This window comes from uncultured Eudoraea sp. (assembly GCF_947490415.1).
Classification (GTDB): domain Bacteria; phylum Bacteroidota; class Bacteroidia; order Flavobacteriales; family Flavobacteriaceae; genus Eudoraea.
Map to the genome: position 1 here is coordinate 346030 of NZ_CANLGX010000001.1, position 57671 is coordinate 403700.

General features: G+C 36.6%; 59 protein-coding genes (2 of these 59 only partly in view). 20 read left to right on the top strand and 39 right to left on the bottom strand.

Annotation, left to right across the window (positions count from 1 at the left end; all coding sequences use genetic code 11):
- The 3 genes in view from Q0874_RS01470 to Q0874_RS01480 are tightly spaced (at most 57 nt apart) and all read left to right on the top strand, a layout consistent with a single transcriptional unit that may run on beyond the window.
- On the top strand, nt 1-177 hold the end of the coding sequence (locus Q0874_RS01470) for an undecaprenyl-diphosphate phosphatase (protein ID WP_299158442.1). The gene continues 618 nt to the left of window position 1, outside the view; 177 of the gene's 795 nt are visible here — the last part of the coding sequence; its start codon lies off the left edge, out of view; the stop codon is at nt 175-177.
- Nucleotides 178-213: 36 nt separating this feature from the next.
- A complete protein-coding gene (gene truB, locus Q0874_RS01475) occupies nt 214-906 on the top strand; it encodes a tRNA pseudouridine(55) synthase TruB (protein WP_299158444.1) in 693 nt (230 codons plus the stop codon).
- A gap of 57 nt (nt 907-963) precedes the next feature.
- On the top strand, nt 964-1689 hold the full coding sequence (locus Q0874_RS01480) for an energy transducer TonB (protein WP_299158447.1): 726 nt from the start codon (nt 964-966) through the stop codon (nt 1687-1689).
- Here Q0874_RS01480 and Q0874_RS01485 read toward each other — a convergent pair.
- The 5 genes from Q0874_RS01485 to Q0874_RS01505 form a co-directional block, all read right to left on the bottom strand.
- A complete protein-coding gene (locus Q0874_RS01485) occupies nt 1672-2322 on the bottom strand; it encodes a thioredoxin family protein (RefSeq protein ID WP_299158450.1) in 651 nt (216 codons plus the stop codon). The genes Q0874_RS01480 and Q0874_RS01485 overlap by 18 nt on opposite strands.
- A gap of 138 nt (nt 2323-2460) precedes the next feature.
- A complete protein-coding gene (locus Q0874_RS01490) occupies nt 2461-3864 on the bottom strand; it encodes a TolC family protein (protein ID WP_299158454.1) in 1404 nt (467 codons plus the stop codon).
- Between the two features lies 1 nt (nt 3865).
- Nucleotides 3866-5218: an HlyD family secretion protein gene (locus Q0874_RS01495; protein WP_299158456.1), complete on the bottom strand. Its 1353-nt coding sequence runs from the start codon at nt 5216-5218 to the stop codon at nt 3866-3868.
- A gap of 5 nt (nt 5219-5223) precedes the next feature.
- The gene (locus Q0874_RS01500; protein ID WP_299158459.1) at nt 5224-6891 is read right to left on the bottom strand and encodes a peptidase domain-containing ABC transporter; all 1668 of its coding nucleotides are present in this window, start codon (nt 6889-6891) and stop codon (nt 5224-5226) included.
- Complete coding sequence (locus Q0874_RS01505) at nt 6884-7570, bottom strand: TetR/AcrR family transcriptional regulator (protein WP_299158462.1); 687 nt, start codon at nt 7568-7570, stop codon at nt 6884-6886. The genes Q0874_RS01500 and Q0874_RS01505 overlap by 8 nt, the downstream gene beginning before the upstream one ends.
- A gap of 139 nt (nt 7571-7709) precedes the next feature.
- Between Q0874_RS01505 and Q0874_RS01510 the strand changes: the two genes are divergently transcribed.
- The 3 genes from Q0874_RS01510 to Q0874_RS01520 all read left to right on the top strand — a co-directional run bounded on the left by Q0874_RS01510 (nt 7710) and on the right by Q0874_RS01520 (nt 9328).
- On the top strand, nt 7710-8066 hold the full coding sequence (locus Q0874_RS01510) for a hypothetical protein (RefSeq protein ID WP_299158465.1): 357 nt from the start codon (nt 7710-7712) through the stop codon (nt 8064-8066).
- A 121-nt stretch (nt 8067-8187) separates the two neighbouring features.
- Nucleotides 8188-8751: a DNA-3-methyladenine glycosylase I gene (locus Q0874_RS01515; protein ID WP_299158468.1), complete on the top strand. Its 564-nt coding sequence runs from the start codon at nt 8188-8190 to the stop codon at nt 8749-8751.
- Nucleotides 8738-9328 (top strand): hypothetical protein, encoded by a 591-nt coding sequence (locus Q0874_RS01520; RefSeq protein WP_299158471.1) that lies wholly within the window; start codon nt 8738-8740, stop codon nt 9326-9328. The genes Q0874_RS01515 and Q0874_RS01520 overlap by 14 nt, the downstream gene beginning before the upstream one ends.
- A gap of 144 nt (nt 9329-9472) precedes the next feature.
- Here the strand turns inward: Q0874_RS01520 and aat are convergent, their stop codons facing one another.
- The 3 genes from aat to Q0874_RS01535 all read right to left on the bottom strand — a co-directional run bounded on the left by aat (nt 9473) and on the right by Q0874_RS01535 (nt 11466).
- On the bottom strand, nt 9473-10135 hold the full coding sequence (gene aat / locus Q0874_RS01525; RefSeq protein ID WP_299158473.1) for a leucyl/phenylalanyl-tRNA--protein transferase: 663 nt from the start codon (nt 10133-10135) through the stop codon (nt 9473-9475).
- A 64-nt stretch (nt 10136-10199) separates the two neighbouring features.
- On the bottom strand, nt 10200-10577 hold the full coding sequence (locus Q0874_RS01530) for a DUF3127 domain-containing protein (RefSeq protein WP_299158476.1): 378 nt from the start codon (nt 10575-10577) through the stop codon (nt 10200-10202).
- Complete coding sequence (locus tag Q0874_RS01535) at nt 10555-11466, bottom strand: flavin reductase family protein (protein WP_299158479.1); 912 nt, start codon at nt 11464-11466, stop codon at nt 10555-10557. Before Q0874_RS01535 ends, Q0874_RS01530 begins: the two co-directional genes overlap by 23 nt.
- A 107-nt stretch (nt 11467-11573) precedes the next feature.
- Here Q0874_RS01535 and Q0874_RS01540 point away from each other — a divergent pair, with 107 nt between their 5' ends.
- Together Q0874_RS01540 and Q0874_RS01545 are read left to right on the top strand one after the other, a co-directional pair.
- Complete coding sequence (locus Q0874_RS01540; RefSeq protein WP_299158482.1) at nt 11574-12725, top strand: PAS domain-containing sensor histidine kinase; 1152 nt, start codon at nt 11574-11576, stop codon at nt 12723-12725.
- The gene (locus Q0874_RS01545) at nt 12725-13081 is read left to right on the top strand and encodes a hypothetical protein (protein WP_299158485.1); all 357 of its coding nucleotides are present in this window, start codon (nt 12725-12727) and stop codon (nt 13079-13081) included. The genes Q0874_RS01540 and Q0874_RS01545 overlap by 1 nt, the downstream gene beginning before the upstream one ends.
- Here the strand turns inward: Q0874_RS01545 and Q0874_RS01550 are convergent.
- Both Q0874_RS01550 and greA read right to left on the bottom strand, forming a co-directional pair.
- On the bottom strand, nt 13068-13460 hold the full coding sequence (locus Q0874_RS01550; protein WP_299158488.1) for an HIT family protein: 393 nt from the start codon (nt 13458-13460) through the stop codon (nt 13068-13070). The genes Q0874_RS01545 and Q0874_RS01550 overlap by 14 nt on opposite strands.
- Nucleotides 13461-13527: 67 nt before the next feature.
- Nucleotides 13528-14004 (bottom strand): transcription elongation factor GreA, encoded by a 477-nt coding sequence (gene greA, locus Q0874_RS01555; RefSeq protein ID WP_299158491.1) that lies wholly within the window; start codon nt 14002-14004, stop codon nt 13528-13530.
- A gap of 248 nt (nt 14005-14252) precedes the next feature.
- Between greA and Q0874_RS01560 the strand changes: the two genes are divergently transcribed.
- Complete coding sequence (locus tag Q0874_RS01560; RefSeq protein ID WP_299158494.1) at nt 14253-14690, top strand: hypothetical protein; 438 nt, start codon at nt 14253-14255, stop codon at nt 14688-14690.
- Between the two features lie 39 nt (nt 14691-14729).
- On the opposite strand, the gene Q0874_RS01565 is transcribed toward Q0874_RS01560, so the two are convergent.
- The 6 genes from Q0874_RS01565 to Q0874_RS01590 all read right to left on the bottom strand — a co-directional run bounded on the left by Q0874_RS01565 (nt 14730) and on the right by Q0874_RS01590 (nt 20853).
- Nucleotides 14730-16901 carry a TonB-dependent receptor gene (locus Q0874_RS01565; protein WP_299158497.1) on the bottom strand — a complete coding sequence of 724 codons (2172 nt, stop codon included), beginning with the start codon at nt 16899-16901 and terminating at the stop codon, nt 14730-14732.
- Between the two features lie 341 nt (nt 16902-17242).
- Nucleotides 17243-18784, bottom strand: coding sequence for a DUF4301 family protein (locus tag Q0874_RS01570; RefSeq protein WP_299158500.1), 1542 nt, complete (start codon nt 18782-18784; stop codon nt 17243-17245).
- On the bottom strand, nt 18781-19344 hold the full coding sequence (locus Q0874_RS01575) for an ATP-binding protein (protein WP_299158503.1): 564 nt from the start codon (nt 19342-19344) through the stop codon (nt 18781-18783). Before Q0874_RS01575 ends, Q0874_RS01570 begins: the two co-directional genes overlap by 4 nt.
- On the bottom strand, nt 19299-19937 hold the full coding sequence (gene pnuC / locus Q0874_RS01580; protein ID WP_299158506.1) for a nicotinamide riboside transporter PnuC: 639 nt from the start codon (nt 19935-19937) through the stop codon (nt 19299-19301). Before pnuC ends, Q0874_RS01575 begins: the two co-directional genes overlap by 46 nt.
- Nucleotides 19921-20181, bottom strand: a complete 261-nt coding sequence (locus tag Q0874_RS01585) for a hypothetical protein (RefSeq protein WP_299158509.1) — start codon at nt 20179-20181, stop codon at nt 19921-19923. The genes pnuC and Q0874_RS01585 overlap by 17 nt, the downstream gene beginning before the upstream one ends.
- Nucleotides 20182-20214: 33 nt before the next feature.
- Nucleotides 20215-20853 carry a 4'-phosphopantetheinyl transferase superfamily protein gene (locus Q0874_RS01590; protein ID WP_299158512.1) on the bottom strand — a complete coding sequence of 213 codons (639 nt, stop codon included), beginning with the start codon at nt 20851-20853 and terminating at the stop codon, nt 20215-20217.
- 83 nt (nt 20854-20936) lie between these two features.
- Here Q0874_RS01590 and ahcY point away from each other — a divergent pair, with 83 nt between their 5' ends.
- Nucleotides 20937-22253, top strand: coding sequence for an adenosylhomocysteinase (ahcY, locus tag Q0874_RS01595; protein WP_299158515.1), 1317 nt, complete (start codon nt 20937-20939; stop codon nt 22251-22253).
- Between the two features lie 81 nt (nt 22254-22334).
- On the opposite strand, the gene rpmA is transcribed toward ahcY, so the two are convergent.
- The 3 genes from rpmA to Q0874_RS01610 all read right to left on the bottom strand — a co-directional run bounded on the left by rpmA (nt 22335) and on the right by Q0874_RS01610 (nt 23786).
- The gene (gene rpmA / locus Q0874_RS01600) at nt 22335-22595 is read right to left on the bottom strand and encodes a 50S ribosomal protein L27 (RefSeq protein WP_299158518.1); all 261 of its coding nucleotides are present in this window, start codon (nt 22593-22595) and stop codon (nt 22335-22337) included.
- Between the two features lie 45 nt (nt 22596-22640).
- Entirely contained in the window at nt 22641-23204 is a 564-nt protein-coding gene (rplU, locus tag Q0874_RS01605; protein ID WP_299158521.1) for a 50S ribosomal protein L21, read from the bottom strand.
- A gap of 126 nt (nt 23205-23330) precedes the next feature.
- The gene (locus Q0874_RS01610) at nt 23331-23786 is read right to left on the bottom strand and encodes a DUF4199 domain-containing protein (protein WP_299158524.1); all 456 of its coding nucleotides are present in this window, start codon (nt 23784-23786) and stop codon (nt 23331-23333) included.
- 170 nt (nt 23787-23956) lie between these two features.
- Here Q0874_RS01610 and Q0874_RS01615 point away from each other — a divergent pair, with 170 nt between their 5' ends.
- Nucleotides 23957-25282, top strand: coding sequence for a pitrilysin family protein (locus Q0874_RS01615; RefSeq protein ID WP_299158527.1), 1326 nt, complete (start codon nt 23957-23959; stop codon nt 25280-25282).
- A 4-nt stretch (nt 25283-25286) separates the two neighbouring features.
- A complete protein-coding gene (locus Q0874_RS01620; RefSeq protein ID WP_299158530.1) occupies nt 25287-27365 on the top strand; it encodes a pitrilysin family protein in 2079 nt (692 codons plus the stop codon).
- A gap of 27 nt (nt 27366-27392) precedes the next feature.
- Here Q0874_RS01620 and Q0874_RS01625 read toward each other — a convergent pair whose 3' ends face one another.
- The gene (locus tag Q0874_RS01625) at nt 27393-28283 is read right to left on the bottom strand and encodes an EamA family transporter (protein ID WP_299158533.1); all 891 of its coding nucleotides are present in this window, start codon (nt 28281-28283) and stop codon (nt 27393-27395) included.
- 88 nt (nt 28284-28371) lie between these two features.
- On the opposite strand from Q0874_RS01625, the gene Q0874_RS01630 reads away from it, so the two are divergent.
- Nucleotides 28372-28791: a hypothetical protein gene (locus Q0874_RS01630; RefSeq protein ID WP_299158536.1), complete on the top strand. Its 420-nt coding sequence runs from the start codon at nt 28372-28374 to the stop codon at nt 28789-28791.
- 3 nt (nt 28792-28794) lie between these two features.
- Here the strand turns inward: Q0874_RS01630 and Q0874_RS01635 are convergent, their stop codons facing one another.
- From Q0874_RS01635 to mutY, 5 genes are read right to left on the bottom strand one after another with little or no spacing between them, the layout of a single operon-like run.
- Entirely contained in the window at nt 28795-29730 is a 936-nt protein-coding gene (locus Q0874_RS01635) for a pyridoxal-phosphate dependent enzyme (protein WP_299158539.1), read from the bottom strand.
- Between the two features lie 40 nt (nt 29731-29770).
- On the bottom strand, nt 29771-30328 hold the full coding sequence (gene gldD, locus Q0874_RS01640) for a gliding motility lipoprotein GldD (protein WP_299158542.1): 558 nt from the start codon (nt 30326-30328) through the stop codon (nt 29771-29773).
- Nucleotides 30318-31646 (bottom strand): gliding motility-associated protein GldE, encoded by a 1329-nt coding sequence (locus Q0874_RS01645; protein ID WP_299158545.1) that lies wholly within the window; start codon nt 31644-31646, stop codon nt 30318-30320. Before Q0874_RS01645 ends, gldD begins: the two co-directional genes overlap by 11 nt.
- Nucleotides 31647-31670: 24 nt before the next feature.
- Nucleotides 31671-32138 carry a single-stranded DNA-binding protein gene (locus tag Q0874_RS01650; RefSeq protein ID WP_299158548.1) on the bottom strand — a complete coding sequence of 156 codons (468 nt, stop codon included), beginning with the start codon at nt 32136-32138 and terminating at the stop codon, nt 31671-31673.
- A gap of 15 nt (nt 32139-32153) precedes the next feature.
- On the bottom strand, nt 32154-33200 hold the full coding sequence (gene mutY / locus Q0874_RS01655) for an A/G-specific adenine glycosylase (protein WP_299158550.1): 1047 nt from the start codon (nt 33198-33200) through the stop codon (nt 32154-32156).
- A gap of 125 nt (nt 33201-33325) precedes the next feature.
- Here mutY and Q0874_RS01660 point away from each other — a divergent pair, with 125 nt between their 5' ends.
- The 5 genes from Q0874_RS01660 to Q0874_RS01680 all read left to right on the top strand — a co-directional run bounded on the left by Q0874_RS01660 (nt 33326) and on the right by Q0874_RS01680 (nt 39284).
- Nucleotides 33326-33616, top strand: coding sequence for an HU family DNA-binding protein (locus Q0874_RS01660; RefSeq protein ID WP_019669139.1), 291 nt, complete (start codon nt 33326-33328; stop codon nt 33614-33616).
- 256 nt (nt 33617-33872) lie between these two features.
- Nucleotides 33873-35420 (top strand): ribonuclease E/G, encoded by a 1548-nt coding sequence (locus Q0874_RS01665; RefSeq protein ID WP_299158556.1) that lies wholly within the window; start codon nt 33873-33875, stop codon nt 35418-35420.
- A 173-nt stretch (nt 35421-35593) separates the two neighbouring features.
- A complete protein-coding gene (locus Q0874_RS01670) occupies nt 35594-37993 on the top strand; it encodes a glycogen debranching protein (RefSeq protein WP_299158559.1) in 2400 nt (799 codons plus the stop codon).
- 62 nt (nt 37994-38055) lie between these two features.
- Nucleotides 38056-38532, top strand: a complete 477-nt coding sequence (locus tag Q0874_RS01675; protein WP_299158561.1) for a regulatory protein RecX — start codon at nt 38056-38058, stop codon at nt 38530-38532.
- Nucleotides 38533-38624: 92 nt separating this feature from the next.
- On the top strand, nt 38625-39284 hold the full coding sequence (locus tag Q0874_RS01680; RefSeq protein WP_299158562.1) for a sterol desaturase family protein: 660 nt from the start codon (nt 38625-38627) through the stop codon (nt 39282-39284).
- Nucleotides 39285-39293: 9 nt separating this feature from the next.
- Here the strand turns inward: Q0874_RS01680 and Q0874_RS01685 are convergent, their stop codons facing one another.
- The 4 genes from Q0874_RS01685 to Q0874_RS01700 all read right to left on the bottom strand — a co-directional run bounded on the left by Q0874_RS01685 (nt 39294) and on the right by Q0874_RS01700 (nt 43834).
- Nucleotides 39294-40460, bottom strand: a complete 1167-nt coding sequence (locus Q0874_RS01685; protein WP_299158564.1) for a hypothetical protein — start codon at nt 40458-40460, stop codon at nt 39294-39296.
- Between the two features lie 96 nt (nt 40461-40556).
- Nucleotides 40557-41414 (bottom strand): cupin-like domain-containing protein, encoded by an 858-nt coding sequence (locus tag Q0874_RS01690; RefSeq protein WP_299158566.1) that lies wholly within the window; start codon nt 41412-41414, stop codon nt 40557-40559.
- A gap of 66 nt (nt 41415-41480) precedes the next feature.
- The gene (gene bioB / locus Q0874_RS01695) at nt 41481-42581 is read right to left on the bottom strand and encodes a biotin synthase BioB (protein ID WP_299158568.1); all 1101 of its coding nucleotides are present in this window, start codon (nt 42579-42581) and stop codon (nt 41481-41483) included.
- An 89-nt stretch (nt 42582-42670) separates the two neighbouring features.
- A complete protein-coding gene (locus tag Q0874_RS01700) occupies nt 42671-43834 on the bottom strand; it encodes a beta-ketoacyl synthase N-terminal-like domain-containing protein (protein ID WP_299158570.1) in 1164 nt (387 codons plus the stop codon).
- 66 nt (nt 43835-43900) lie between these two features.
- Here Q0874_RS01700 and Q0874_RS01705 point away from each other — a divergent pair, with 66 nt between their 5' ends.
- Nucleotides 43901-44329 carry a cytochrome c oxidase assembly factor Coa1 family protein gene (locus tag Q0874_RS01705; protein ID WP_299158573.1) on the top strand — a complete coding sequence of 143 codons (429 nt, stop codon included), beginning with the start codon at nt 43901-43903 and terminating at the stop codon, nt 44327-44329.
- 15 nt (nt 44330-44344) lie between these two features.
- On the opposite strand, the gene bioA is transcribed toward Q0874_RS01705, so the two are convergent.
- From bioA to Q0874_RS01725, 4 genes are all read right to left on the bottom strand, one after another.
- The gene (gene bioA / locus Q0874_RS01710) at nt 44345-45616 is read right to left on the bottom strand and encodes an adenosylmethionine--8-amino-7-oxononanoate transaminase (RefSeq protein WP_299158575.1); all 1272 of its coding nucleotides are present in this window, start codon (nt 45614-45616) and stop codon (nt 44345-44347) included.
- Nucleotides 45617-45680: 64 nt separating this feature from the next.
- Nucleotides 45681-46298, bottom strand: a complete 618-nt coding sequence (gene bioD, locus Q0874_RS01715) for a dethiobiotin synthase (protein WP_299158578.1) — start codon at nt 46296-46298, stop codon at nt 45681-45683.
- A 6-nt stretch (nt 46299-46304) separates the two neighbouring features.
- The gene (locus tag Q0874_RS01720) at nt 46305-46685 is read right to left on the bottom strand and encodes a DUF2007 domain-containing protein (RefSeq protein WP_299158580.1); all 381 of its coding nucleotides are present in this window, start codon (nt 46683-46685) and stop codon (nt 46305-46307) included.
- The gene (locus Q0874_RS01725; RefSeq protein WP_299158582.1) at nt 46682-47854 is read right to left on the bottom strand and encodes a pyridoxal phosphate-dependent aminotransferase family protein; all 1173 of its coding nucleotides are present in this window, start codon (nt 47852-47854) and stop codon (nt 46682-46684) included. The genes Q0874_RS01720 and Q0874_RS01725 overlap by 4 nt, the downstream gene beginning before the upstream one ends.
- A gap of 60 nt (nt 47855-47914) precedes the next feature.
- Here Q0874_RS01725 and Q0874_RS01730 point away from each other — a divergent pair, with 60 nt between their 5' ends.
- Nucleotides 47915-48448 (top strand): GNAT family N-acetyltransferase, encoded by a 534-nt coding sequence (locus Q0874_RS01730; protein ID WP_299158585.1) that lies wholly within the window; start codon nt 47915-47917, stop codon nt 48446-48448.
- Nucleotides 48449-48497: 49 nt separating this feature from the next.
- On the opposite strand, the gene Q0874_RS01735 is transcribed toward Q0874_RS01730, so the two are convergent.
- From Q0874_RS01735 to Q0874_RS01760, 6 genes are all read right to left on the bottom strand, one after another.
- The gene (locus tag Q0874_RS01735; protein WP_299158588.1) at nt 48498-48776 is read right to left on the bottom strand and encodes a hypothetical protein; all 279 of its coding nucleotides are present in this window, start codon (nt 48774-48776) and stop codon (nt 48498-48500) included.
- Between the two features lie 16 nt (nt 48777-48792).
- Nucleotides 48793-50301 carry a F0F1 ATP synthase subunit beta gene (gene atpD / locus Q0874_RS01740; RefSeq protein WP_299158591.1) on the bottom strand — a complete coding sequence of 503 codons (1509 nt, stop codon included), beginning with the start codon at nt 50299-50301 and terminating at the stop codon, nt 48793-48795.
- A 186-nt stretch (nt 50302-50487) separates the two neighbouring features.
- The gene (locus Q0874_RS01745; RefSeq protein ID WP_299158593.1) at nt 50488-52017 is read right to left on the bottom strand and encodes a G-D-S-L family lipolytic protein; all 1530 of its coding nucleotides are present in this window, start codon (nt 52015-52017) and stop codon (nt 50488-50490) included.
- Between the two features lie 10 nt (nt 52018-52027).
- The gene (locus tag Q0874_RS01750) at nt 52028-54814 is read right to left on the bottom strand and encodes a TonB-dependent receptor (RefSeq protein WP_299158595.1); all 2787 of its coding nucleotides are present in this window, start codon (nt 54812-54814) and stop codon (nt 52028-52030) included.
- A 195-nt stretch (nt 54815-55009) separates the two neighbouring features.
- Entirely contained in the window at nt 55010-56857 is a 1848-nt protein-coding gene (gene glmS / locus Q0874_RS01755) for a glutamine--fructose-6-phosphate transaminase (isomerizing) (RefSeq protein ID WP_299158598.1), read from the bottom strand.
- 110 nt (nt 56858-56967) lie between these two features.
- Nucleotides 56968-57671, bottom strand: partial view of a DUF4270 family protein gene (locus Q0874_RS01760; protein ID WP_299158599.1) — the final stretch only. It continues 1123 nt past the right edge of the window; 704 of the gene's 1827 nt are visible here — the last part of the coding sequence; its start codon lies off the right edge, out of view; it ends in the stop codon at nt 56968-56970.

Sequence of the window (57671 nt, forward strand, 5' to 3'; positions counted from 1 at the left end):
CAATATCAAAGTGAGCAAACCATTGCTATGGGAGCAGGTTTTATAGCTGCTTTCATAGCAGGTTTAGTCGCATGTACCTGGATGATTCAGCTCGTAAAAAAAAGTAAGTTGAGTTACTTTGCTATTTACTGTTTTATTGTTGGATGTATTGCCATAGGTTTTGGTCTTTTGGGTTAAATCCTTAATTTTTAAATTTTTACTTAAATTATTGTCTTGAAAACCAAGGAAGATTTTTTGGAGGGCCAACTTATTCTAATTGACAAGCCTTTAAATTGGTCTTCTTTTCAGGCCGTTAATGCCGTCAAATGGGCAATTAGAAAAAGATTCCAGTTAAAAAAAATTAAAGTAGGTCATGCCGGGACTTTAGACCCCCTAGCCAGCGGGCTTTTATTAATATGTGCCGGGAAATTTACGAAGCGGATTCATGAATTTCAAGGTATGCCAAAAGAGTATGAGGGCACCATAACATTAGGCAGCTCAACCCCTTCTTACGACCTGGAGACCGAAGTGGATAATGTATATACAACAGATCATATCACTCATGAATTAATTCATAAGACAAAAGCTTTGTTTCTTGGTAAGATCGCTCAAAAACCTCCTGTTTTTTCGGCTTTGAAAAAAGATGGAAAGCGTATGTATGAATATGCAAGAGAAGGTAAGGAATTGGAGATAAAAGCCCGGTTTGTTGAAGTTTTGGAATTTGAGATTTTGGAAATAAATCTGCCCGTATTACGATTCAGGATACGATGCAGCAAAGGCACATATATAAGATCTATCGCTCATGATTTTGGTAAAGCATTGAATTCCGGGGGCCACTTATCATCCCTTAGAAGAACCAAAATAGGGGACTATAACGTAAATAATGCGGTAGCACCGGCAAATTTTAAAGAAATGATGAATGTTTAACAACTTTAAAATGAGGTGTTGAGTGAAATATATTATTAAAAATTTGGTTATAGAAATATGGACCTGAATCGAAGTCAGCTTTCTCTTATAATAACTTTCTTCTCTCTATCGATAGTGATATTGTTACTTTTTAATATTCACTTGGGATCTGAGGAACAGGAAGAGTATATAATTGAATTGAGCTTGGCGGACGAGGAGCTTGAAAAAATAATTGAAGAGTTGGAAAGGCAGGAGGAAATGGCCAAAGCAGATCCCATAAAAAGTCATATGGCTTTTAACGAAACCGCCAAATCTAGCTTGGAAGAACCGGAACCTCTAAAAACACTTGAAGAACTATTAGAGGAAAAGGAAGCTTCGATGAATGAAGATGATTTTAAAGAATTTTTGAATTCAGACTCAGGATATGCAGCCAGCCTTAAGGATCTCGTAGAAAAAAGAGAAGAAAAAAAACAACAACTAGAGGAAGTAGAGGCTAATAAACAAGAATTCACAAATAAGCTTGAAAAAAGAAAAACTTCCATTTCATATTCGTTAGTTGATCGTTCTAATTATTTACTTCCACCTCCAATTTATACCTGTATTGAGGGTGGTAGAGTTGTAGTGAATATTGAAGTAGATGCTTCGGGCAATGTTATTGATGCTAATTTTAATGCAAAAAGCTCTAATACATCTAATGGCTGCCTTGTTGATAACGCTATTTCCTATGCCTTAAAGGCAAAATTTAGTTCAGCATCGAGAGCTACTCAAAAAGGAACAATAACCTACCTATTTCAAAGTAAGTAAACCCAAGAGATCGTCGAGGATATTTTCCCCTTTATCTTTATTATACCAAAGCTGCAAATCTTGCTTAAATTCGGGTGTAAGTTCCCAGTTTTCTTCTTTATAAACTTCAACCATTTTAGTTGCCTTAGTAGGTCTTGGCCCCCAGGAATTCATAACTTCCATACGCTGTTCATCAACCATTAACAGTTTGGGAATAGACAAGGTTCCATTTGTTCGAAAAAGATTCATGAGCTCCGGGTTTTCATCTCGCAAGGCTACTTTAAAAGTTATTTTAGCTGATGATTCTGCTATCTTATTTATTACTGGCATTGCAGGGGCAGCGTCACCACACCAACTTTCGGTTAAAACGAGCCATAAAACTGGTTTTTTCCATTTTTCAATTCTCTTATTTGCAGTGTCCGACAATTTTAGTGTTTTATCCCATCGTCTTATCCTCTGGTTATTTAACAGAGTATAATTGATCAGAGACTCTTTCTGTTCAACGCCTGTAGTCCTTTTGAGTGCAGTCAATTCATCCAGGAGATTTCGATAATCTTTATAGGTATATGCACGGGACAATGCAGATTCAACTAGTTTTTCTTGCAGTATTAGATCTTCGGTATTTTTCATTTCCTCATAGTCGTGTAAAATCAAAAAACCAAACAGTATTTTGTTTCAAATTGGTTTTTTTGGCAATCCCTCCCATCGCATCGTTAATACTATTGAATACACCAAGGCATTAAGAGTAGTTAAGGCATGCTCTACTTATAAGGAGTTTTTGAAATATGTCTGCTACAGGTTTTCCGGATTTATGGCAAGGCTCCTGAAAAGCTTCGCCTTTTCAGTTAAGTATTTATTCTGTACTTCATTCTGTTTAAGTTCAGAATCTATTAGTTTACTTTCCCTGCTAATTATCAAAAACAAGGAACTTTCTCCAAAATCGAATTTTCTTTCTTCTGCTGCCAATAGCTTATTATAGTCACCAACAATATCCTCTATAAGTGAATTCTGTATCTGATAAGAATCCAAAGCATTATAGATTGCCAAAACTTTATTTTGAATTTCGATTTCAGCATTGTCCAATTCAAATTGAGTATCGTTTAGTTTAAACTTTGCTAATTTTAAATCCCCTCTTTCTTTTCTCAAAAACAATGGGAATAGGAAGTTAACACCTCCTTTATATTGTTGTGAATCATAAGAATTCAGAGTTCCCGGGGTTTCTGTAAGGAAGTTATACTCGATATCAATTCTCGGTAGTAGTTTGTTGGCTTTTAATCTCTTATCTACTTCCAGGCCAGCCAATTTAAACCCTAAAGACTTAATCTTAGGGTGATTTTCCAATGAAAAACTATCCAAAGGTTTTCCCATGATTTCCAGAGTGATATCCACCTCCCTATTTATATCGATATTTGGAATGACATTTGGCTGCAACTCTATTGGAATATTATTCTCCATCCATAAAAAATTCGAAAGTTCCAAGGTCTTATTGGTAAGCTCAACCATAGCTTGTTCGAAACGAAGTTGCCTGTCCTGAAATGCAATTTTGGCTTCCACAACATCTATTGATGCGATATCACCTGCTTCTGCACTACGCTTAATTCCTTCCAATCTGGAACTGGCATTATCAACAAAATTCTCATAAACCGTTTTGTTTCTGTATGCCTGCAGCCAATCAAAATATGCTACTGACGCTTTAAAAAGAATCTCATTAACTAATAAATCTCTATCTGCTAAGGTCTGTTCTTTAAAATATTTGGCCCGTTTTAAGGTTGCCATTCTTTCATTGATCCATATTCCTTGAAGCACAGACACAGAGATTCCCGCACTATACAATCCGCCCTCTGGCAATGATTCATCTGGATTTATAAACTCTCCTTCATCCTGCTGAAAGTTACCTTTTAATTCTATCCCATACCAAGTGGGCACTTTGAAGGTAGCATTAAAACGGTCATAATACTCAACACCCTTAAACTGTTTTCTTTCGTAATCTACTTCAATTTTTGGATCAAATCCTCCTCTTGAGCGCATTAGATTTGCTTGCCCAATACCGATTTGTAATTCAGCCTGACGAGCTATGGGATGATACTTTTTTACATACCCTAAAAACTCGTAAAAGCTTAAAACGAGGGTATCGTTCCCCTGAGCGTTTAATGAAAGTGAAACGAAAAGAATAAGTAAAAACCAATGCTTTTTCATATTACTTTTTCTCAGATTTAGACATATCCCCATTCGGCTGATAGTAATTAGGAGGGAAACCATTTAGCTGTCGCCACAATTCAAACCAAATCGGCACGTCATCTAAAAGAGCTATAGTATAGGCTCCAGAACCAACTCTTAAATCCTTTGGCCATTCATGGTCATTAGGATCAGGTGCTAATAGTATTCTATATTTTCCATTGTCACTAATAAAAGTTTCAATGGCTACCACCTTTCCTCCATAAGTGCCATAAGAGACATTTGGCCACCCGCTAAATACAATTGCCGGCCAACCATCAAATTGTATTCTAACCTCCTCACCCAGATGCATTAAGGGCAGGTCTATAGGTCTTACAAAAGTCTCGACGGCCATGTCGTAATCGGCCGGCATAATACCAACTAATTGTTCTCCTTCCTTAAAGGTCTCTCCAACTCCCGCTTTAATCGCCTTATTTATAAAGCCGTTTTGAGGAGCCTTTATAAAGTACATATCGTTTCGAATAGAGTAATTAGTAAACTCGTTTTCCAGTTTAGTTACCTGAGCCTCAGAATCAAACTGATTAGACTGTGCAGTGAACATATCACTCTGCGCCTTTGATATTTTATCGGTGTATTCTGCCTGTACTCTATTTATTTCCACTTCGGCATTGATAACTTGATTTATGGCAGAGAGAAGTTTGTTTTCCTGTGAGATAAGTTTGGCCTGGGTTTCTTGTAACTTTAACTTCTTTTCTTCTACATCTGTCACCGCCTTTAAGCCCTCATTTTCAAGCTGAAGTACTCGATTGTATTGTCTTTGTGCAATGGTAATATTTGTCTTAGCCGCTTCGAGGTCGATACTATCACTTTCTACTTTAAGGTTGGCTTGAATGAGTTTGTTTTTAGCCTGAAGTAATTTTAATTCCCTTTCTCTGCTCAAAGCCGCTATTTGATTATTAAGCGCTTTAACCTTGCCTTCGTAAGATGTAACAGCACTTGATTTGGCCCTAATTTGCTGCCCAGTTCTTTCTACTAAATTAGGATCAAAATACTCATTCTTTATCTCTGATATAAAAAGAATTGTATCCCCTTTTTCTACATAATCCCCTTCCTGCACATACCACTTTTCAATTCTACCTGGAATTGGTGATTGTATGGTCTGAGGTCTTTGGCCTGGACTTAAGGTGGTTAAATAACCGCTTCCTGATACGTTCTGTGTCCAGGGTAAAAAAAGTACAATAAAACCAATACCGGCAAATATCAATAAAAACCGATTGAAGTGTTTATAATATTTTGTATGAAAAACTTTCTGGGAAGAGCTATAAACACTCAGATCTACTTTCCGATTTAGTTTATTAGGTGAAATGTTTAGCATGTCTTCTAACTTTGGTTTTTTATTTTACCATTTTCCATGGTGATAATGGTGCTACATTTTTGTTCCCATAGTGGATTTTGACTTACTACCAGGAGTGCCCATGGGTTTGATCTATCCGATAAGAAATCCATTATTTCCTTCGTTTCTTTAGGGTTAAAATGGTCTAATGGATCTTTTAAAATCAACATCCTTGGCTTTTTAACTATACTACGTGCCAAAACAATTTTCTTAGAAACTACATAGGGGATTTGCTGGCCTTCGGGATAAAGCATTGTATGAAGTCCTTTAGCTTGGTTCTTTACAAATTCCACTAATCCGGTTTTTTCTAAAACCCAATAAACCTGATCTTCTGTAATAGAAGAGTCTCCGAAAGTTATGTTCTCTAAAATACTACCCTCGAAAGGAGATTCCTCTGAGAGAGATTTTCCAATATGCGAACGATAATAATTTAAATTGATCATTTTCAAGGAAACATTGTTTACATAGATATTTCCTTTATCCGGTTCGACAATTCCGGCAATCAAGCGAAGTAGCGTAGACTTACCAGACCCGGAATTGCCATGTAGTAATATTCTGCAGCCCGGAGTAATAGTAAGAGAGACCGAGTCAATGATCTGCTTTTCGCGTCCAGGCACATTGTAACTAACTTCATCTAATTCTACAGTGAAAGCTTCATCTTTCTTAAAAGGCATTTCCCCATCTTGAGGCTCTAATTCCTTATCTACTACTTGCCCCAATTTTTCCAGGGACGTTAGCAAGTCATAAAATGTCTCTAATCCTAATATTAATTTCTCAACGGAGCTAATCACTAACAATATTATGATTTCGGCAGCAACAAACTGACCAATATTCATTTCCTGATTAAGGACAAGAATCCCTCCTATAAGCAATAGGCCAAGAGTAACCAGAACTTTAAAACCAATCATCTGAATAAACTGAATCACCAATATTTTAAAGTGACTCTCCCTCGCACTAAGATAGTCAGACACTAGTAAGTCTGTTTTGTTCATGGCCAAATTGGTTTTGCCAGACAACTTAAAACTAACAATTGAGCGCGCTACTTCCTGTATCCAATGTGCAACTTTATATTTATTTTTTGATTCATCTAAACTGGTCTCCATCCCGCGTTGTGCGGTAAATTTGAAAACTATATATATTAGTAGTAATAGAAGAATTCCATAGACTATAAAAAATGGATGATAAAATGACAGCAATAACAACCCAAGAATAATTTGCAATAAAGCTGCCGGGAAATCAATTAAAATCTTTGACAGTCCTTTCTGGACATTTAAGGTATCAAAAAAGCGATTAGCCAACTCCGGAGGGTAGAAATTAAGTAGTTGATTCATCTTTATTTTTGGGAAGCGGTAAGCAAACTCAAATGCAGATCTTGTAAATATTTTTTGCTGCACATTTTCAATAATCCGTATCTGCATTAATTGCAGGACACCAACAAAAGCGACACCTAATGTTACAAGAATTACCAGAATTATCCAGGAAGTACTTACCTGGGCACCCTGAATCAGGTTTATAATGGCCTGTATTCCTAATGGAAGAGATAAATTGACGACCCCAGCAAATATAGCATAGTAAAATACCTGAAGGATATCTCTCTTGTCAAGCTTTAATAGTCCTAATAAACGCTGCCAAGCACTAAGGATGTTTTTAGCCATTATTTTTAATATTTAGGGTGTTAAAGGCGATGTGTTTGAAATATTCTGTAGGAGTAACATTGACATCACAGCTTGTTAAAGAAGAAAAATGATCCATCAAAAAATACTGATGCAGTGCACCTTCAATAAGTGTGCTGGCCAGACTTTCAGGATAGGGGTAATCTGTGTTTACTTCTTTTATCATTTGACTCAGTCTATTGACAAGTCTTTTGTAAATTACGAAATAACCTTCCTTGTTTTCCATATCCACTTCTTTGGTAAGGTAAGACTTAGAATATTCATTAATTACAATTTTATTTAATAATACTTCATCAATATGGGTAAAGGCCAAATCTATTTCTGTTGCCTGTGTCATAATTTCAATGGCTTTTTCCAATTTAGCGTTGGCATCAGGAATATTGTTTGTTGCAAAAACCAAACGATATTCAAGCCAACCCCAATACCAGGAAGCCAGATAAAGCAATAATTTATGCTTATTTTCAAAATAGCGATAAATGGAACTTTCATTGGATCCGATCTTTTGACCCAATTTTTTAAAAGTGAAATTCTCGAAACCAATGTCATTAATCATGATAATACTTTCTTCAACAATTCGCTTCCCCAGATTGGAAGATTCAGGGTCCTTTACATATAATTTATCATTAATGGTAATTCGAACAGACTGCAGTAAATTTTTCATCAGCTTGAAATTAAATATTTGTCAAATATAAAAGTATTACTATCAATATATAATAGTTTAACTGTTTTTTAACAATTGTAATACTTGCATTTATAACATTATTTTAATATCTTTATGTAATTTAAAATGAGACTGAATCATGAGAAATATTACGATCTGTATCCTTTTTGTGCTCTCAGTATTCTTAATACAGGCACAGGAAAAACAACAATTCAACATCCAAAAAGGGGTTGTTTTAACTATTGAAGGCCCTTCTGCATTCGATTATCAGCACGTTCATTTTCCCAGAAGGAATTTTATTATAAAACGGGGAGGTATAGCTGATATGAAGACTGTATTAGGTAAAAAAGTTGAAATAATCGACTACACTTATACTTCTGATGGTAGCACGGAGGTTACTTTAAAACCGGTGGATGGCAAGAAATTTTTTAGAAAGTTCGCGACCGTTAAAGCGGATCTGGAAGATGCATTATCCACGGGCGAATTAAGTGAATAAGAATTTACTTGCAGACACGAGCCACTCTGACTATATTTAAAACTTAGAGCAGCCAGGTTTATTTCGTCGACACCAGCTTTAAAAAATATTCCACTATATTTAGAACTCAAGAATTAGCGGAATGGAAAAACAACGCTGTGGTTGGTGTCTGGGGAATGATCTTTATATGGCCTACCATGATAACGAATGGGGAGTCCCCGTAAGGGACGACAAAACGCTTTTTGAATTTTTAACCCTTGAAACATTCCAGGCAGGGCTCAGTTGGTTGACTATTTTAAAAAAACGAGATAATTTCCGAAAAGCTTTTGATGGTTTTGACTATTTAAAGATTTCAAGGTATACAGAAAAAAAGATTGAAGCTTTATTGCAGAATGAAGGAATTATACGGAATAAACTTAAAGTTCGTGCAGCGGTAGGCAACGCCCAAGCTTTTATGAAGGTACAGCAGGAATTCGGAAGTTTCAGTTCATACATTTGGGACTTTGTTGATGGCCAACCCATAAAAAATAAAATTGAGAACCACAAAGAAGGCCCTGCAAATACAGCTTTATCTGACGCCATTAGCAAAGACCTTAAAAAAAGAGGCTTCAAATTCGTGGGCAGTACAGTGGTATATGCCCATATGCAAGCTACCGGAATGGTAAATGATCATGAAGTAAATTGTTTTAGATATGATGAGGTGTAGGAGTTTACCAGTTTTAGTATTGGTCTTATTTCAGTTCTCAATGGTTAATTCTCAGGTAAAGGTTGAGCGGGAACACCGTATTAAAAAAAATCAATTCCCTGAGACAGCTCATGAATTCATCCAAGAGAAACTGAAGGAAGCTAAAAAGATTCGTTTTTATAAGGAAACAGATACTACAAAAATTAGTTATGAAACCAAGTTTAAAAAGGATAAATTGTACTACAGTATTGAATTTGATGAATCGGGCAAGCTGGAAGATATTGAAATTTCAATTAAGGAAGTAGATGTCCCTGAGGTTTCATGGTCAAAGATCACAAAGTTCTTGAATGAAAAGTTTACTAAGTTTAAAATTAGAAAGATTCAACAACAATATCCCATTACCTCTGATGAAACTGCCGAAACTACCTTAAATAATGCATTCCAAAATCTTTTGATTCCTTCCTTAAATTATGAATTAATGGTAAGGGGTAAAATACAGGATGTGCATTCGGACTTTGAAATCTTATTTGGCGCAGAGGGAGACTTTATAAAAATGAAAGAATCTCTTCCGGCCAACTATGATCATGTCCTTTATTAATCAGGAATAAACGATTTCTACCTGGTCTCATGAGGTTAGACAAATACAACCTATGCTATATTTCTTCTTGCTGTCATTCCGTTGACTAAAGAAATCATATATCATTCTTGATCCACTCTAAACAGATTCCTCTTTCTTACAACACTAAATACTGTTCTGCAATAGTTTAAGGAATTCCTTCCTTGGTATTTCTTCAGCCCCTAAGCTCTCCAAATGCTTGGTATAAAGCTGACAATCAATTAATTTATAGTTTTTTTCCTCCAGGTCCCTGGCCAATTGGATAAAGGCAAATTTGGATGCATTTGTTGCCTTAGAGAACATACTTTCACCACAAAATACGTGTCCCAGATCAATTCCATACAGCCCACCCACTAGTTCCTTATCTTCCCAAACCTCATATGATCTTGCAAAACCAAGTTCATGTAAACGTAAATAGGCTTCTTTCATGCTATTGGTAATCCAGGTTCCTTCCTGTCCCTTTCTCGTTATTTCGGCACAGGCTTCCATTACTTCTTTAAAGCATCTATTCCTGGTTAAAGTGAATCGAGTACCCGACATAATTTGTCGCATACTTTTAGAAATCTTGATTTTTTGAGGGAATAAAACCATTCTGGGATCAGGGCTCCACCATAAGATCAAAGAATCTTTATTAAACCAGGGAAATATCCCTGATCTATAGGCCAGCAATAATCTTTCTGGAGATAAATCCCCACCAACCGCCAGTAAACCCTCCGCATTTGCATTATCCGCTGGAGGGAACTCCAATAGATCTGTTAAAAAGTAAATATCCGTATCCTTGTTTTTCAAGTTTAACAGTTCTTAGAATTACCGGTCAACCTAAAAATAATCTGCAGCAGAAAAGGGTTTCTATCTAAAATGGCAGATCGTCATGATCTTCTTCATTTAGTTCTTCGGCTGGCTCAAATGCCTCAATTGGCGGCACAGGTGGTATTCCGCTATCCCCCTGATCGGGTTGTAAAGATTCTATTCGCCATCCTTGAACAGAATTAAAATATTTAACCTCCCCCTGAGGGTTTGTCCATTCTCTCCCTCTTAGGTTAATGCTGATTTTTACAGTTTCTCCAACATTATGCTTATTAAGCAAGTCACATTTATCCTGAACGAATTCTACCAATATATGTTGGGGATATTGTTCTTCAGTAGTAATAACCACCTCTCTTTTTCTAAAACCGTTATTGCCAAAGGTTTTAGTCTCATCAATCATTTTAATTTTTCCTTGTATTTCCATTTAATTCAGTATTTATTAACAATACTTTCCATGCCGAAAGTATCTTATTATTATCTAAATATTCTCTAGTTATTCTTAGTAATTCTTTTGTATCCTTATTTTTGACAATTGACCGAATTTGATCATTTGTTGCTATAAATTCTTCGATATCATCTTTATCCGGCATACGCTCAACGTTTCCCAATAAGCCCAAATCGTTCCCTGTTAGCATTTTTATTGATCGTATTTCTTTAGGTATATTATCAACCCCTATTCCGAGCTTGGAAAGTGGTTTCGGAACCTCAAACATACCTTTATTAGCCCTGCTATACCAATTACCTCCCATTCTGGCAACCTGATCAATTTTAAACTGGTCAATTGAACCATCCTCTCCCAAAATTGATTCATGGATATGCATTTTAACAACTTCTGCAAAAACCAGATTACCAGCTCCCCCTTTGTTACCCAAAGCCTCCACCTTTGTTACTTTGCATTCAAACTGGACAGGAGATTCCTCAACCCTGAAAGGTTTAACCAAATCTGAGGTCAACATTGTTAATCCAGCTTTTATAAATTCATTTTCCTTTTCACCATATTCTGTACTTGTCAAAGACATCTGCTGAACCAGATCGTAATTTACAATATTGATGACCACTTCTTTTGTTTTAAGCACATTATCTAGTGTATGCTTAGTACTATTATCCCTCACTCTTCTGGCTGGTGAGAAAATCAATATAGGTGGATTAGCGCTAAAGACATTAAAAAAACTAAATGGTGAGAGGTTTGGAATTCCTTTTTCGTCTATAGTACTTGCAAAAGCTATCGGCCTGGGTCCAACCGCCCCTAAAAGGTAAGCGTGTAACTGCCCGGTGGTAATCTCAGAAGGTATTAGCGATATTGTTTTTTGCATCAAAACAAAGGTATATAAATTGTATCCCAATTAAAACTTTAACTCGCTTGCAGAACACAACATTTTAGATCAATTTCAGTTATCTTTATTGCTAAGTAAAAGGCAGGATGAATTTTAATTCCCAAAAGAAGACTTCGAATCTATTTCTATTAATGGCATCTTTTGTTATAGTAAGTCTTATTCTTTGGAATACCAATAGTTTTTTTAAAAAATTTAAGGAAGAAGAACGCCATAAAATGGAGATTTGGGCTACAGCTCAGTCAGAATTATTGCAGTCTTCAGAGGACAGGGATCTGGGAAATCTACACGTTAAAATCTTTCAAAACAATACCTCAACTCCCATGATTCTGGTAAATATGGATGGGTCCATTAGAACCAACAACATGCCTGAAGAATTAGTTATTGATACTGCTTATTTAAAGCAAAAGATAAAAAAATTTGAATCAGAAAATTTGCCTATTTCTATTGATTATAATGGTGAGCAATTGGCTACCCTATATTATGGAAATTCGGAAGTATTAAATAAACTAAAATACTACCCTATTGCCCTTTTATTGATCATATTTCTGTTTGCTGCGGTTATCTTCTTTTTCTTTAAAACGAATAAGGCATCTGAACAAAACAAACTATGGGCGGGAATGGCGAAGGAAACTGCACACCAGATTGGTACCCCGCTGACCTCACTTCTTGGCTGGAATGAACTATTGAAGAGCGAACAAATTAACCCGGAAATTACCAAAGAAATTGAGAAAGATATTGGAAGGTTACAGAACATAACAGATCGTTTTTCTAAAATAGGTTCACTCCCAAAACTACAAGAACACGACATTGTTAAAGAAACCAGGAGTGCCTTTGAATATCTAAAACTCAGAAGCTCTAAACTTATTCATTTTACATTTAATTCTAAGGTTGAAGCACTTCCCGTTCTATTAAACCGTTCATTATATAACTGGACAATTGAAAATTTGGTCAAAAATGGAATTGACGCCATGAAAGGCAAAGGGAATATTGCCATCGAAATTGTTCCGGACGGCAAATATGTGAATATATTAATTTCAGATACTGGGCATGGAATAGCAAAAGGCGATTTCAATTCCATTTTTAATCCTGGTTATACCTCAAAAAAACGAGGTTGGGGGTTAGGATTATCCCTGGTTAAAAGAATAATTGAGGAGTATCATAAAGGAAAGGTAAAAGTACTTTCTTCGAGCAAGGAAGGCACTATAATGCAGATATCAATAAAATCAGATCAGCAATAATGGCAAAAGAAAAATTAGTTGTTATTAAAGAGGCCGACATTACCAATAACTGCCCTGAATGCTTTAATCAGGACATGAAAATAACGTTTTATCAAAAGCACTTATTTGGAAGGCTTTATCATAAGATTACCTCAAAGGTTAGCCATCAAATTAAATGCAATACATGTGAAAGTATTATTTACCCGGTAAATTGGACTGAAGATATTGAGCGAATCTTTGAGTATTACCAAAAAATGGTCAATCCGGAAAAAGCGACTACAAAATTCACGGCCATGTTTTACTTAATTATTCTATTACCAATTGTAATTGCCGCAGTATTATTCTACCTATATAAAACCGGTATCATTTCATTTTAGAACGAATTTTTAGCGCAATATCTTCAAATTCTTCCGGTGACAATTCAATTTTGTTCATAAAGGTTGCATCTGCCATTTTATTTAAAGGAATAAGATGCACATGCACATGGGGCACTTCCAAGCCTATTACCGTAATCCCCACGCGCTTGCAGTCTATAGCTGCTTCAATGGCCTTACCCACTCTTCTGGAAAATGCCATTAAACCCAAATATAGAGCTTCATCCATATCCATTATTTTATCTACTTCTTTCTTAGGTATACATAAAGTATGCCCTTTCGCATTGGGATTAATGTCCAGGAAGGCAAAATATTTATCATCTTCTGCAATTTTGTAAGATGGTATATCGCCATTTATTATTTTAGTAAAAATACTTTCCACGGTCAATTTTTAGTTAAAAAAAATCCTATCAATAATGATAGGATTAAATATAAAGAATTATAGCTTTTTACTGCCTGCTTATTTCAAGAATATCAAATTTTAGTTTGCCATTTGGCACTGTAATTTCGGCAACATCACCTACTTCTTTACCAAGAAGCCCTTTGCCAATAGGTGAAGTAACAGAAATTTTTCCGGACTTTAAGTCTGCTTCACTTTCAGCTACAAGTGTATAGCTAATTATCATCCCATTTTGTCGGTTTTTAAGTTTTACGGTCGAAAGCACAAGTACTTTAGAAGTATCTAGTTGAGATTCATCTATTAATCTGGCATTGGATAAGGTTTCCTCCAGTTTTGATATTTTTAATTCCAATAACCCCTGTGCTTCCTTAGCAGCATCATACTCGGCATTTTCAGACAAATCACCTTTATCCCTGGCATCGGCAATGGCCTGTGAAGATTTAGGCCTCTCCACATCCCTAAGATAGTTTAACTCTTCTCTGAGTTTTTTTAATCCTTCCGCCGTGTAATAAGATATATTACTCATAACTTCAATATTTATTAATCATAAAAAATGCCCAAAATCATTAAACAATAAATCCTACGGAAACGCAGGATTAGTTTAAACAATCATTTTGAGGTAACTAATTTAAGATAAACACATTAAGTAGAGTTATTCATCAAAATGAGGTTTAACTTATAAGAAAATCCCCTTTTTTAAAGAGGATTTAACGCAAAGATACATATTTTTTGTTCAATTTTGTTTAAGACATCTTAATTGAATCCTATTATTATATGAAAAGAATATGCCTCTGGTTAGTTTTCATTTTGCTTCTGGCCTGTAGTAAAGACGAAGGAAACCGCAATCCTTATTTGCAGGAAGTTGGCTTCAGATTCGAAGCTAATCTCAATTTACCCTTATATAGTCCTTTAACTAATATAGGGAATGCCATATTCATTGGAAACCAGGGTGTAGGAATAAGAGGTGTTTTTGTTATAAATAAGGGTTTTGATCAGTTTTTTGCCTGGGAGGCCAGTTGTCCAAATCATGCCCCAAATGCATGCTCAACAATGGACCTTAATAGTCAAACTGTAATTTGTTCATGCGAAGATTATGAATATAGCCTGTTTACCGGACAACAATTAAACAGACCTGATGACGGGAAACCGTACTATGACCTTTTGTTTTACAACACTTCATTTGATGGAACTACCGTTGTAATTTCCAACTGAGAATAGGGTATGATATCCTAAATTATCCCCTGAAAAACCTTAGAAGTTAAATGTTGCTCCCATTAGAAAGTTTATTCCTGCCTGCGGGTAATACCCGGCACCTTCAATAGTAGTTATAGTTCCCGGATTGGAAAAATCGTCATCATAAGTAAAAAAGTAGCCATTGGATACAAATTTTGCATCAAAAATATTATTAATCAGTCCTGTGAGTACAATGCTTTTTATGAATGAATTTATATTGAAAGTGTATTGTATATTAAAATCTGTTTGTGAATAGTCCTCAAGAACAGAGCCTTCTGAATCAATATTTCCCATAAATTGTTTTCCAACATATTTTGTGAGTAACGACATTTGAAATTTTTCATTTGGCATATACGTAAGAATGTTACCTACCACAATGTCAGGTGAGTAGGCAATATTGGTATTCCCCAAATTCTGTAACTCACCATCTCTCTGAAAAAGAAAATCAATATTCTTATTTGTGCTGAGTGCTATATTGGGTTGTAATTTGAAGCGCTTACCAATACTCATACTGGCATCAACTTCAAGACCAAGACGATAACTGTCACCAACATTTGCCCGCAATGGGGCTCCAACATCATTAAGTTCTCCAGTTAATACCAACTGATCTTTATACCTCATGTAATACAGATTGGTACTTAGCTGAACAGAAGGTGAGACATAACGCCAGCCCAGTTCAAAATCATTTAGTTTTTCCGGTTTAGGATTGCCATTCTCATAATCATTCCTATTGGGTTCACGGTTGGCTACTGCAAAGGAGAGGTATAAATTATTTGCATTATTTAGGTCATAGGTGACACCGACTTTAGGGTTAAAAAAATTAAATGTATCATCCACTACTCCAGTATCATCTCCATTTGCCTTGTATCTAACATTTCTAAATTGTAAATCTCCAAAAAGTTTCCAATTTTGAGAAATCTCATAATTTATTTTCCCAAACATATTAAAGTCGGCTTTTTTGGAATCATCATCATAATATCTATCCCTAATCATACTATTTCCCGCAAAACGCGCCCAAATTACTTCACCAAAATGATCTCCATTATAGGAATTCCACCCTCCTCCAATAATAAGGTTTGTCCTGTCTTTTTTATAATTAGCCGAAAATACAGTCCCGTAAAAATCATTATCCAGCCAACGGCGACGGATTAAATCTGTTGTATTCACTTCCTCCCCATCAACAACTATTGGTGAAAATCCATAGGTCGCAAAATCATCGTCTTCTCTGAATTGTTCAAAGTAACCCCGTCCTTTTGTATAATGAAATGCAATATTTGTGCTCCATAAAGGTGATATAGCCTCATTCCAAAGTAGCTGAAAATGATCTTGTTTATAATTATCTTCCTCCTTGTCATAAAACTGAGTATCCCCATTTTCATCAGTATATATTCCGGCAGGGTTAAAAGTCCGGTTAGTGGCAAGAGTTTCTGCATCAATGCCGAACCACGACTGGTAAGTAACTTCGTGTCCTCCAAAAAGGAGCGCTTTAATTAATGTATTATCATCAACATAAGAGCCTTGTAAAAAATAGGAATCCAGTTTAGAAGAAGCCCTGTCAATATAGCCATCAGATGTTATTCTGGATAGTCTCCCGGAAATTTCAATATGTTCATTTAACAATCCTGTACTGAACTTAATATTGTTCCGCATCGTATTAAAGCTGCCATAGGAAGAGGAAATATGTCCATAAGCTTCCTGCGAAGTGGCATCTGTCAATATATTTAAACTTGCCCCAAAAGCCCCAGCTCCATTTGTAGATGTTCCTACGCCCCGTTGTAATTGAAGACTTTCTGTGGAAGATGCAAAATCGGGAAGATTTACCCAAAACGTACCATGTGATTCAGAATCGTTATAAGGTATTCCATTTATAGTAACATTAACCCGGGTAGCATCACTACCTCTAACGCGTATTCCAGTATAGCCCACTCCAGCCCCGGCGTCTGAAGTTGTAACTACAGCGGGTAAAAAGTTCATGAGAACAGGGATATCCTGACCAAGGTTTCTTGGCATAATTTTATCTTTTTCTAAATTGGAAAACGTTACGGGAGTTTCCTGAGTAACCCTTATTGCTGAAACAAAAACCTCATCCAACACAATTTTTTTTAGGGTAGTGGTATCAGATTCTTGTTGTTGAGCAAAAGTTTTTACGCCAATAGAAATCAGGAAAAAAAATGTAATAAAAGCTTTCATTCGTAGTTCAATTACACGAATAAAAGGGGTTCTATTCTGGTTTTTATGATTTTTTCTTTTCCTGAAGAGACAGGAATAAATCCAAATGGCGACTTTCGCCTCCCTTAGCAGCATTACCTGCCCAGGTTCCTTGGGTATAATCTCAGCTTATCCTGAAAGTATTGTAAAAATCGTGTCTGATATTTACAGATTTATAGAATACTTTTTTTTCAGAAGTTCGCACCCCTTTTGAGATAAAACAAAGTTACGATGGTAGTTCCATTATTCATAATAAAACCCCATAATTAAAATTGAACATACTCTGATAAATCCCTTTCTTCATAAAAACAGATCTCCCTAAACTAAGTTGCCTGATGTGTCGGCTTCAAAAGGTCGTTTACTGTTTTTACGGGATTAAAAGTGAGTAAGGGAACTTCAACAAATATTGAATTCCAAAAGGCCATAGCCCCGTTCCAAAGTCCTGGTAATTCAAGGGCCTTTAGTTCTTTACCATCTTCTGTTTTTTGTGTGATAAACCCTTGTTTGGTATCTACAAAATTCAAGAGGTTATACTTCTCACCTCTAAAATTTCTTACTCCACATACAAGATCGACCGGGTTAAAATGTGTTGAATTCTTTAAAATAGCCATTTGGCTTTCATCTGAAGTATCCACCTGGGCAGATTCTACGATTTGCAGTGAAATATGATCATGTGCGTCTCTTATCCAAAAAGGGCCGCCACCTGGTTCGCCTTCATTCTTAACCATCCCACAAATGCGGATGGGTCTGTTAATCTTGTCTTTTAAAATTTCCAATTGCTCTGCGATACTAAAACTTGAAAAACTATCCAAAAACCTAACATTGAGATCATTTTCTAAAAATGTTTTTATTTCGTGTAATTGTTCGCCATTAATGTCATTTCTATCCAACTGATCTGCATAGGCAAATGCCTTTTGTTGTATTTCCAGCAGCAAACCGGCAAGTACTTTCTTGCTAGTTGTGAGTGCAGCTGCATGTTTAGTTACTACTACATTATCAATATTTTTAATAAAGATAATATCGGCATTTTGTTCATTTAAGTTCTCAATAAGCGCTCCATGACCACCAGGTCTAAATAATAATGAGCCGTCATCCTTTTTAAACGGTTCATTTTCAAGAGTTACAGCTAAAGTATCCGTAGCAGGTTTTTGATTTGAAAAGGTAACTTCAAATTCCGTTTTTGTAGCTTTCGATACCCTGGGGCCAACGGCTTCAAATTCCTTAGAAAATAAGGATTGGTGTTGTTCTGAAATCGTAAAATGTAGTTTTGCCTTATTGTTTACATCAACATACCTTGAAGCTTCTTTTAAATGCTCTTCAAAGGCAGTTACAGTAAATTCCCCATAATTGTGAAAGGGTAAAAGTCCTTTTGGGTAAAAACCATAATTAAGGTTTTCTTCTAGTAGCATTTCACTTACAAAACGATATCTGATGTCATTTTCTGAACCGGCTTTATTTTTTATTCGTTTATGAACAATCTCATAAAAAGGAAATTTTTTAACTTGTTCGAAAAAGATTTTTAAATCTGTATCATCTAATCTGTCTACATAGGTATCTACATCTTCGACACTAGGATCATATTGCTCCAAAAAGTTAAAGAGGGATTTGAACATTCTGGATGCAGCACCCGATGCCGGAACAAATTTGAGTAAACTCAAAAGCCTTTTTAGTTCTTCGAACTTATTCACTAACTCTTTCTCCCGGGCTTTACTTAATTTCATAATTCCATCGGAAACTATTGCGGCCTTCTCCAACCTTACAAATGGTATCCCTTCTTTAAAGGTCTCTATCTGATCCAGAACCTTTTCTTTTGAGATTCCTTTTTCCTGTAGTTGTTGTAAATCCATTGGTGAAAACTCAATCATTTGCCGAGAAATTTATCGATAGATTTAATAGCCAGCGCAAGCCTTTTTCCATTGTCCCCATTTAAAATAATAAAATTCCTATCATACTTTTCCAATGTTTCTTTAAAATAGAGAAACATGCGTTCTCGCTCATTAGGTTTATCCCGAAGATCGTCTTTTTCCCAGGGAATATCTATTGAAGTTAATAAATAAAGATCGTATCTATTCTGCAAAGCGTATTTTTCCAGAATAGGATCGCAATAACCAAGGTAATATGCTTCAGAATATACTTTGGTCTCTAAAAGATCTGTATCGCAAATAAGCAGGTCATTTGCCTTTTCCGTCAAATAATTTTCCAAGCGAATTTGGCCTTCTGCAATAGGTAGTAAATCATGTGGTTCACAAGTTCTTTGTTCTTTATTCCACTTTTCCTGTAAATATTCGCGCGCGTATTCCGGCACCCATTCGGTTTGATAGTGATTAGCAAGTTCCTGAGCAAGGGTAGTTTTACCTGTTGATTCAGGACCAAACAGAACTACTTTAATAATGTCAGCGGGCTTTTGTTTAAGTTTTTCTTCCATGCCATATAACCGTAAATGGCGATTATGGTGAATAAAAAATATTGAAGTGATGTAAAAATAAGTCCTTTATACAAATATAAAGGAACTGTAATTACATTACCAATAATCCAATAGGTCCAATTTTCCAATTTTTTTTTGGCCATAAGCCACATCCCCACAAAGAAAATAGCTGTTGTAAGCGTGTCAACATAAGCTGTCCAACTATTAAATTTATCAAATAAGGTATATACAAGAGAAACAAAAACAACCGCACTAATAAACAGGAATATTGACCATTTTTTCTCTTGGCTGTTCGTTTTTGTAATTGGGATAAAATGGTTGGTATCTACTTTTCGTGTCCATATGTACCACCCTATAATACTCATGGAAAAGTAATATGCGTTTATAAGCATGTCACCCAATAACCCGTATACCCAAAGAATATATACAAAGATCCCTGTGTTAATTATTCCGGTAGGAAATACAAGGATATTTTCTCTTTTTGCATACCATACACTTAAAAACCCGAAAACAACGCCAATCATTTCAAGGATGATTAGAAACGTAGGGATATCCTGGTATTGAGCAAAGACCCAATCAAAAATCTGGTTCATAATTGCTTCGGTCCGTTTTTACGATTTTGATATACATTAAACCATTTTCCATTAATTCCAAAGCAAGTTTAATTTCTCTATTAAGTAGTTTCATTATATCATCATAATCTCCATAAATCTGTGTACTTAAAGGATTTTCCAGGACGGTAAAACCGGAGGCCCGGATTTTTTTGATAAAACCTATAATCAGCTCTTCATAATTATCCTGTAGCGGGCTTAAGGTCAGTTCAACAGATATATTCATAATTTGTAAATTAAAATCCGGCCATTCTGGAGATTACGCTTCTTTTTTAATCGCATATACACAGGTAAATTCTTCAAATTCCAGAAAAGTAATATTATAGGCAGATGTACGCCCATCATAGCTGATAATACCCCTAGTAGTAGTATCGGTGTTTTTAAAATCATGAATATAAATATGATCCATAAAACTTAAGCCGTGAGTGGCATATATCTTATAAAGAGACTCTTTGGCGCCCCAAATAATAGTGAGTTTCTTAACGAGTTCCTTTGCCTTTTTAATATCGGCATATGCCTCCATAGGTGTAAACTTATGCCCAATAAGGGTTATTTTATCCCTTTGTTTCTCGATATCAATCCCAACCTCATCTTTCTGACTTACAATTATCCCTGTAAAATGATACGAATGCGTAATGGAGATATGATTTCCATCTTTCAGATGTGGCTTTCCGGCCTCGTCATAAAAAAGATCACTATCTACATAACCCGCCAGCCCCATTAAGTGACGGATACTTAAAAATCCTCTCCTATGGAGTTCAGACTTCATACCATTCATTCTAAGCTGGCATTTATTGGTAAGGTCAATATTTAAGGATAGTTCCTTTTCAGATTCCGTAATCTTCCAAATGTATACCTTAGTATATGGGTTTACTGTTATAGTTTTGTAAAGAGGCATACAATATTTTAAATTATCATTACCTTTGCCTTTTGAAATTATAAAAGGTCTTTTGTAGGACGAATGTAAAAAATAAAAAAGATATGCGAACCAATACAGTACCATACGTTCCATTTAAAGTCAAGGACATTACCTTGGCAGAGTGGGGAAGAAAAGAAATAGAATTGGCTGAAGCAGAGATGCCCGGGTTAATGGCCTTACGTGAAGAGTACAAAAAAGAACAACCGCTTAAGGGTGCCCGTATTGCGGGTTGTCTTCATATGACCATTCAAACAGCTGTTCTTATAGAAACCCTGACTGCTCTTGGTGCTGAAGTTACTTGGAGTTCATGCAATATTTTCTCCACACAGGATCATGCCGCTGCCGCCATAGCCGCTACCGGTATACCTGTTTATGCCTGGAAGGGAATGAATGAAGAGGAATTTGACTGGTGTATAGAACAGACACTGTTTTTTGGTGAAGAACGCAAGCCCCTTAATATGATTCTGGATGATGGGGGCGATCTTACCAATATGGTACTGGATCAATTTCCGGAATTAACCTCGGGAATTAAGGGTCTTTCGGAAGAAACAACCACTGGAGTCCACCGCCTATATGAGCGATTCAAAAATGGAATATTGCCTATACCGGCTATAAATGTTAATGATTCTGTTACCAAATCCAAATTTGATAACAAATATGGCTGCAAGGAAAGTGCTGTAGATGCAATTCGCCGGGCCACAGATACCATGCTAGCTGGAAAACGAGTTGTTGTTGCAGGTTATGGAGATGTTGGAAAAGGTACTGCAGCTTCCTTCAGAGGGGCAGGAGCCATTGTAACGGTAACAGAAATAGACCCCATCTGCGCTCTGCAAGCCTCTATGGACGGGTATGAGGTAAAAAGACTAGAAACAGTAGTAAGTAATGCCGACATTGTAATAACGGCTACTGGAAATAAGGATATCCTTAAAGCAGAGCATTTCAGAGCTATGCGTGATAAAGCCATCGTGTGCAATATTGGCCATTTTGACAACGAAATAGATATGGCCTGGTTAAATGATAATTATGGCAATACCAAGGATGTGATTAAACCACAGGTAGATAAATATACTATTGATGGAAAGGACATTATAGTACTTGCAGAAGGACGTTTGGTTAATTTAGGATGTGCCACCGGTCATCCAAGTTTTGTTATGAGTAATTCATTTACTAACCAAACACTTGCACAAATAGAACTTTGGAAACATAGTGATAAATATGAAAATAAGGTATATATGCTTCCTAAGCATTTGGATGAAAAAGTTGCCAAACTGCATTTAGCACGTTTAGGTGCTGAACTTACTGAATTGCGGAAAGATCAGGCTTCTTATATTGGGGTTGAAGTTAAAGGTCCTTATAAGCCAGACTATTACAGGTATTAGAGATCAAAATCTTATTGATAAACACAAAAAACCCATTATGTTTACATAATGGGTTTTTATTTTGAGTTATTCAATTGAGTATTAAGCCTCAAAAGGCTCTATAGAAACATAAGATTTTCCGCCTGCTTTCTTTTGAAACTTTACAAGTCCGTCTACTTTTGCATGCAAGGTATGATCTTTACCGGCGTAAACATTATTACCAGGATTGTGCCTGGTACCACGTTGTCTTACAATAATATTTCCTGCAATAGCAGCCTGTCCTCCAAAAATCTTAACCCCTAAGCGTTTCGATTCTGATTCTCTACCGTTTTTGGAACTACCTACACCTTTTTTATGTGCCATGATATTATTTTTTATACCAAGCCTGGGCCGGTATCAGTTATTAACTTATTTATTTAATGCCTCAATAAGATCGGCCTTTTTCATAGAAGAAATCCCGGAGATTCCTTTGGCTTTGGCCATTTCCTTTAATTCCGCTACTGTTTTTTTGCTTAAATCAAGAGCTTCTTTAGGAGCTTCCTTCGCTTTTTCAACTTTAGCCTTAGGAGCTTCAGTTTTTGGAGCCGCTTTCTTTACCGGCGCAGCTTTTACAGGAGCTTCTTTTTTAGGTTCGGCCTTAGCCACAGTTTTCTTAGCACCTTTGGCTACAATACTTTCGATAACCAATTCGGTTAAATACTGGCGATGGCCATTCTTCTTTCGAAATCCTTTACGTCTTTTCTTTTTAAAGACAATTACCTTGTCTCCCTTTAAGTGTTTAACGACTTTAGCCTCTACAGCGGCTCCGTCTATAGCTGGGGCGCCAATTGTAATGTTATTACCATCTTCCAGCAAAAGGACGTTGTGAAAAGAAACTTTATTTCCTTCGTCTTCCTGCAAACGGTGAACATATACCTTTTGGTCTTTCGCAACTTTAAATTGCTGCCCTGCTATTTCTACAATTGCATACATAGCGTAAAATTAAATATTTTTATTTTCCTTTAAATGAGCTTTTTAGCATATTAAACACCAAAGGAGCTCTAAAGGCGGGTGCAAATATACTGCTAAATTGGGAAATCACAAGAGTTTTTTTTTATTCTAATCAGATTTTTTCCTGAGGTTCTTCGGAGTTTTAAACAACTGCATAAATGTAAGTGTCAGTACCACGGTAGTGGCAAATCCCATAATCGCCACTGTAAAGAATACGATTCCCTCAAAATTTTTGAAATTATTAAACCAACTGGTTGAAAGTTCTTTTAAAAAGTCTGTATTGATCTCGGTAGCGTAGAAAGCAAAAAAGAAGGTAAAAATTAGCGTTGCCACAACTCCGGTTACCATTCCTGCCTTAAATCCAACTCCATAGTTGAAGTCGTGCTTTTCTTGAAGCCTAAAATATTTTATCGCCTCATATATTCCGAAACCTGTAATTACTCCATTAAAAAGACTAAAAAATACATTGGTATGCAATCCAAAAAGCGACAAAACCAAAAAATACGCGATAAGACTTCCGCTTGTTGCAATACCAAAGCGTATTGGAAGGGCAATTCGTTTCATCTTTCTAATTTTTGCTGGTGTCGTTGAAAATAATGAATATTACGCAATTATCATATAAATTCTTGTTAAAGAAGAAGAGTTTTCTTTCTCATAAACCCAAAAAAATTATATTAGTAGCTCTTTAAAAACTTGTAAAAACAAGTATAAACCAATCTGTTTAATTAAAATTTATGAAAAGAAAATTATACACAGCTCTGTTATCACTCCTGGCTTTTGTGGTAGCGAGCGGGCAAGAAGTAATCTATGAAGAATATGACCTGGAAAACGGGCTGCATGTTATTCTTCATCAGGATAATACGGCTCCGGTGGTAACCACATCTGTGATGTACCATGTTGGAGGCAAGGACCGAACTGAAGGTCGCACTGGATTTGCCCATCTCTTTGAACATCTGCTAACGACCGAAGGAACAAAAAATATGAAACGGGGTGATGGATTTAAGATTGTTCGTGCCAATGGAGGCCAGAATAATGCCAATACTTCTCAGGACAGAACCTATTACTATGAAGTGTTTCCATCAAATAGTTTAAAATTGGGATTGTGGATGGAATCAGAACGCATGCTACATCCTATTATAGATCAAATAGGTTTAGATACTCAACAAGAAGTGGTAAAAGAGGAGAAGAGGCTGAGCGTTGACAATTCACCATATGGACAATTACTTTCTGTCTTAGGAAAAAGCCTTTTTAAGGTTCATCCTTATAAGGATCCAAATATTGGGTATATGGAAGATCTGGATGCGGCCACAATTGAAGATGTGAAAGCATATCATAAAAAGTACTATGCCCCTAATAATGCCGTGCTAGTGATAGCTGGAGATATTGATATAACTCAAACAAAGAAGCTGATTAGAGATTATTTTTCGGATATCCCGAAAGGTGAAACAATAGTGAGGAATTATCCCAAAGAAGAACCTATTGTTGAAGAAGTGCAAACCCAGGCTTATGACCCTAATATCCAAATACCGGCATCACTTATTGCTTATCGCACTCCGGGATTTACTCAAAGGGATGCTTATGTTCTGGACATGATCTCAACCTACCTCAGCGATGGTAAAAGTTCCAAATTGTACAAAAAAATGGTTGACGAGCAGAAACAAGCTTTACAGGTAGGTGCTCTTAAAATTCCTCAGGAGGATTACGGGATGTACTTAGTTTATGCACTTCCTGTTGGGGAAACTAGTCTCAAAGTATTGGTCACCGAAATGGAAGAAGAAATTGCTAAGGTTCGTGAAGAAATTATTTCTGAAAATGACTTTCAAAAACTGCAAAATAAATTCGAAAATAATTTTGTGAACTCTAATTCGAGTGTACAAGGTATCGCAAATTCTTTGGCGCGAAATTATATGTTGTATGGAGATACTGCATTAATAAACAAAGAAATTGACATTTACCGTTCAATTACACGGGAAGAAATCCAGGAAGTCGCTGAAAAATACCTAAAGACTAATCAAAGGGTAATCATCGATTACCTACCAGAAGAAAAAATTGACAATTAAGAAAATGAAAAAAATATATACAATATTTGTTTTGCTTTTTATGGCCATGACCATACAAGCTCAAGTAGACAGGACTGTAATTCCCAAACCAGGACCGGCACCTGAAATAAAACTGGAAGACCCACAACGTTTCGAACTACCTAACGGACTTAAAGTTTTGGTAGTAGAGAATCATAAACTGCCAAGGGTTTCCATTCAGCTCACTATAGACAATTCCCCGATTGCCGAAGGAGAAAAGGCAGGAGTTTCAAGTCTCACTTCAAGTTTATTAGGGAATGGATCCAAATCAATTTCCAAGAATGATTTTAATGAAGAGGTTGATTTTCTTGGAGCAACGTTAAATTTTGGTTCCCAAAGTGCCTATGCAAGTGGGTTGTCCAAATATTTTGCCAGAATCCTGGAACTTTTGGCTGATGCTGCTATTAACCCCAATTTTACCCAGGAAGAATTTGATAAGGAAAGAGATAGACTTATTACAGCTTTAAAGACAGAAGAAAAAGATGTTCCGGCAATTGCAAGCAGGGTACAACTTGCATTAGCTTATGGCAAAAATCATCCTTATGGTGAGTTTGCTACTGAAGAGACCGTAAATAATGTTACTCTGGCAGACGTGGAAAGGTTTTATCAGGAATTATTTGTTCCTGCCAATGCATATCTGGTGGTTATAGGGGATGTGAAATTTGATGAGGTAAAAGAATTAGTAACTAAAAATTTTGACGATTGGATTAAAGCATCGCCACCATCATTGGGATACTCGGAACCTTTAGACGCCCAATATACGCAGATAGACTTTGTCGATGTTCCCAATGCTGTGCAATCGGAGATAGCCATTCAAAACCTTGTAAACCTAAAAATGAATAGTGAGGATTATCTGGCAGCACTAATGGCCAATCGCATATTGGGTGGTGGACCTCAGGCTCGTATTTTTCAAAATCTCAGATCAGATAAAGGTTATACTTATGGCGCTTACTCAAGTATTGGTAATGATAAATACGCTCCTTCAAGATTCAGGGCAGCAACCAGTGTTCGCAACTCTGTAACGGATAGTTCTGTAGTAGAAATAATCAAAGAAATTGACAGGATAATAAAAGAACCTGTTACTGAAAATGAACTGAGGGATGCAAAAGCCCTATATGTGGGGAATTTTGTTTTGGCATTAGAGCAGCCTTCAACGATAGCCAGATATGCTCTAAATATTGAAACAGAAGGTTTACCCAATGATTTTTATAAGACGTATTTAGAACGCATAAATGCAATAACCGTTGATGAAGTGCAGAAAGCTGCTCAGAAATACTTCCATATAAATAATGCAAGGATTGTCGTAGCCGGTAAAGGAAGTGAAGTTTTAGAAAATCTGGAAAAAGTTACTTTTAATGGTAGAACCCTTCCTGTTAACTATTATGATAAATATGCTAAAGCTGTTAAAAAACCAAATTATGAAGTAATGCTCCCCGAAGGTGTTAACGTACAGAGTGTTTTAGACTCCTATTTTGAAGCAATCGGGGGAAAAGCAGCGGTTGACAGGATACAATCCTTAAAACTAGTCTACGAAGGGTCTGCCATGGGATCAACTATTAAAACTGAGGAAAAAAGGACGGCCGATAAATATGTACAAACTACCTTTATGAATGATGCCCCAATGATGGGCGTTATTGCAAAAGGAGATGAGTTATTTATGAAACAGGGCGGCAACAAAGTTCCTTTACCCCCAGAAATGCAGCGAGATATGAAAACTGCAATTGGAATTTTTCCAGAACAGGGAATCGCATTAAGCCCTAAAGCAAAACTTACTGGTACAGAAGAAGTAGATGGTAAAACCGCCTACAAAATAGAAGTCCCGGGTGAAATTGTTCAGGCTACCTATTTTTATGATGTCGAATCAGGATTAAAGGTTAAAGAGTCCACTGTAATTACTATGGATGGCCAAACCCAAAACCAGGAAGTTAATTATAAAGACTATCAGGAAGTAGATGGAATTAAATTTCCTTCGGTTAAAGTGGGTTCGATGGGTCCACAAATGATTGAGACTAAATTACTTGAAGCGGTAATCAATGTGCAAGTAAATGAGGAAGATTTTAACTAAAATTACAAAACCGAATATAAGGGCACCTCAAATTTGAGGTGCTTTTTTTTTCTTGTTTACCAGGTATACCCCTACTAGAATAATGCCCCCAGTGAAAAATTGTCCCAATGTAAATTTTTCTCCATCAAGAACTCCCCAGAAAATCCCTACAACCGGTATTAAATAAGTAACAGAGACAGAAAAAACAGGGGATGATATATGAATTAGTTTATTAAACATTACTTTGGCAATACAGGTTCCAAGAACACATAGGACCACTATATATCCCAGTGAACTCAGGAAATTTTCACCTCCAGTTACTTTGGCCTCAAATATTCCGGAGAAAGGCAATATAATTAATGCAGGTACTAACATAATTGCGAAATTACCAACCGCTATGCCTAAAGGAGTTACATCATATAGCTTACTTTTTATAATATTTGCATTGAAAGCATAACAAATTGTTGCAAAAACAACTAAGCCGGCGTACCAATAATTCTGTTCCGGGTTAATTTCTGCACCTAAAGTAATAAGCAAGATTGCACCTGCCAATCCAATTATAACACCAAGAAGCTGATTGCTGTTAAAAGTGATCCGAAAAGCTAAATAACCAACAGCAATAGTAAAGAGAGGTACCAGGGAATTTAAAATTGAAGCAATGCTACTATCTATTTGAGTCTGAGCAAAAGCAAATAGAAAAACGGGGATAAAACTACCAACAATCCCAGATATGGCTATCCATTTCCACTGTTGTCTGGTTATCCCTCTAAGGGATTTTATTCCAATTATAAATAATAAGAGCGCAGCAATTATTATTCGTAGTACACCTAATTGAATCGGTGTAAAGCCTTCCAAACCCTTTTTAATTAGTATATAAGAAGTACCCCAGATAATGGAAAGAACTATGAGGTATAGCCATTTTCTGTTAAGGTCACTCATTACAATTTAAATTTGTTCAAAAGTCCTACTTTTTGATGGAATAAAGCCGTGGTTTTTCTTAATTTTACCCACTTAAAAACAAGTTATCATGAAAATAAAATATGTGTTTTTTACCGTCATGACTTTGGTCTTCTTTTTATCTTGTAAAGAAGAAGAAAAGAAACCTGAAACTCTTTCACAAATGAAAGAAGTTATGGCTATCCATGACGAGGTGATGCCTAAAATGGGGACAATTGGTAAGCTTGTTTCAGAACTCAAACCAAAAGTAGACTCCACAGAAAAGGGAATTGCATATGATAAGGCCATGAAAGATTTACAGGCAGCTCATAAATCTATGATGGATTGGATGAAAGGTTTTGGAGATCGCTTTACTTCAGATGAAATCCTCAATGACGCTGAACTTACCGAACAAAAACAAGAGTGGTTAAATGAGGAAGAAAAGAAGGTCAAAGCTTTAAAGTTACAGATCAATAACAGTATTGAAAATGCTGAAAAATTACTGGAATAGGCTTTAAAAAGGCAATTGATTCAAATCTACATTCCCTCCTGATATAATGATTCCTATTTGCTGGCCATGATAGTTATCCTTTTCGCGAATCAAAGCCGCAAGAGCAACCGCACTGGAAGGTTCTACTATGATCTTTAAACGTTCCCAGATTAGGCGCATTGCAATGACTATTTCATCTTCAGTGACACGTATGATATCGTGCACATGTTTTTTAATTATTGGAAAAGTTTTGTCTCCCAACACTGTTTTTAAACCATCAGCAATGGTATTTGTGGTACTATTTGATTCAATCTTACCACTATGGAATGATCGGTAAGCATCATCTGCCTCGTATGGTTCTCCACCAACAACTTTGCAATTATTGCCAAAATAATGTGCAGACAGTGCAGTACCTGCTATTAACCCGCCTCCACCTATAGGAGTAAATATGTAATCTAATTCGGGATAATCTTCCAACAATTCCATGGCAGCCGTACCTTGTCCGATTATTACATTCATATCATTAGAAGGGTGAATAAAAGTCGCCCCTGTTTCCCTTGCAATCTTGCCGGCCGCAAACGAACGAGACTCAATTGTTGGGTCACATTCTACAATATTACCACCGTATTGACTCACTGCAACTTTTTTGACTTTTGGCGCATTTGATGGCATTACTATATGTGCCTTCACATTAAGGCTTTGGGCTGCAAGTGAAAGTGCCTGTGCAAAATTTCCTGAAGAATGAGTAACTACACCTTTGGCTCTTTCTTCTTCTGATAACAACAATATTGCATTGGTCGCTCCTCTCATTTTATAAGCCCCCATTCGCTGAAAGTTCTCACATTTAAAGAATAATTCTGCTCCGGTAATATCGTTCATTAAACGGGATGTTAGTACCGGTGTACGATGTATATATGGCTTAATCCTTTTGTGGCAATCGAGAAGTTGTTTTCTGTACATAGATTACAAATCTTTTCATTAGCAGGCCCTAAGGTCTAATTTATTCTCTCCAGCGAAGTGATTCCATTATTTTCCTTATATCCTTTTGTAAATAAACTGCAGCGGGATAAATAGAATCATAATTGGGTTTCGCTCTAAAGTAAAGTGATCCTGTTACAAAATGTTGCGTACTGTCTGTTACATAAAATTGTGCTTGTGATGCGGCATCCCCCAATACTTCGTAGAACATACCATACACTCCGTCTTTTTCATTAACGAAAGGCTGTTCCGTAATGTTATCAGCCTTAACAACATGTTCATAAGACAGTTTTTGAGCATCTGCCAACAATTCTTCCAAATTATTGTCCACTTCTTTATAGGTTATAAAAATGGACCCTTTCATCAAAGGGTAATCCAGAGTAACTGAAAAGTTTTTATTTTTTTTTATTATCGCCTGGGAGTTATGCTCAAATTCGAATTTCTCTGTAACCAGATTTTCTAAGGGCGACTCAGGATATTCTAAACGAAGCATTGCCTTTGGTTTTGGTAGTACGTCATCACCACATGAAACCAAAAATGTGATGACTATTAGAACGATTAAATATGACTTAATATTCATGAGGTAAGGTAACTTTAATTTGCTTTAATCGTTTCTTATCAAGGCTCTCCACCAAAAACTGGTAGTCCATATAAGTTACAATTTCCCCTCGTTTAGGAAAACTTCCGGCTATTTCCAGCACAAATCCTGCTATTGTTTCAGATTCACCCTTTTGTACTTCAAAGTCCTCCTCATTTTTAATTTTTGTAACCCTGTAAAAGTCTTTCAAGGTTGTTTTACCTTCAAAAATATAAGTAAAGTCATCCAGTTTAGAAAAAATCAAATCTTCATCATCAAATTCATCCGAGATATCTCCAACAATTTCCTCAATTACATCTTCCAGAGTTACAATACCTGAAGTCCCTCCATATTCGTCTACAACAACTGCCAAGTGGTTCTTTTTATCCTGAAATTCTAAGAGAAGATCATCAAGCTTTTTATTTTCAGGTACAAAATATGGTTCTCTGATAAGCGTTAACCAATTAAAATTTTTCCTTTCTATATACGGGAGCAAATCCTTAACATATAGGACCCCCAATACATTATCCATATTTTCTGAAAATACCGGGATACGGGAATATCCATGATTCTTTATTTCTTCCAAAACATCTGTGAATTTCATTTCTTCACTTAGAGCGAAGATATCTAAACGTGGCCTCATCACTTGTTTTGTATCTGTATTGCCAAAAGAAACTATTCCCTTCAAAATCTTTTGCTCTTCCTTAGTGGTGTCACCTTCAGAAGTGAGTTCGAGAGCTTGTGAAAGGTGATCTACGCTTAGGCTAGATCTCTGCTTCCCTAATCTGTTATACAGAAAAATAGTTGCAGAACGCATTGGCGAGCTAAGCGGTGTAAAGAGGATATCAAGAATTTTCAAGGGGTAAGCCATAAACAGTGAAAACTGAAATTTATTTCTATTTGCATAAATCTTAGGAAGTATTTCGCCAAACATCAATATTAAAAAAGTAGCTACCAATACTTCCAGCAAAAAACGCACAGATATTAAACCAAATAACAGATAATTAATTTTCGAGAAAAGGGTATCACCTATGGAATTAAACAAAAGAACAATCCCAATATTAATAGCATTATTAGCAATCAGGATTGTTGCCAAAAGCTTTTTAGGACGTCCTAATAATTTTACTACTATCTTCCCTCTTGCAGTTTTCTTTTCCTCTATTTCGTTTAAATCGGATGGAGAGAGACCAAAAAAAGCAACTTCAGCCCCTGAAATAAGGGCAGAGCAAAGTAATAGCACCAATAGCATTACAATTTTTAATACAAAAGTGCTGTCAATTACCGCAAGATTTATAAATAAACTTAGGGGGTCAGGATCCAATAGTCAAAATTTACTTTTAGTTATTTAGAATGGTAAATCATCATCCTGTTCCTGCTCATTTACAGGTTGCACGTCCCTTGTGGAATCGGGTTCAGTTGTTCCTGACATTGGCTGTTTCTGTGGAATATTGGCTGTAACATTGGCCATGCTTTCCTTCTTAGTAGATAGAAAGGTAAAATCCTGAACATTAACCTCTGTAGTGTATCTGGTATTGCCGTCTTCTCCCTGCCATTGTCTGGTTTTTAATCTGCCCTCCACATATATTTTATCTCCTTTGCTAAGGTATTTTTCGCATATTTCTGCAGCTTTATTACGAACAACTATATTATGCCACTCTGTATTAGTAACCTTTTCGCCGGTTTGCTTATTAGTATAAGATTCATTGGTAGCGATAGGAAATCTACCTATACAGTTGCCACCATCAAAATAATGCATTTTTACTTCGTCTCCCAGATGCCCAATTAGCATCACCTTATTCAATGTTCCGCTCATAATATTTTAATTATATCAAAAGTACGACTTTTTGAGTGTATTTATAAATTCTGCAATTAAAACAGGTACAGGATATTTATCCAACTCCATAGGTGACAATCCATCTGCCAACCGGTCTGATGTTTTGACTATCCAAAACTTAGTATATAAGTGTTGATGGGACAATTTATGTACAATAGTTTTATCTGAAGACTCATATATCTGGTGGGGTTCCTCCAGTGTCAGAATTTCCGGTAATCTTTGTTTTACCTCTTTAACACTTATTTCCTCCTGGGTTTCTATTAGTGGAAACTCATATAAATTCTGCCAAATATCTTTACCCGATCTTTTTATAAGATGTGTATTTCTATTTTCATCCAGAACAACCAGATAATTAAAAAAACGCTTTTTTACTTTCGCCTTTTTTAGTTTTACCGGGTATTTATCAATACTATTTGTTTGAAGTGCCACACAAGTTTTATTTAATGGGCAGGATAAACAAAGAGGCTTTTTAGGAGTACACTGAATAGCACCAAACTCCATAATTCCCTGATTATAATCCCTTATGTTCTTTGCACTCAAAACTTTCCGGGCCAGATTTTTAAAATATGTTATTCCTTTTCCTTCATTTATTGGAATATCAACACCAAAATACCTTGCTAAAACCCTATAAACATTGCCATCTACAACCGGTTCGGGTTGGTTATAACTTATAGATGCTATGGCGCTTGCTGTATAATCTCCCACTCCTTTTAATTTCAATAATTCTTCATAAGAATCCGGAAAGTTCCCATTGTATTCTTCTACAATTTTTTTGGCAGTATAGTGCAGGTTTCTGGCACGGGAATAGTATCCAAGTCCCTGCCAAAGTTTTAGAACTTCTTCTTCACTGGCATCCGCCAATTCATAAACGGTTGGGAATTGTTCAATGAACTTAATATAATACGGCGTTCCTTGAGCCACTCTTGTTTGTTGCAACATTATTTCTGAAAGCCATATCCTGTATGGGTCGGTGGTATTCCTCCAGGGAAGTGACCTTTTGTTTTCAGAATACCAAAGAAGAATTTTTTTTGAAAACGTCATCACTTAAATACTAATGAGCAAAAGTAAGAGTTTATATACTTAAAATTAGTCGATTAAGATGAAAGAATGAATTTAATTTATATATTTGCAAGCTTGAAAAACTTACAGAAATCTAAAATACTAAAATGACGAAAGCGGACATTGTATCGAGAATCTCAGAAAAACTGGGCATAGAAAAAGGAGACGTACAAGCAACTGTTGAAAGTTTTATGGAAGAAGTAAAATCTTCCTTAGAAAATGGAGATAATGTTTATCTCAGAGGGTTTGGCAGTTTTATTATCAAAACAAGAGCAGAAAAAACAGGTAGAAATATTTCTAAAAATACTACTATCAAAATACCGGCTCACAATATTCCTGCATTTAAACCTGCAAAGGTCTTTGTAGAAGGAGTAAAAAGTAACGTACAAGTAAAATAATAACAGCAACAAAAAGTATATTTTCATGCCGAGTGGTAAAAAAAGAAAAAGACATAAGGTAGCTACCCACAAACGAAAAAAACGTAGGAGAGCTAACCGCCACAAGAAAAAGTAGTTATCTAACTACTTTTTCATTTTATACGTTCATTGACATAGAAATTCCAAAAAAGAATTTCAACGGGTTTATACAACCTGTTACAACTATTGTTTAATCCATTCGCCCTATTGTATAGGTGACGAATAAAAATTGAATCAGGTGAATAGAGAATTAATCGTAAGATCCAATTCTGATACCGTTGATTTTGCCTTATTAAATGATGGAAAACTCATAGAACTTCATAAAGATGAAGACGATAATAAATTCAATGTTGGTGATATATTAATCGCCAAAGTCAGGAAACCGGTTACCGGTCTCAATGCAGCTTTTGTTAACGTAGGTTACGAAAAAGATGCATTTTTACATTATCATGACCTTGGACCGCAATTATCCAGCATGTTGAAGTTTATTAAATTAGTGAGTACCGGGAAACTAAAAGATTTTTCCCTTAAAAATTTTCCATTTGAAAAAGATATTGATAAACATGGCAGCATTAATAATGTAATTAAAGCCAATCAGTCTCTTTTAGTGCAAATTGTTAAAGAACCCATTTCTACCAAGGGCCCCCGAATTAGTTCGGAACTTTCCATAGCCGGACGATATTTGGTTATGGTTCCTTTTTCAGATCGTGTTTCCGTATCACAAAAAATAGGAAGCAATGAGGAGAAAGACAGGCTGAAAAGGCTAGTAAAAAGTATTAAACCCAAAGGGTTTGGGGTAATTATAAGAACAGTTGCAGAAGGCAAAAAAGTAGCAGAATTAGACAAAGATCTTCAGAACTTGCTGAACAAGTGGACAGCAATGTGTAAGAAATTGTATAAAGCGCCGGCACCTTCCAAAGTTTTGGTTGAGCTGAATAGAGCTTCCTCAATATTGAGAGATGTTTTTAACGATTCCTTCAGCGGTATACACGTTGATGATGAGACGCTTTATGACCAGATTAAAGATTATGTGCAAGAGATTGCACCGAATAAAGAATCCATAGTTAAGTTGTATAATTCTTCTGTACCAATTTTTGAAAAATTTGGTATCGAAAGGCAGATCAAAACCTCCTTTGGACGCACAGCGTCTATGAGTAAAGGCGCCTATTTGGTGATAGAACATACCGAAGCTCTTCATGTAATTGACGTGAATAGCGGTAACCGCTCCAACAAAGCAAAAAATCAAGAAGATACTGCTTTGGAAGTGAACCTCCTGGCCGCCTCAGAAATTGCAAGACAATTACGTTTGCGAGATATGGGTGGTATCATTGTTGTCGATTTCATAGACATGGTAAAAGCCGATCACAGAAGAAAACTTTTTGATCACCTGAGGGATGAGATGAAAGAAGACAGAGCCAAACATAAAATATTGCCTCCCAGCAAGTTTGGTCTTATACAAATTACCAGGCAAAGGGTACGTCCCGAAGTAAATATTAAGACAACTGAGGTAAATCCCAGCGGCCTTGGCCAGGAAGTAGAGGCTCCAATTGTTTTAGTTGAAAAAATGAATGTAGATCTTGAAAGAATAATGAAAGGACCTGCAAGGGATAAAGGAATCGTGCTGAATACACATCCTTTTATTGCCGCATATTTGACTAAAGGATTCCCCTCTCATCGTTCCAAATGGTTTATGGAATATAAAAAATGGATAAAAATTCAGCCAAGAGATGCTTATACATATCTCGAATACCATTTTAAAGATAAAGATGGCAAAACTATTAGATAAAAAAAGCGACTTCCTAAACGGAGTCGCTTTTTTTTTTGCCCTATAGAGAACCGCATCAAAAAAACTAATTATCAATAATATGTTTCCCCCCTATAATTTAAAAATCTGTTCGACTGAATTATAACCGTTATTCATAAATTTGTTGTTAATAGGCTTTAGTCAAAACCAAAAACATGAAAAATCCAACCAGTATAATTTTGCTGCTATTATTACTGATTACTTCTTGTACCCACTCTCCTGACAATGACGATTTTTCGGAAATAATTAAAGACAGCCCCTTTATAAATGGTAAAATTGACTATTTAAATTCTCCCTATGTTACAGCCGGGGATAGGGTATATATGGTGGGTCACCAAAATGGGTCATTCCCTGATTTAGGGTGGCATGTTAAAGGCGAAATGGGCGGTATCTGGGATCACCCGATAAAATTAATGGACGGGTTTGAGGTAACGCTGGATTGGCGAGATCAAAGTTTAAAATTGGATTCAGCAACTTCTTTTGTCAACTATCCATATGCCAATAAACATACCTATAATCTTAGTGAAAATAATCTACAAATTGAACGCTTTCAATTTGTGCCTGATGGCAAGGAAGGGCTTCTGATTCAATATAAATTGAAAAACCTATCAGAAAAAACACAAAATTTTGACTTTATATTCAGCGGATTTTCCGATTTAAGACCTGTTTGGCTCGGAGAGCGAACAGGGATGATAGATAGTGAAGACAAGGCAGAATTTCTAAAGAATTCCAGCGCATGGCTAATAAAGGACAATAAAAATCCATGGTATGTGATTTTCGGCTCACATATGCAACCATCTGAATACAGTTTTGAAAAAAGTATTCATCATGGCCTGGGGGTATCAGGTAATTTGACTTATAAAATTTCCCTGGAACCCAATGAAATTAAAATAATAAATTTTACCATAGCCGGTTCTTATCAATCCAAAAAACAAGCATTAACTACTTATGATTCCATTCAAAATAAAAGTACCTATTACCTTACATCAAAAAAACAACGGTATAGTCAATTAGCAGAACAATCCAAGCTGACAATTCCCGACAAGGATTTGCAAAAGGCATTTGAATGGCTAAAATATAATTGTGATTGGTTAATTAGGGATGTTCCTGAAATTGGAAGAGGAATAACTGCAGGAATTCCTGATTATCCATGGTGGTTTGGGATAGATAGTGAATATGCCTTACAAGGTTATATGGCTATTGGGCAAACAGATATCGTTTATCAAACAATTCATCTCCTGGATAGTGTTTCCAAAGCAGTTAATGGCAATGGCAGAATCCTTCATGAAATGTCTACAAATGGTGCTGTCTTTAACAAGGGAAATATTAACGAAACTCCGCAGTTTGCATCATTAATATGGCAGATATATCTATGGAACGGAGATTTACAATTTTTGGAAAAGTATTTTCCAACAGTTAAGAAAGGACTACAGTGGTTGATGTCTGAAAATGATTCTAACAAAAATCTTTTCCCCGATGGTTTCGGTATGATGGAAATACACGGCCTTGATAGTGAAATGATAGATGTAGCTGTTTATACCCAAAGAGCTTTTGCTGATGCTTCTAAAATGGCTAAAGAACTAAGAGAGGATTCATTAGCCTCTGATTATGGGAAAATAGCGCACACTTTAAAAGACAAAATTAATATAGACTTTTGGTCTGAAGATTTTAACTCTTATGCAGACTTTATTGGAACAGATAAACAGGCTTTACATTTAATAGATGATGCAATAATAAGAGCAGATACCTTAAACAAGCCGTGGGCAATTGAGGAATTGGAAGAGACTAAAAAATCTATTATCAGGAACCCTTCCAATGAACTAAGGCCATTTGTTCTGCATCATAACTGGGTGGTAAATACGCCAATGGAAATGAAAATTGCAGAGAATGATAAAGCAATTAAAGCGCTTCAAACATCTGAGAATTTTGTAAATCCTTTCGGTGTTTTTGTAACAGGTATAGACAGAGATGCTTCCGCAGGTTCTGATGACGGTTCCTTTAAAGGAAGTAAAACCTTTTCATATACAGGTGCAGTAATGACCCTTCCAACCGGTGTTCTGGCAATTGCAGAAAATAATTATGGAAGGCCCAATAATGCATTGAATTATCTTAAAAGGATGACCCGTACATTTAGTTATGCCCTTCCAGGAAGTATTTATGAGGTATCCCCAGATTATGGAATGATTACTCAAGCCTGGAATATCTATAGTTTTGCAATTCCAATAATTCATCAATTTTTCGGCTTCAGACCCACGGCATCAGAAAAAAAGGTACAGATTAAGCTTCAAATGCCCGATGAATGGAACTCAGCTACTTTAGAAAATGTGATTATCGCAGAAAACAAAATTTCTGTTTTCTTTGAGAAAAAAGATAAAATAACCACAGTAAAAGTAACTCAAACCGAAAATGACTGGACTTTGGAAATAGTGCTTCCAAAAATAGAAAATGGAAATTACGAGATAGTAAAAGGTAATGCAGAAATAACCACAACTGAAAATCAAATATTCTATCTTTCCAAAGACCCGGTTATTGTAGTTAAAACAGCCTCTGAATAATAATTGTAAAAATATAGATCTGTGTATGGCTTCTCAATAAAACTGTTATCATTGTCCTTATTATGAATTATACTCAAAAATCTTATTCGATTAATGAAGCCAAAAAAAAGGCAGAAAGGTATTGTGCTTATCAGGAACGTTGCCATTTGGAGGTTATAACAAAATTACGATCAATGCGAATGATTCCCGAGGCGATAGATCTTATAACCACTCATTTAATTCAAAATGATTTTTTAAATGAAGAACGATTTTCCAGGAGTTACGCCAGAGGAAAATTTAATGTAAAAAATTGGGGCAAAGGAAAAATCGTTGCAGAATTGAAACGACGAAACATATCAAAATTCAACATAAAACTGGCTTTGGAAGAGATAGATGAAGAAGATTATGTACAAAAATTAGACTTGATAGCCCGGAAGAGGTTAATACAAATTAAAGAACAGAATCTGCAAAAAAGGAGAAAAAAGCTGGCTGACTATTTATTATATAGGGGTTGGGAAATAAATTTGGTTTATTCAAAAATTTCTGAACTTATATCCTAGAATATCACAGTTTCAATTTTTAATCGTTCCCGGAACAAAACACTTGTATTTAGGGCTGTATTTCGTAACTTTGCCGCTTAAATATAAATGATATGAAGCCAAAAGTTACGACAGAGTTTCATCACGGTCAGGCAAGAATATTCAAAAACCCGTTTTTGGAAAGTCTTACCAAAACAAATCCAATTCAAAATATCATTGTTTATGGACTTACTATCATAGCAATGATTTCCTTTACTTATATAAAAATAGGTTTATCTCCTATAGAAATTATAGGCCTTTTTATTACTGGTGTTTTCTTTTGGACATTTGCAGAATATATGTTGCATCGCTTTATTTTCCATTGGGTTACGGAAGCAAAATGGTCTCAGCGTTTTCATTTTGTTATGCATGGTTCCCACCACCATTATCCCAGAGATGAAGAACGCTTGTTAATGCCTCCCGTTCCGGGCTTAATTATGGCAAGTGTTTTATTTCTTCTATTCTATTCTATTTTCTGGGTGCTTGGAATATCTCAGTTATCCTTTGGTTTTTTTCCTGGATTTTTCACAGGTTATTTAATGTATTCATTTGTTCACAGGGCCACACACATCATGCGACCTCCAAAGAGATTCAAGAATTTATGGCAGCATCATAGTCTGCACCATTACAGATATCCTGATAAGGCCTTCGGTGTATCAAATACTTTTTGGGATAAAGTCTTTGGAACTATGCCTCCTGCTAAGGTAAAAGGGAAAAAAGAAGAATTGGCATAACCTAGATTTCTATTTTATTGCCTTCATTCTTTCGAAAGGTTTTGTTCTATCAAATAAGTATCGATAAGTGGTATGTATTTTACATATCTCACCCCCTACCTGCTTTACTACAATAATCATTTTTCTGTTAAAATCACCAATTCCATTAATTTCAATAACTTCATATTGGTTGGATAGACTTTTAGCCATGTTATGAAATGCATGTATTATTCCGCCGTCCAGTCCTTTACCCTGATGTGCCGGTACAACCCCAAATACAAATCCCAACATCTTTTTGTTTCTTTTACGCCATTTATGCCAAACGAATTTTAATTTCCCGATAAGATCTAACTTTCCGTTGACATATTTGAACCATTGATTTACTTCTGGAATATTTATGTAGAAGGCTACCGGTTCTCCTTTATAATAAGCGAACCAAATTATTTTTTCGTCAATAATTGGCTTCAATTTGTTCATCAGTAAATGCCCCTGTTCCCTGGATATAGCTGAAACTCCCTCATGATTTACCCATGCCTTGTTGTACATATCAATTATACTATCCGTTTGTTCTTCAAACTTTTCCATGTTGAAATGTTCAAACGAATAATCAGGATTACTGTTTACAATAGTGGCCTTTCGCTCTAATCTTGGATTCACATCTTCCTTTATTACTTTTAAGAAGGTATAGTGCTCAAAATAGGTCCGGAAACCATAATTTTCAAAGAGTGTCTTATAATAAGGAAAATTGTAATTGCATTGATAATTGGGTTCTAGTTCATACCCTTTGGTTAAAAGACCCCACCATTTGTCTCTTGCTCCGAAATTTATAGGTCCATCCATAAATTCAACGCCCTGGTCCAATAACCATTTTTTGCTTATATCGAACAATATATTAGCAGCATTTTGATCATTAATACATTCAAAAAAACCTACCCCGCCAAAGGATTCAGTTTCACCCTTTGCAGAGGTCTTTCTTAAAATAAAAGCCGCAATACGACCGATAATTTTATCATCATTAAATAAAAGCCATCGGACACAATTACCACGTTCAAAGTTTTTGTTGACCACAGGATCAAAAATATCTGCAATATCCTTATCTAGAGGTCTTATATATTGTTTTTGATTTTTGTAAAGATCAACTGGGAACGAAACGAATCTTTTACAATCGCGGTGGGACTTTACTTCGACAAGATGCATTAAATACAATTAAAAGAAATGTAAACATAATCATAAATCGAAAGAAAAGATAAAGTGGTCATCAATTTTTATTTTAACTGCTTTCTAAATATGAAATTAAAGTAATATCCTATTCGTCCTTTTTATTGCCTGGTCATTTTTCCAGTCTATCCATTGTTGCCCTCTAATTCTTCGCATCAGATTGTCAAAATGTCTCATAAAAAAGACATTGTATACCGCTTTGCTAAGATTTTTGGAGCTATGGGCAATCCCGCGTAAGCTCATTGAAAACCCGGGCGTTATATATTTCATATAATGCCAAAAACCTTCCGGTATATAGAGGACTTCTCCATGATTTAATTGGGTCCTAAATCCGCTGGCGTATTGCAAGGCGGGCCATTCGTCTAAATTTGGGTTGGAAAAATTTATGCTTTCGTGCGTAATTAGTGAATGAGGTACTTTATAGAGAAATTTATTTTCAGTTTGGGGAAAAAGGATACATTCCTTTTTACCTTCGAAATGAAAATGGAAAATATTGGCAAGATCAATATCATAATGCATAAAAGTATACGAATCCTTTCCTCCAAAAAACAACATTGGAAGACCTTTCATTAATCGCAAACCAAAATCAGGATAAGAGAAATCTTTTTGGAGCTGCGGAGCTTCCTTGATTAAATTCCATAAAAATATTCTGTATTTCGTTGGTTGCTGTCGAATAAGATCTATGTAATCTGCCATCTTCATTCTGGCATGAGGCTCATTAAATCCGTCCCTATAATCAACAGGCCTGTCGTCATACAGAGGAACTGTTATATCACCTGCAACCTGTTTCATATAATCAAAATCCCATTTAGAATAGGCCGGCCAATCTGTTATGAATTTTTCAATTACAACAGGTTTTTGAGGCTTATAATAGTTTTTTATAAAGTCCTCCCGGCTAATAGTTCTTACTCTTGGTATATCCTTTAAATGCAAAATCTAAGAGGTATATTAAATTTGAAAGTCGAAAAACCTAATAAAGGTTTCATGGTAATGATCTTGCTATGACAGGCTTCCTGGATTGGATTTCGCCTTTGCAAGTTCATTGCGCTCTATCTTATGTTCCGGTCTTGACCATTTTGGCTTTTCTCCAATTGGTTGCAACTTAGATTCATTTGCTTCAACCGTCTTTGGCTGTGGTGCCTTAACAAATGGTTTTTGCGGAATAAGGCCTAATTGATCAAACATACGCAAATCTTCATTTACATCAGGATTCGGTGTTGTCAACAACTTATCACCGGCAAAAATCGAGTTGGCTCCTGCAAAAAAGCACATTGCCTGTCCTTCCCTGGTCATTTCTGTTCTGCCGGCGGATAATCTTACCTGGGTTTTAGGCATAACAATTCGGGTTGTAGCCACCATCCTTATCATATCCCAGATAGAAATAGGGTCAATATCCTCCATGGGTGTGCCTTCCACAGCTACAAGTGCATTAATAGGTACAGATTCCGGTTGAGGATTTAACGTAGATAAGGCTACTAACATTCCTGCTCTGTCTTCTAATCTTTCGCCCATCCCAATAATACCTCCACTGCAAACAGTTACGTTGCTTTTCCTGACATTTTCAATAGTTTTTAATCTATCGTCGAAAGCCCTTGTTGATATTACATCCTTATAATAATTTTCAGATGTGTCCAGGTTGTGATTATAAGCATAAAGACCGGCTTCTGCCAATCGCCTTGCTTGATTTTCCGTTAGCATTCCTAACGTACAACAAACCTCCATATCCAGTTTATTGATGGTTCTTACCATTTCTAAAACCTGTTCAAATTCATGGCCATCCTTTACATTACGCCATGCAGCTCCCATGCAAACTCTTGAACTTCCGGATTCTTTAGCCCTCAATGCCTGCGCCTTTACCTGCTGAACAGTCATCAAGTCATTGTTTTCAATATCTGTATGGTAACGTGCTGCCTGGGGGCAATAACCACAATCTTCAGGACAACCTCCGGTCTTAATGGAAAGTAAAGTAGATACCTGCACCGTATTCGGATCGTGAAACCTGCGATGTTCTGTGGCTGCTTCGTATAATAATTCCATCAAGGGTTTATTATATATTTCAAGAATCTCCTGTGTTGTCCAGTTATGTCGTTCTGCACCCATATGTAAGAATTTTATATAAACATCAAAAATAATCTTTAATCCGTAAAAAAATCGATAAATCAAATCTTAATTGTGGTGATCTTAACAGCTCAGTTTTTGGGGTTTTTTAATAAAATACTAACCGCATTTCCACCAAAGCCTACCGCATTTATAAGTACTCTGTTTATTTTATGAGGTGGATTAAACTTCATAAAAGGAACCCCTGAAAATCTTTGATACTGCAACATTAAAATAGCCATTTCTACGCTTAGGATTCCGGATGCACCAAAAGTATGTCCTACTTTCCATTTGTTTGTGGTAAGAGAGGGTATGGAATTTCCGAAAACCTTCTGAATGGCAGCAAATTCTGCTGTATCCCCTTTTATAGTTCCCGGGGCATGCATGATAATAATATCAACTTCTTTACGATCTATACTACCTAAAGCCATAAGCATTGAATCTTGCAGACACTGAGCGTCTGCGGAAAGAGAAATATTATGTTCTAATGATTCTGTGGCAAATCCGAGACCTTCTATTATAGCAAGTGCGTTTTTCCCAATTCCAAATTCCAGACATGCGGCACCTGCCCCTTCACCCAGGACCATCGAATTTTTTCCTTTATCAAGGTCAAGAGCTCTGCAGGGGTATTCGCTATTATCTTCCTGAGCATATATTTTTAATGCCCGCATCTGAGCAATAGTAAAAGAGGTCAATGGTGCTTCACTGCCTCCTACAAGAAATTTTTCCGCCATGCCACTTCTAAGCCATGCCACACCATTTAAAATAGCATGCAGTGCTGTAGAACAAGTAATAGAGTGTGAAATGTTGGGGCCTTTTGACTTAAGGTCATGGGCTATCCAAGAAGAAATATTTCCCAATGTGGTGGTCGGAGATGTTAAAACAGCGGTAGAACCCTTACGCAAAAACTCATTGTGATACTTTTCAAAAAGCCCTGTAGCACCCCGAGAGGAACCAATATTAACTCCAAAATTTTCATTTTCTCCCCAGCCTGCATATGCAGCTGCTCGCCTGGCTGAAAAAATACCATAAAGGACACTATCATCCAGATTCTGATATTTGGAATTACTATTTCTAAGCATCTCTATTTCTAATCTGCCAGATTCTGACAAGGAACCTACCCATGCAGGCCTATCCCCAAAAGTCACTTTTTTAAAAAGATGGTTTACATTTTGATAACTGGCCCAAATATCCTCTTCATTATTACCCAAAGGGGAAATAGAAGCAATTGATGTAATAGTTATAGGTTGAGCCACGGCATACTTATTTAGAGTAAAAATAAAAGTTCTTACCTTGAATGTATAAAAACAATATGAAAAACAATGAACAATGAATTGGTGCCTGAACAGGGCTGGTGGAAACGAAATTGGTCATGGGCTGTACCAGTAGGTGGGTGTTTAACTGTTCTGATAATTATTGGGGTTTCTATTGGTTCTATTTTTTTTGGCGTTACTTCTATGCTGGAAGATTCGGTCCCTTTGGAATACGCTCTTGAAAAAATTAACGCGGACCCTAACATCGTTGAACAAATGGGTTCTCCTATAGAAAAAAACGGAATAATTCAAGGGGAATTTAATTGGACCGGTAATGAAAAAAGTGTTAATATGAAAGTCCCTGTTAAGGGGCCTAAGGATAACGGGACTTTATTTATTAAAGCTACCGCTATAGGCGATAATTGGACCTATCATGAAATTAGGGTCGTTATACAGGATAATGAAGAGCTGAACCTCCTTAACGAAGAATGGGAGTAAGGTTTTTTGTAAATCCTAAACTTCCGAATCCAATGCAAGTTCAATGATATCATATACCCGTTTTAACTGAGATGCAGTAATGGTATATGGTGCCAAAATATAGATTGTATTCCCTAATGGCCGTAAGAACACACCATGCGTCATAAAAAAATTAAACAACCGGTCACGTAATCTACCATAACGCTCCATTTTAATATTCAAGTCCAGTGCAAAGATAATTCCGCACTGACGAATTTCAGCCACCTTCGGATGTCCCTTAATTTTCAAACCAAACTCCTGATGAGATTTAATGACTCGCCGGATGTCTTTTTGAATTTGTTCAGATTGAAGTAATTCAATGCCAGCCAATGCCGCCACACAAGCTAATGGATTTGCAGTATAGGTATGGCCATGGAATAGACCTTTAGCAATATCAGTACTATAAAATGCATCATAGACCTGCTGAGTGCATGAAGTTACACCCATAGGCATTAAACCGGCAGTAAGTGCTTTAGAAAGGCATATAATATCTGGCTTAACAGGTAAATGATCTGAGGCAAAATTCTTTCCCGTCTTACCAAATCCGGTCATGACCTCATCTGCAATTAGCAGGACCTGATGTTTATTAAGCAATTCAAGAATCATATTCAAGCCTTCTGCATCATGCATCTTCATCGCCGCTGCTCCCTGTACCAGAGGTTCATAGATAAATCCCGCAATATCGTTTTGACTAAGTCTTTCCGTCAGCTGAAGTAAAATATCTCCCACATTCTCTTTCGTTGGGGTCAGTATACGTTCAACTTTAATAAAATAATCTTCAAACGGGCCATTATAAACAGAAAGTCCGGAGACAGACATAGCCCCAAACGTATCTCCATGAAAGCCCTCCTCAAAAGCCAGAAGTACTTTTCGTTTATTACCTCGATTATAATGATATTGTAAGGCCATTTTAATTCCAACTTCTGTAGCTGTAGAGCCATTGTCTGAAAAGAATATTTTTTGCTGATTAGAAGGTAATATATTTATTAACTCTTCTGATAGCCTAATTGCTGGTTCATGGGTAAAACCACTAAATACTACCTGATCGAGTACCGCCATTTGGTGTTGTACCTTTTCAAGGATATATTCATTGCAATGTCCGTACATTGAAGTATACCAGGATGCAATACCATCTATGTATTCACCACCGTTTTCGTCGTACAGGATAGCGCCTTTCGCCTTTACTATACCCAGCATATCAGAATTAAGTTTATGCTGCGTAAGCGGGTGCCATATATACTTTTTATCTCTTTCCGTTAAGTTTTTCAATATTTCAGATTATAATTGTCAGTTTTACTGACTGACCTTTGATTAGACTTAATCATAATAATACTCAAAGTGTTTTCAGCATTGGATAGAATTTAGCAGCATATTGTTTAATGAGGTGTTTATCAAAGTTAGTTTCCTCTTCAATCCTGCCTAATACCTTTACCCCTGTCTTTCTAATTATGATGCCTTCGGTGCTTGGATGTTCATTACCACTGAATATAACAGCCACGTTAAACCCTTTTTGCTTTAAGCTTTCAATGGTTAACAATGAATGGTTAATACTTCCTAAATAATGTCTCGAAACTACTATTACCTGATAATGTTCTTTGATGATATCTAAAATGGTATCCTCTTCGTTTAAAGGGACCATTAAACCTCCTGCCCCTTCAATTACCAGATGATTTGTTGTTTGTGGCTCTATAATTTGGGCTATATCAATTATAAGATTATCTATTTCTGCAGCCGCATGAGGACTCATTGGCGTTTTTAGCGCATAACTATTCTGGTGGACCACAGTCTTCTTATTGGAAATCAATTCTTTGATCTTATGACTGTCCGAATGCTCAAGATCGCCTGCTTGTATAGGTTTCCAGTAATCTGCTTCCAAAGCCTCTGTGATAATCGCCGAGGCAATGGTCTTTCCTACATCAGTTGAAATACCGGTAACAAATATTCGCTTCATAGTACTTTACGGTTGGGTAATCATATTACACTTCAGACATTTGTATTTCTTCTTTTCAAAAAATGGAAACAGCTTATTAATTATGCCCTTTCTACTATAGTATACTTCAGATCTTTGTGCTTTACAATTTGGGCAGGTAATTAGATTTCCTTTGCTGTCCAGAGCATAACTTCTTATTTCATTATATATATTCAAAGCCTTGTCTTTATCTTTTGAGTAAACCTGCAACTTTACCCCACCAATAGCCTGACTTATCAAAGGATCTGTATTTATAGTGTTTTCGTCCTTTAAAAATACCCGAATGCCTTCAGACTCCAGTTTCCCTTTAATAATCTGCACATCGGCAACATATTCAAATGCACCAAGCGTATAAAATTCCTGATTCATATCTTTTTAATTGCAAGTACTAATTGTTGTAATATAATGCAAATATCCTCTTTTGAATTAAAGCTATGCAAACAAAAACGTAAACGTTCCTCTCCTTCAGGCACGGTAGGAGATAGAATAGGCCTAACGTCGAATGAATTTTTTTGAATTTCTTGCGCTATTTGCTTTACTTCATTATTTCCTTTAACAATACATGAATGAATGGCTGAGTTACTGGGAATAAATAAAGAAGAAATACCCAGAAGCTCCTTCTGTGTATTAAACAACGCAATATTTTCATGAAGCAATTCTCTCTCTTTAAATCCTGCTGGACTTTTCATAAACTGATATGCCGCGATAACAGTTGCTACGGAATGAGGTGGCAACCCGGTGGTATAGATAAAGCTTCTTGCAAAGTTCATTAAATATTTATTCAGGTCTGCACTTCCTAAAATTGCCGCACCATGACATCCCAGGGCCTTACCAAAAGTGATAATCCTGGCAAAAACACCTTCCTGCAATTCCAATTCCTGAACCCTGCCGCTGCCATTTGAACCAAATAAGCCAATAGCATGCGCTTCATCAACAATCAGGCGACATTTGTATTTTTGGCATAATTGGGACAATGCTTTCAGGTCTGGTGAATCTCCATCCATTGAAAAAACAGATTCTGTAACTATATAAATTTCTTTATTACCATTATTAGTGTCTTTTTCTTGTCCTCGCAAGATTTGCGATAATAAGTCATGAAGATCGTTATGTTTAAACTTATAGTTCCGGGAATTACTCATTTTAATCCCATCTCTAATACTGGCATGAATAAACTCGTCGTATAATATTATATCATCTCTTTGCGGCACTGACGAAAACAGGCCAATATTTGCATCATATCCCGAATTAAAAATCAAGGCCGAATCTGCCCTATGTTGTTCCCTAAGTAGTTTTTCCGCCTCACTAAATAAAATACTGTTTCCCGTAAGCAACCTTGAACCGGTAGCACCATTATAATTTATTCCCTGTTCAGAAAGAATACTAATTGCCTTTTCAAAAACAATATGATTTTGTGCAATTCCTAAATAGTCATTAGATGAAAAATCAATTCCCAAATTACCTTCTGGCAAGGTTCTAAGTGCATTGATTTTCTCCCGTTCGGTTAATTTTTTATGTAATTTTTCCGGAAAATGACCCATTTCACAAATGTAGTATATCCTATTTTTAAATAGTATATTGAATCATAGAAACTCCAAACAATGACAATTCAAATTGGCCGTGTACAAAGCAGATTGGAATTGGAACAAATTCTTTCCCTGCAGAAAAAAAACATTCCTAAGGCATTATCTATTAAAGAAATAGAACAGGAAGGTTTTCTAACTGTAACTCATTCCCTGGACTTATTGGATCGTATGAATAGTAGATGCCCACATATTATTGCCAAGGAAAATGATGAAGTTATTGGATATGCCTTGTGTATGCATCCTAAATTTAATAATGAAATTGATATACTAAAACCCATGTTTGAAGAAATTAATTCTGTCTTGGCCCCTGGTGAAAAATTCATGGTAATGGGACAGGTTTGTATTCAGAAAGAATATCGGAAAAAGGGAGTTTTTCAGAAGCTTTACAAGAAAATGCAAGATGTTCTCAAGACAAATTACAATTGCATTATTACTGAGGTAGATGCATTAAATAAACGTTCACTTAACGCCCACTTCGCGGTTGGTTTCATCGAACTTAAGACTTATAATTACAATGGAAGGAAATGGTGTTTATTAGCCCTGAAATAAAAAAAACCATACAAGTTGTATGGCTTTTTTAGATATTTTTCAGAATACTTTAATCGGCAAGAACTATTAATTTGTTATCATTTAATTCTATTGTGCCACTATTAATATGGAGAATAGTTTTTCCATTAGAATCTTTAGTAAACTTATCTTCATACTCCTCCTCAATCTGAATCTCTCCTTGAATCTTCACCTCACCTTCCTGAAGTATTGAAACTATGGGTGCATGGTTGGTAAGCATCTGAAATTCCCCGTTTATTCCGGGTACGGTTACAGAAATAACTTCTCCAGCAAATAATATAGCTTCAGGGGATACAATTTCTAGGTACATAATTTAAATATTCTTATTAAGCTTCAGCCAACATTTTTTCACCGGCTTCAATCGCTTCTTCAATAGTTCCTTTAAGGTTAAATGCAGCTTCAGGTAAATGATCTAATTCCCCATCCATAATCATATTAAATCCTTTTATGGTCTCCTTAATATCAACCAAAACACCAGGTATCCCGGTAAATTGTTCAGCTACGTGGAAGGGTTGCGACAAAAATCGCTGTACTCGTCTTGCCCTGCCAACTGCCAATTTATCTTCTTCTGAGAGTTCTTCCATTCCGAGAATAGCGATAATATCCTGTAATTCCTTATAGTGCTGCAGAAGTTCTTTAACCCTTTGAGTACAGGCATAATGATCTTTTCCCAATATCTCTTCGGTAAGAATTCTTGAAGTAGAATCCAGAGGATCAACCGCCGGATAAATACCAAGTTCCGCAATTTTCCTCGACAAAACAGTAGTAGCATCTAAATGGGCAAAAGTAGTTGCCGGCGCCGGGTCTGTTAAGTCATCCGCTGGCACGTAAACAGCTTGTACTGAGGTAATGGAACCTCTTTTTGTTGATGTAATTCGTTCCTGCATTGTTCCCATTTCTGTGGCAAGAGTAGGCTGGTAACCTACCGCAGAAGGCATCCTCCCTAAAAGGGCAGATACTTCTGAACCTGCCTGGGTAAAACGGAAAATATTATCAACAAAAAATAGCACATCTTTACCTTGTCCTTCTCCTGCTCCATCCCTAAAATATTCAGCAATTGTAAGACCTGAAAGTGCTACCCTTGCACGAGCTCCCGGAGGTTCATTCATCTGTCCAAAAACAAATGTCGCTTTGGATTCTTTCATAACATTCTTATCAACCTTAGATAAGTCCCATCCTCCTTCTTCCATAGAATGCAAAAAGTCATCCCCGTATTTTATGATTCCGGATTCGAGCATTTCACGTAACAAATCATTTCCTTCTCTCGTACGCTCACCAACACCTGCGAATACTGAAAGACCACCATGACCTTTAGCTATATTATTAATCAACTCCTGAATCAATACTGTTTTACCTACACCGGCACCACCAAATAATCCAATTTTACCTCCTTTAGCATAAGGTTCAATAAGATCTATGACCTTTATTCCAGTAAAGAGAACTTCGGTAGACGTAGATAAATCCTCAAATTTTGGAGCTTCTCTATGAATTGGAAGTCCGTTTTTACCAGACTTAGGTAAATTTCCAAGACCATCAATGGCATCTCCAATTACATTAAACAGGCGTCCGTAAATATCTTCCCCAACTGGCATTTGAATGGCATTACCTGTAGATACTACTTCCGTACCCCTGCTCAAACCATCTGTAGAGTCCATAGAAATTGACCTAATTATATTTTCCCCAGTATGTGATTGCACTTCCAATACCAAAAGAGATCCATCCTTCCTGGTAATTTCCAGGGAATCATAAATTCTTGGCAGTTCTGTGCCAGATGGAAATTCTACGTCAATAACCGGTCCAATTATCTGGGATACTCTACCTGTAACTTTAGCCATTATGCAAGTATTTATATTTAAAAATTAGCGCTCTTTAAAAACAACCTAAGATCTTATATAAATTGATTGTTTTTTCAGGCTGCAAAGATATGTTTTTCTATTTTAAATAGAAATTGTTTTGCCTTATTTTCTGGACAATAAAAAAGCGCCTTAATAGCGGCGCTTTTTTTATAATAAGATGATTATTTACTGCAACGCAGGTGAATAATTTGTTGGATAATTCCCTAAATCTAAAAGATTCCCCGAAGCTTCAAAATTTGAACCATACTTGGCATCTATGGCTTTCATAAAATCATTAGCTATTAAAGCATAGCCTCTGGCTGTAGGATGAATACCATCCAATGAAAATGCTCCACCTGTTACCAAATTAGAGGTTAGGGTAAAATTGCCACTGGTAATACCGCCATTTGACAATTGCAGATATAAGGCATTAGCATCCACAAAAGCCAGACCTGCGGCATTTGCCGTACTTGATATAGTAGCGTTAAAAGCTATAATGGCATCTGAGATCTCCGCTTGTTCACTCGGAATAAGCACCCATTTGTCTGACAAAGGTATAGCTACACCATTCACGGATAGCGGGTTGTTTGGGTCTGCCAGGGTACCTATGAAATTCGCGGCCGGTAAAACAATAAGATCTTCGGCCGTAGCTTGTCTAATTTTAGGCAGCCCCTCAAAAGCGGGGTTTATAGCTCCCAAATCTGTTAAGCTTTCATCCTCAATAACTACTGCATTAGCTGCACTTGCCTCAAAATTAATAAGCCTGGAATCGGCTTCTTCCTGGGTAAAAAGTCCTGTCCCTGCTAAAGCTGCCAACGCCGCCTGAATACCCCCGTTATAAGGTGCATACGCCTGATTAACAGCAGCGGCGGTCCCTGCATCCAAAGGTACCGGATTATAAGGAACGGTAGTAAAATGCGGTATGCTGGCCACATCAGGAATATTAGCAACTACACCACCGGCACCTGAAGCTGCTAGCGTGGCGATCACTGCTCCATAACTTTCGTTAAAACCTACTCCAGGAGGCCCGTCAACAGGAGTTATTGGATCAGTCCCATCTCCTCCGGAGAGTGCATAACCCAAAACATCATTAGAACCAATCCATAATGAAAAGAAAGAGGGTGCCTGGGTTACTGCCAATTGCAAAACACTGGCATCAGGCGTTGATCCTGTCATTCTTACAAAATAAGGATTGGCCAGTCCTAAGGAAAGATTTCCCAAATTTCCGTAACCAGGTGCCAACAGATGAAAACTTTTCGCCCCGGGTACCCCCAAATTGTTAAAAGGACCTGTTGGATTGTTGAGAGCAATATCTGTAGTAACCGTTACTGGACCAATCAAGGATTCTAAAGGAACCGGACCAGCACCCCCAAAAACAAGTCTGGGATCAAATCCTGGAAGCCGATTACCCGCTAACGCCAATCCGCCAAAATTATCACTAGCCAAGGGTTGTGTGAAACTTCCACCCCCAACAAGTTCAAATTGTTGTGATAAAATGTTGGGCAATGAATTATTTTGACCTGCTATAAATAGCGCCCCATCAGTAAAACCTGCTGTCAAAGTATTGCCTATAGCAACAAAGTTGGAAAAATCGGCAGATCCGGGGGTAGCAGCTGGCAACTCCACCTCTTCCTCGGTCATATCAAAATCTTCCTTATCATTACAAGCCGAAAATCCTATAAGGCATGTAAATAACCAGATATATTTAATTTTCATATTCATCATTTTATAAAGTATTAATTGCCCAAGAAACATAATATATGGAGCCAATAAACCCTGTTCCAAAAGCAGTAAAGTATTCGGTTCCAAGAATATTGGTGCCCCCTGCTTTAAATGTTGATTTTATACTTGGAACCCGATAATTAATCTGTGCATCAAGTGTGTGGAATTCAGGAACGACCCCATTACCAAAAGTTGCTTCCCAGAAATAATCATCACTAAACCTATAAGCTATATTAAATCCGAAATTTTCAAAAAGATCCTGATTACCAAAAGAAGCTTTAAATTTATGTTCCGGCGTGTTGAAACTTGTCATAAAATCAGGATTGGCCTCCTGATCAAAATCCTGTTTCGTAAACGTATAGCTTCCACCAAGATCAAAATCCCCAAATATTTTTGCCGATAATCCCAAGGATGCACCATAGGAGTTTACATCTACATTAGAATTTGTATAGGCACTGTAGGCCTGAAAGTCATCATTACTTATTGCTGCTACGGAGAGCGAACCATCTCCAACAGTTCCGTAATAAGGTGCTATAACTACTTCTTGAGAAATGAAATCCTTATAGTTGTTATAATAGGTGCTAAAATCGATGACTATTTTGTCTATTTTTCCCCTATAGCCTATCTCAAAAGAGGTTACCTGTTCCGGTTTTACCAGATCGGGATTGGCAACCCTTAAATCAGCAGGGTCCCCAGTTATACCCAGGGTTTCTACGGAACTGAGAGAATATGAATTATTATAAGCGGCAGCTCCCGTTTGGGTAATCGTTGCCGGCTGACCTAGCCCTTGGCCACCACCACTTACATCATAGGGTCTTACGTATCTATCCAAGTTTTCCGGGGCGGAACCTACCAGAATGGCCCTTCCTGCGTTCAAGCCTATGAACAAATCCTGAGTAGTCGGGTTTCTAAATCCTGTCTGGACCGAGGCCCTTACATTATGATTCCTGTTAATAGTAAGTCCCGCCGATACCCTGGGTGAAAAGAACCCATCAAAAAATTCCGATTTGTCATACCGAACGGATCCGGTAAGCTTAAGATTCATTTTATCATTTAACTCCAAATTCTTCTGGATTTGAGTATAGATTCCAAATTCTGAATAATCAATGGGACCATCAAAATCCGTATATATTGTTCCGAAGGAATTTAATCTGTACTGCCTGAAGGAACCTCCGATTTGGATATCTGCCCAATCAATTAAATGACTAAAATTGTAATTTCCATCTGCATGATAATATTTAGAGGCATCTCTAAATTGAGACCCTGTGGCGAGGTCAGGATCCTTGATAACACTATTAAAAGCATTCTGAAATTCTGCTGATCCAGGGAGAAAACGGCCAGATTCTGCCTGAGCCCTGGCCGCAGCATGTGCTTGTGCATCCGTGGCACCACCTAAGGTAGCTTGTACATAGGTGCCCGTATATTCACCAAACCATGTATTATCTTCTTTCCATCTTCTATTGATGTTTATTCCGGTAAAAACCATATCATAAGAATCGCCAGCTTTGTCTGCAACCAAATAGCCCCTCAAGAAAAAATTATCGTTTTTAACTTCAAGCTTATGCTGTTGTTGAAAAAAACCATTAATATTATATCTGTTGGTACCTTGATAAATAGTTGATCCTGTGCCAACTTTACCCACATAGGAAATTTCAAGATTATTTCCCACTATGGGTCTGTAATATAAGCCCCAATCCGCTTTGATACTTTCTGCATTATAATTGGTGAGTTCTGCTTCATTATATCCGGTTCTGCTTACGTCTACAGATGGCACCAAAGCGTTAGCTCCTTCCGGCAGTATACCAAGGCCCTCAAGCGTAACAGCTACGCTTTTTAGGTCAGCTGACACTTCATCGCCATATACGTTAATACCATCATAATTAAGGTCTGCCCTAGTACGGGTAGGGTCAAACTTATCTATCTCACTGGTAGCGGCCCAATCTGTTCCTTTGAGATAGCCAAAGTTCACCTTAGCCGCAAATTTATCAGAAAACTTATATGCTGCCCTTATGCCAAAATCAGTATAGCTATTATCCCCGGCCGCCTCCTGTGAAGTAATTCCCTGTTTTATAGTTGCACTAATTCCCGGATAATCAAAAGGGCTTTTACTGCGCATAAAAAGAATCCCATTAAAAGCATTTGCACCGTATAAAGCAGAGGATGCTCCCGGCAACAATTCAATGCTTTGTACATCCGCTTCAATTAAACCTACCAGATTGCCAATTGGAAAGTTCAAAGCAGGTGTAGAATTATCCATACCATCTACCAATTGCATAAAACGGGTATTGGCAAAGGTGGCAAAACCACGGGTATTCACTGATTTAAAGGTTAAACTGTTGGTGTTAATATCAACCCCTTTTAAATTTTCCAATCCGCCGTAAAAATCCGCGGCGGTGGTATTCTTTATTGCTTCTATACCTAAGCGCTCTACAGTAACCGGGGATTCAAAAATCCGTTCCGGGGTTCTGGAAGCAGAGATCACTACCTCATCCAAAAAAGTTTGTGCTTCACGAAGGATAACTGAAATGGTTTGATCATTCGCCGTAACATCAGCAGTTGCCTCGGAATACCCGATACTTGTTATCCTTAATTGAAAGGGAGGTACTTCAGAAGTTTCAAGAACAAAATTACCATCAAAATCGGCGGTTGTTCCGATCGTTTTCCCAACTATAACAACGTTAGCCCCTGGAACAGGTTGGCCATTTTCATCAGTTACATTTCCATTCACGGTTGTCTGCGAATACACTCCTATGCCCAACATTAGTAGGGAAAAAAGAAAGATTCTTCTCATGTTAATTTTGAGTTAAATTAGTATATAGCCAAGATACTGAATTTTTTAAATTGAAAATGTAAAAAGCGAATAAAGTATGCCTGCTAAATATTAATTTCGCAATTAAAACCTATATAAACTTATAAATACATAATTTCAATAAAAAAAGGCGGCCATAAAAATGGTCGCCTTAAAATTATGATTTATAAAACTAAATTATTCCACCGTAACCGACTTGGCCAAATTTCGAGGTTGATCCACATTACATCCTCTCATTATTGCAATATGATAAGATAACAATTGCAGTGGTATGGTTGTCAAAAGCGGAGTGAGACATTCGATAGTTTCAGGCACCTCTATCACGTGGTCTGCCAGTTCTTTTACCTGTTCATCACCTTCCGTAACAATGGCTATAATTTTTCCCTTTCGGGATTTTATTTCCTGAATATTACTAACTACTTTCTCGTAATGACCTTTGTTGGTAGCAATTACAATAACAGGCATATTTTCATCAATAAGTGCAATAGGGCCGTGTTTCATCTCTGCGGCAGGATATCCTTCAGCATGTATATAACTTATTTCTTTAAGTTTAAGTGCTCCTTCAAGTGCTACGGGAAAGTTATAACCCCTTCCCAGATATAAACAGTTTTCTGAATCTTTATATTCATTTGCAATTATTTCAATCAAGGGATTAGATTGAAGTGCTTTTTCCACTTTACTTGGTATATTGTCTAACTCAGCAAGATATTCATGAAACTTAGATTCAGAAAATTTACCTTTTTCTTTAGCCAGTTTTAGCGCAATAAGAGTTAAAATCGTTATCTGTGTTGTAAATGCTTTGGTTGAAGCAACACCAATTTCCGGCCCGGCATGTGTATATGCCCCCGCATGAGTTTCACGTGCAATAGAAGAACCTACGACATTGCAGACTCCAAATACAAATGCTCCGTTCTCTTTGGCAAGCTTAATTGCCGCTAATGTATCGGCAGTTTCACCGGATTGCGAAATGGCAATAACCACATCTTTTTCTGTAATTACAGGATTTCTATATCTAAATTCTGATGCATATTCTACCTCAACAGGTATCCTTGCCAAATCTTCAAAAATATACTCTGCTACTAATCCAGCATGCCAGGAAGTTCCGCATGCCACAATAATTATCCTGTTTGCGTTGAGAAATATTTCAAGATTATCGTCAATCCCGGACATTTTTATTATATCCTGATCAACTAGCAATCGTCCTCTGTAAGTATCTTTTATGGCATTTGGTTGTTCATAAATTTCCTTTAACATAAAATGATCATACATCCCCTTTTCAATTTCCTCGAGATTAAATTGAAGCTCCTGCACCATTGGATAAGCTATGGCATCATTCTTTATTTTTCGAAGTTTAATTTCTTTCCCAAGACGAATTATGGCCATTTCCTGGTCTTCCAGATAAACCGCATTATTAGTAAATTCAATAAAAGGTGATGCATCAGAAGCAATAAAAAACTCCTCTTCCCCAATACCTATTGCCAATGGACTCCCTAGTTTGGCAACCACAATTTCATCTGGCTTTTGAACATCAAATACCGCAATTGCATAAGCCCCAACAACCTGATTTAAAGCAATTTGCACGGCCTTGCCTAGTAAAACATTTTCCTTTGTCTTGACTTCTTCAATAAGATTGATCAAAACCTCTGTATCCGTGTCAGATTCGAAGGTATAGCCCCTTTTGGTTAGTTCTTGTTTTATAGATTCATAATTTTCTATGATCCCATTATGAATAATTATAAGGTTTCCCGAATTTGAATAGTGCGGATGTGAATTCACATCGTTTGGAATTCCATGAGTTGCCCATCTCGTATGTCCTATGCCAACATTCCCATTTAAGGGTATATTAGCTTCTGATCGTTCTTTCAGATCTATAACTTTGCCTTTGGTTTTGGCCAGATTAATTCTATTCCCGTCGTATAAGGCAATTCCAGCACTATCATACCCCCGGTATTCCAGACGTTGCAAACCTTTCATGATTATGGGATAAGCTTCCCTAAATCCTATATATCCAACAATTCCACACATATATTATAAATTAACCGATTAGGAGATGAGCAAATTTACAAGAAGAAAATAAAACTTTCCCTTAAATTCGGTTATATAACGATAAAATACTGTAAGTGGTATGTACTCAATTAATTTGACTCCGTATAGAATATCTCTAATTTTAGCTTCATATCCTCTTTTTCAACGGGAACATTATTACCAAAAAGAACGGTGCTTAATGGGGTAATTGTGGCAGCAACCGGTAAATCTTCTTCAGAAATGTCAAGCACAGCATTTTTAGAAGTACTAATTGCCAAATCTGCAGTTACGGCGAGGCCGAGGGTAACATTTGTAGAATCTCTAATTATAATATCATTGATATGATTGGTTATTTTCAATTTATATTTAATTCCTTTATTATTCTCTTTTTCCAAAGACCCGTCATAATTTATATTAATTCTGTTTCTCAGGTCAGGATCACTTGCTACACTAAGATCATATAAAGGGCTGTTTGTCTCAGTGTTATAAAGGTATAATGCGGGAGGTTCATTAATATTGCCAGCCATATCCAACGTTTCTCTGTCTACATAAAAGATGAGGTTGGCTTCATTTACAATCCAATTTTTTGCTTTGATCTCATTTAAAATATCTTCTCCGTTATTTTCCTCAAACAACTGGATTTCTGCATAGGACCCTGAACCTCCTTTAAGATATATCCTATCTGCATTTTCGCTTATATCTAAATCATTCGTAATCTCAGATGGAAATGGGGCATTTATTAAAGTGTTAACTGCATTGCCATTAATTGTGCCAAAGGTTAATTCTCTGCTAATTAGTGTCAATTGGTACTCTG

Excerpts from the sequence above, each read along its gene's own strand:
- Q0874_RS01620 (WP_299158530.1), top strand. The coding sequence starts at position 25,287 with ATGAAAAAAATATATACAATATTTGTTTTGCTTTTTATGGCCATGACC.
- greA (WP_299158491.1), bottom strand. The coding sequence starts at position 14,004 with ATGAGTAATATATCTTATTACACGGCGGAAGGATTAAAAAAACTCAGA.
- Q0874_RS01660 (WP_019669139.1), top strand. The coding sequence starts at position 33,326 with ATGACGAAAGCGGACATTGTATCGAGAATCTCAGAAAAACTGGGCATA.
- Q0874_RS01730 (WP_299158585.1), top strand. The coding sequence starts at position 47,915 with ATGACAATTCAAATTGGCCGTGTACAAAGCAGATTGGAATTGGAACAA.
- Q0874_RS01670 (WP_299158559.1), top strand. The coding sequence starts at position 35,594 with ATGAAAAATCCAACCAGTATAATTTTGCTGCTATTATTACTGATTACT.
- Q0874_RS01530 (WP_299158476.1), bottom strand. The coding sequence starts at position 10,577 with ATGGAAATACAAGGAAAAATTAAAATGATTGATGAGACTAAAACCTTT.
- Q0874_RS01610 (WP_299158524.1), bottom strand. The coding sequence starts at position 23,786 with ATGAAACGAATTGCCCTTCCAATACGCTTTGGTATTGCAACAAGCGGA.
- Q0874_RS01505 (WP_299158462.1), bottom strand. The coding sequence starts at position 7,570 with ATGAAAAATTTACTGCAGTCTGTTCGAATTACCATTAATGATAAATTA.
- mutY (WP_299158550.1), bottom strand. The coding sequence starts at position 33,200 with ATGACGTTTTCAAAAAAAATTCTTCTTTGGTATTCTGAAAACAAAAGG.
- Q0874_RS01545 (WP_299158485.1), top strand. The coding sequence starts at position 12,725 with ATGGCAAAAGAAAAATTAGTTGTTATTAAAGAGGCCGACATTACCAAT.
- Q0874_RS01510 (WP_299158465.1), top strand. The coding sequence starts at position 7,710 with ATGAGAAATATTACGATCTGTATCCTTTTTGTGCTCTCAGTATTCTTA.
- Q0874_RS01480 (WP_299158447.1), top strand. The coding sequence starts at position 964 with ATGGACCTGAATCGAAGTCAGCTTTCTCTTATAATAACTTTCTTCTCT.
- Q0874_RS01720 (WP_299158580.1), bottom strand. The coding sequence starts at position 46,685 with ATGAATCAGGAATTTTATACGCTTGGTGCATTTGAATATGTTGCCGAT.
- Q0874_RS01590 (WP_299158512.1), bottom strand. The coding sequence starts at position 20,853 with ATGCCTCTTTACAAAACTATAACAGTAAACCCATATACTAAGGTATAC.
- Q0874_RS01650 (WP_299158548.1), bottom strand. The coding sequence starts at position 32,138 with ATGAGCGGAACATTGAATAAGGTGATGCTAATTGGGCATCTGGGAGAC.
- Q0874_RS01490 (WP_299158454.1), bottom strand. The coding sequence starts at position 3,864 with ATGAAAAAGCATTGGTTTTTACTTATTCTTTTCGTTTCACTTTCATTA.
- Q0874_RS01675 (WP_299158561.1), top strand. The coding sequence starts at position 38,056 with ATGAATTATACTCAAAAATCTTATTCGATTAATGAAGCCAAAAAAAAG.
- Q0874_RS01680 (WP_299158562.1), top strand. The coding sequence starts at position 38,625 with ATGAAGCCAAAAGTTACGACAGAGTTTCATCACGGTCAGGCAAGAATA.
- Q0874_RS01560 (WP_299158494.1), top strand. The coding sequence starts at position 14,253 with ATGAAAAGAATATGCCTCTGGTTAGTTTTCATTTTGCTTCTGGCCTGT.
- Q0874_RS01500 (WP_299158459.1), bottom strand. The coding sequence starts at position 6,891 with ATGGCTAAAAACATCCTTAGTGCTTGGCAGCGTTTATTAGGACTATTA.
- Q0874_RS01625 (WP_299158533.1), bottom strand. The coding sequence starts at position 28,283 with ATGAGTGACCTTAACAGAAAATGGCTATACCTCATAGTTCTTTCCATT.
- Q0874_RS01630 (WP_299158536.1), top strand. The coding sequence starts at position 28,372 with ATGAAAATAAAATATGTGTTTTTTACCGTCATGACTTTGGTCTTCTTT.
- rplU (WP_299158521.1), bottom strand. The coding sequence starts at position 23,204 with ATGTATGCAATTGTAGAAATAGCAGGGCAGCAATTTAAAGTTGCGAAA.
- bioB (WP_299158568.1), bottom strand. The coding sequence starts at position 42,581 with ATGGGTGCAGAACGACATAACTGGACAACACAGGAGATTCTTGAAATA.
- atpD (WP_299158591.1), bottom strand. The coding sequence starts at position 50,301 with ATGGCTAAAGTTACAGGTAGAGTATCCCAGATAATTGGACCGGTTATT.
- Q0874_RS01515 (WP_299158468.1), top strand. The coding sequence starts at position 8,188 with ATGGAAAAACAACGCTGTGGTTGGTGTCTGGGGAATGATCTTTATATG.
- ahcY (WP_299158515.1), top strand. The coding sequence starts at position 20,937 with ATGCGAACCAATACAGTACCATACGTTCCATTTAAAGTCAAGGACATT.
- Q0874_RS01685 (WP_299158564.1), bottom strand. The coding sequence starts at position 40,460 with ATGCATCTTGTCGAAGTAAAGTCCCACCGCGATTGTAAAAGATTCGTT.
- Q0874_RS01725 (WP_299158582.1), bottom strand. The coding sequence starts at position 47,854 with ATGGGTCATTTTCCGGAAAAATTACATAAAAAATTAACCGAACGGGAG.
- Q0874_RS01495 (WP_299158456.1), bottom strand. The coding sequence starts at position 5,218 with ATGCTAAACATTTCACCTAATAAACTAAATCGGAAAGTAGATCTGAGT.
- Q0874_RS01520 (WP_299158471.1), top strand. The coding sequence starts at position 8,738 with ATGATGAGGTGTAGGAGTTTACCAGTTTTAGTATTGGTCTTATTTCAG.
- Q0874_RS01535 (WP_299158479.1), bottom strand. The coding sequence starts at position 11,466 with ATGCAAAAAACAATATCGCTAATACCTTCTGAGATTACCACCGGGCAG.
- Q0874_RS01745 (WP_299158593.1), bottom strand. The coding sequence starts at position 52,017 with ATGAAAATTAAATATATCTGGTTATTTACATGCCTTATAGGATTTTCG.
- Q0874_RS01635 (WP_299158539.1), bottom strand. The coding sequence starts at position 29,730 with ATGTACAGAAAACAACTTCTCGATTGCCACAAAAGGATTAAGCCATAT.
- Q0874_RS01540 (WP_299158482.1), top strand. The coding sequence starts at position 11,574 with ATGAATTTTAATTCCCAAAAGAAGACTTCGAATCTATTTCTATTAATG.
- rpmA (WP_299158518.1), bottom strand. The coding sequence starts at position 22,595 with ATGGCACATAAAAAAGGTGTAGGTAGTTCCAAAAACGGTAGAGAATCA.
- gldD (WP_299158542.1), bottom strand. The coding sequence starts at position 30,328 with ATGAATATTAAGTCATATTTAATCGTTCTAATAGTCATCACATTTTTG.
- Q0874_RS01585 (WP_299158509.1), bottom strand. The coding sequence starts at position 20,181 with ATGAATATATCTGTTGAACTGACCTTAAGCCCGCTACAGGATAATTAT.
- Q0874_RS01565 (WP_299158497.1), bottom strand. The coding sequence starts at position 16,901 with ATGAAAGCTTTTATTACATTTTTTTTCCTGATTTCTATTGGCGTAAAA.
- Q0874_RS01750 (WP_299158595.1), bottom strand. The coding sequence starts at position 54,814 with ATGAGAAGAATCTTTCTTTTTTCCCTACTAATGTTGGGCATAGGAGTG.
- bioD (WP_299158578.1), bottom strand. The coding sequence starts at position 46,298 with ATGAAGCGAATATTTGTTACCGGTATTTCAACTGATGTAGGAAAGACC.
- Q0874_RS01705 (WP_299158573.1), top strand. The coding sequence starts at position 43,901 with ATGAACAATGAATTGGTGCCTGAACAGGGCTGGTGGAAACGAAATTGG.
- Q0874_RS01575 (WP_299158503.1), bottom strand. The coding sequence starts at position 19,344 with ATGGAAGAAAAACTTAAACAAAAGCCCGCTGACATTATTAAAGTAGTT.
- glmS (WP_299158598.1), bottom strand. The coding sequence starts at position 56,857 with ATGTGTGGAATTGTTGGATATATAGGATTTAGGGAAGCTTATCCCATA.
- pnuC (WP_299158506.1), bottom strand. The coding sequence starts at position 19,937 with ATGAACCAGATTTTTGATTGGGTCTTTGCTCAATACCAGGATATCCCT.
- Q0874_RS01735 (WP_299158588.1), bottom strand. The coding sequence starts at position 48,776 with ATGTACCTAGAAATTGTATCCCCTGAAGCTATATTATTTGCTGGAGAA.
- Q0874_RS01615 (WP_299158527.1), top strand. The coding sequence starts at position 23,957 with ATGAAAAGAAAATTATACACAGCTCTGTTATCACTCCTGGCTTTTGTG.
- Q0874_RS01570 (WP_299158500.1), bottom strand. The coding sequence starts at position 18,784 with ATGATTGAGTTTTCACCAATGGATTTACAACAACTACAGGAAAAAGGA.